Below are 57,671 nucleotides of genomic sequence, written 5' to 3' on the forward strand. Positions count from 1 at the left end.
CCATCATTTTCATATTTAAATTCTATATTTTTACAATCTAATCGTTCTATCTTTCTTAACTTTTTATCATTTTCCTTATGAATAGGATAGCAAAATAATTCCTCTATTCTTTTTTTGCTCACTTGTGCCTGCTGATATCCCAAATTAAAGTCAGTTAAATTCCTAATAGGATTATCAAAAACGCTTGCAAGAGAATATATCCTAAAGTCCCGTCATTTTATACCAAGGATTATGTCGGGACAGGTACTTCCATAAGCTCATAGAGCTTACGTTGTTTATTAGTTATTTCAGACAGATGATGGGCTTTGCCGGGCTGCTGGTAGTATTCGATGACATCCAGCTCGTCAAGCAGTGACTGCATTGTGTAGTCGCTGAACAGGCCATTTTCATCCATCTGCTTTTTGATATAAGACATCAGCTGCAGTGCTATGAACTGCACGAAGAGCTTGCCTTCAAAGTTTTCCTCTGATGCGACAGACATCCTGCGCATTGAAAGGCGATCTTTGAGGTTGCCAAAGGATTTCTCTATAAGATCCTTGAGCCTGTAGATGCGCAGTGCTTCAACAGGATCCTTGATGCCATTGGTCATGAGAGCAAAATAGCCATAGTTACGCTCAGCCTTGCGAATTGCATCCTCATTGAATGAGTAGGTTTTTCCTCTTACTGGTGTCTCATGTATTGTAAAGTACTTCTGATACAGCTTTGCGTCTTCCGGATCAGGAGTGCCATTTACCAGGTTGTTTTCAAGGCGGTCAAGCATTGCATTGAACCGTACCTTGTCATCAGTAGCTTTCTGGTCATTGTAGTAGAAATGGAGATATATACGGCGCTTGTCAGTAATGACTTCACCGGAGCGGGGCTTTTCCTCGGTGTATTCCCATTCCTCTGTAAATGACATGACATAGAGCTTTAGCTCAGAATTATAGTTAAAGCGGGTAACAAAATCATCACGGATCTTGTTAAGGCGGTTGCTTACGAGGTTAAGTGAGAGTCTGGCTCCGATGAGAAACTTATGATGATGCTTCATCAGGTCATTTATGTTCTTCTCGCTGTAGAAGCCTCTGTCCATGACAAGCTTGAGCTTTTCAAGTTTAAGGAAATCCACATCCTTAACGAGGTTCTCTATAGTCTTAACATCAGTGATGTTACCTGCCAGTTTCCTGTAGTAAACAGGGAGCATTGATTCCTCTCCATACAGCAGAGCAAGATTTATCTGCGGAAGGGAATCACCTTCTTTGTTCTTTCCATACTTGGCCTGCTTTATCAAAGTCGAGTATGAGGAGATAGATGTTGTATCAAAAGCAAGGTATTCATCGCAGGAATGGCGTTTTGCCTGGTACTTGAAGTAATCCATCTTGGATTCTTCAGTGATCAGCCCGAAAAGTTCGCTACTCCTTTGAGAAGGAATATCCTTGCCATAAGGATGCCTGTGGGTGCTGCCCCATTTAGTGAAACGGTATAATGGCAACCCTTCCTCAATAACAAGGTAGTAAGCTATGGAGAGTATCTGTGGTGCCAATGAGCCATAGCACTTTCCAAGATCACCGGCTATGCCTGTCTTTTCAGCAATCCTGTCAAGCAGGTATGTAGCTCCATGGAACTGGCGAAGACAAATGTCTGTCGGTACAGGTCCGGTCTTGGAAGCCGTGAGACTGACTTCATATTCAGCTTTGAGACGATGGAAGTTTTTGTTGGGCTTGAAGTCCGTTCCATCATACTTGCCAATGTACTCACGCTTATGATCAGCCTGCTGCTTTTCTGCATCCCAGAATGGGTGATCAATATATGCGTAACCATTCTGAATGCGGACTTTATCAGTGATCCATGGCTCATTTATCTTGATTTCCATAACTCACCTCCTTGGTATAATTATACCAATGAATTAACGGAATATCAAGTAAAATATGTGTTTTTGATACAATATTTTGTGCTCACAAAGCCAGTAAAATCAAGGATTTGCGGTCATAACTGTTAATCATTTATACCAGAGCCTTGGTATAATTTCGCGGGAGCGCAGGATATATACTAAAAAGGGCTCCTACTGTACATTTGCCTATAGAGATAAAATATATCCCGAACATGACAGCAAAAATTAGAATCATTTGTACTAGTGCTGTAGATGTTGCCCCTGCTAACGATTTCCATTTTTGCAAATTGATTGATTTATTACATAATTCTTGCACAAGCTCATTATATTTGTGAGAAAAAAAACTCTCCCTATTATAATATTTTGCAGTTTTTGAAAAAGAATACATTTGACCTGTTGTATGGATTAATTGAGAATTTGTTTCTTTTTCTTCTTTAGAACATTCTCGCATTTTTTTATTTATTACCAAATACGATGCAAAATAAAACATACAAATTACTACTATAAAGATAGAAATATATATATTTATGATAAAAATATAAACAAACCCAATGACCAATGTAGAAACGTTTGTAATGAGCATTGCGTCGCTTATCAATCTATTACTTGCATATGCTCCAACATCGTTGATGATTTTATTGACATAATCCCCTTTCTTTTCACTAGTAAAAAAATACACCGGATTATCCAATGTTCTTTCAAAAACCTTTCCTCTTAACGTAGCTTGACCCAAATAAGTCAATTTAAACCAAAGAAAATTCTGAAAAAAATTGAAAACAGCACTTAACAAAAAAAGAAAAATGATCAGTATAAACGAATTATTGTTTTGATTGCTTAATACATTAATTTGGTCGATAATATGGCCAATATACACAGGAACAACAAGCATAATTACATTACACATAATGCATAGCAATATGACTACAATCCTTAGTACATTAAACCTTTTTAGTGCTTGTTGCGTTAATTTATTAATTTCCATTGATAAACCCTTTCTCAACCATAAATTTAATAAAGGATTCTAATTCTTACTCTCCTTTTTTTATTTGCCATGGCATTAATTTTTCTTATTATAAATACAATCAATACATAAAAAAATGTCGTATGGTGTAACTTTTAGTTACACCATACGACATTTTTTTCATCGCTATTATGTTATAAACTGACTTCACTACTTTTAGGAGGTTTCATATGAAAAGGACACTAATTCTATTCTCAATCATTTCCTGTTTATTATTCTCAGCTAATATCGCTCAAAATTCAGATAAGTCTTTAACTGATTCAAGTGATAGCTCCTGTACACATCTAACATCTTACTCGATACAAATATATGTTCCTGCCCCCTCATCTGATGACTATAATTTTGGAGTATGAACGATACTAAAATATTCTTTCATGGCTTCAATAGCGATTTTTTGATTTGCTTTATCATTAATAACTTTGCATAAATGATACACATCCTCAAATAATTCTTTACTTTTTGCATCATCATCCAGTTGATGCATACACTCTGCCAGGATTATTAAAAATCCTGGCAGGTGTCTATAAATGCCATAATCAATTGCTATTTCTCTTCCTTCTTCAGCATACATCATGGCCTTCTTTATGTTTTCTCTAATTAGATACTCTCTAGATAATCCGTATAATATCAAACATCTTTGGGTTTTTGCAGGAACTATTTTCTCATATCTATCCTTATTGTTAGTTAATAAGTCTTCCCATATTCTTAAAGCCTTCTCCGAATCATTCTGTTCTGAAAAAGCCATGGCAATTTGATTTATCATTTTTATTTCATCAACGGAAAATATACCATTTTTTATTTTAGAAATATCAAAATCAGGATGTGTAAGACGTAACGCTTTTATAAGCTTATCTATTTTTTCAGTCGACTTATACCCTCCAATTATGACTTCGGATCTGACAAGAAACTGCTCGGTCAACTTATCGTTTTTGCTCATCAGCGCACGTAATTTCTGCTGTTTTTCTTCTATGTCTTCCTTTATCGTTTTCTTTTCTTCTCTACCAGCTTTTTCATATTGTACATTTAGGGCAGTTATTTCGTTACATAATTCATTGATTTGCACTTCTTCTACACTAACCGCCGCAAAGAATCGGTCATCACTAATGTCTAGCCTCTGTAGCAATGCATTAAGCGTCGTTCTTGACGGAGTTTGCTTGTCTGTTTCTATTCTCGACATAGTTACTTTGTCGCAAATTCCAAAGCAAACCTCTTCTTGAGTTAAATGAAGTGCTTTTCTTTTCTCTCTTATAATGTCTCCAATTGTCAGTTCTATCATCTAGTCATCTCCTTTGCTACAAGTTCACCAGACTTATAGCACGCATTATATTTGATTAACTCATTATACAGCATCACAAATTAAATTATTCCTCAAAAAAATGCAAATTCTTACTATTTTCAACACATTTTTCAATTTCCATTTTATTAACAAAAACTCCCCAGGCTATATGAGCCTAGGGAGTTACCAATGATTTATACGATTATTTTACTGTGAATTCAACTACGTCTGCATTCTGCATCTCACTTACTAAGCCATCGATCACAGAATAGTCTGGTACTTCTTTTTCTTCCGTACCGTCATTTACGTAGTTTGTTGCATTATCCTCTGAATCAAACTCTGTTCTTGCCAAAAGCACAAGTGAGAGTAAACCATCTTTGACCGTATATTTTGCAACTGAGTTAGGTGTTGCAAAGTATATACAATCTCCTTTCATGACTACAGGGTATCCTGTACCGCTGCTGTCTAATCCGCCGAGTCCTGTTACTTTTCCATCTTCTCCAATGATAAAGAAGCTTGAATCTATTGCTGCATTCTTGCCATCAAGGTCAAAGCAGCCGCTTGATACTAAGAGTACATCTGTATCTCCAAACTTGAGCTTGGCATATCCCATGCCAGCATCAAGCTTTGTGTCGATCAACTGGTCAAAAGAATCAAGGCCTTCCGCATCGATCATTGGCGCTCCGCCAGGGAGAACTACGTCGTAGTCGCCTTCTATCTCATCTGGCGTTATTTCTGCATTTGGTGTTGTAGCTTCATGTGTTGTGTCTTCTGAGATCACATATACATCGCCAGTAGCGCCTGAACTACTTTCTGATGTATCAAGTGACTTGCCTTGACTACCACATCCCATCAGCATTACTGCCAATGCCAAAGAAAGTACGATCTTTTTCTTCATAGGCATTTCCTCCTGTTAATAATATGTTAGTAATTATTACATTAATTGTAATAATTGTCAAACCATGTATTTACAGGAGTTTGAATTTGTTCATTGATATTTGGAATATCATTTATTTCTTTGGATGTAATAAATATGTAAATTATCCTTCAAGTATTCCTATTGCTTCTTCCATGGATAGGCACTTTGCAAATCTCTTTGGCCACATCATCTCGTTGTAGTATCTGTAGGTTGTCTCTCCATCCATGTAGTCATTATCAAAGGTTGAGTTTGTGCCCTGTGGGATTATCGCGTTGTAGCCCCTTTCAAAGGCTGACTTAACAGTGGCATCAATGCAGAAGTTAGTCTGAAGGCCTACTATCATCAGGTCTTTTTCTCCGCTCTGTTCAAGGTATTCTGTTAATTCCTTGTTTCCGAAGGCACTATTTATGGTCTTGTAAAAGATCTTTTCTCCATCCCTAGGAGCTACCTGATCTGCAATCTCAAAATCTCTATCTCCGATTGAAAATCCTGTACCAGGGCCGTCGTCATGCTGAACGTAGATCACTTCCACGTTATTCTGTCTTGCAGTCTCTATGATCTTTTTAGTGTTACTAATAAAGCTTTCAAATGCGTAAAGTCTTTCGTCAATGATTCCCTTTTGAATGTCGATAACTAGTAATTTCATACACTTCCTCCAGATGTCTTGTAATAGAAATTATTATCGCACAGATCATATCAGTTCATCTACTACATTTCTAATCTATGTATCTTTTTGATTTTTGCTCAACATAACGCCGTTTTTACTTGTGTCCCTATTGTAAGAAGATTTTTTTCGAGTAAGATATATAAAGATATAGTGAGGTTAGTATACATGATGAAAAAACAATTTTTAGCAGGAATAATGTCTTTTACCCTTGCAGCATCTATGCTTGCTGGCTGCGGTAAAGATGTGGAAATAGATGAAAGCGCATCAGGGCGTTCTAAAGAGATTGAATCAGTTGATAATAGCGAAAGTTCTTCAGAAGCTTCATCCGAAACTGCCGCTGAAAGCGCTAGTACAGAAGACAATATCTACGAAGCCTTCATGAATGGCGACGTTAAAGTCAAATATCAAAATCTTCCATCAAAGGGCGGCGATGCTCTTTCTGATTACCTAGAAGATGGCAAAAAATACGACATCAATGAGATCATCAAATGCATCGAAGACGACCACAATACTGTTGATGGTGAACCTAAGTATTGTTACATCGATTGCGGAGAAGACGGCATAAAAGAGCTTTTGGTAAAGCTTGATCTTGGCGCATCATCGAGTCTTTCTTTTATCCTTAAGGAATTTGATGGGAAGCTTAAGATCTGTTATTCCGGTGAAGCTTGGGAGAGAAGTGATCTTAGTATCAGTGATACCGGAATGATCTCATCAGCAGGTTCTGCAGGAGCAACAGCTCACGGCGGTGATTTTGCATTCGTAAACGCCGATGGTGATTACAAGTTCTTTTACTCCAGTATGACAGAAGGTGATCCTTATAGCTACTATGCTTACAATGAAGCGGGCGATATGGTAACAGTTAAATTTGAAGGGCTTGAAACTGAGCACTTTATGATCACTAGATACTACATCGAGGATGAAAACGGTGAGGATCACCCTTACTACACCTACGATATGCTTGATGAAGATTATTCGATCATTACTACTGATGAGTGCTTTGACGAATCAAATCCTTATATGCAAAGATTCATTGAAGCTGGCATAAATGTCTATAAGCAAAACGAAATTGACGAAATGCTCACCAAAAAAGCTGACGAAATAGGCTATCCAGGCGGCTATCATCCATACTCTTCTGATGAAGAAGATAATCAATATGGCATTTCTTTAGTTTCTATGGAACACACGGATGTATCGTCTTTATGCCCGGATGATCAGTTTGAAAGTTGCAGAGATGTTTCATTAAATGATATTACTGGTGATATCACCGAGTACGTAGATGGAATCAAAGGAACTCGATTTGATGGGCATTTAGCTGTATTTAGAAGTAAGAACGACAGCGGAGACATCATTTACAGTTTTACAGTTGATGGAAAAGAGGCTGGAAGCTGCATTCATGAGACACATGACTTTAAGACCATTGATTACATTCAGGCCAAAGATATTGATGGTGATGGAGTTGCTGAAATTCTCATCGTTACTTATACCTACAGTTCAGAACCAATTATAGCTGTTGATTTCTCAGCTCTTAGGTACTGCCAAAATGAAAATGCAGCTGATGGCTCATCATATGGCATAGATACTTGCTACCACCTAAATAATGACTTTTCTTGGGGCAATGCTTACTTCTACATTGAACATGACGAAGCTCTAACTGGTGGAAATGTCGTTTATGTCAGTCTTGAAGATAGCGGCCTTAGAGTTGTTGTTGATAAGGGTAAGAAAGTTAATGGCGCATATGAATTTGATACATATGATGTTGTGATGAAGCTTGGATGATCATAAAACGAGACCTCTATCCTTTTTCGAGATAGAGGTCTCATTATTTTATGTATAAATGATCTTTCTAAGAGCAGGCCCGCAAAACTCGTGTGGACATATCTTAAAGCCTTGTTTTACATAGAATTCTTCTTTGCCTTTAGCTGCTAGCAGTTGAATGCTTAATCTTGCTCCCTTAGGCGCATCGTTTTGGATGAGTTCAACCAGCTTGTTGATCAGCGTTGCACCAATCTTCCGCCCCTGATATTCTGGTCTTACTACGACGTCTACTATAGTGTAGTACATTCCATCTCCAACCACTCTTCCCATGGCAACTGGCTTGTCACCATCCTTAGCCAGCACAAAGTATACGCTATTATCTAACGCCTTCTGTGTCTGTTCTGGACAGAAGTTGTTCCACTCAACTGATTCTCTAAGATCATAATATGTCTGTAAATCTGGTACTTTCTCTGAATATGTTATTGCCACTGCCTTGATGCCTCCTTATTCAAGTATCTCTATTGCCTTTTCTACGTCTTTTTCCGTAAGTCCTATCTCTGGATCAGTCTTCACCTGATGTCTTGCCACTTCCTCGTTATGTAGATCTAGGTCATCTAGTACCACCCACTTGGTAAAAGAGCTGTTGTCTTCCAGCCACTTCAGTATCTCATCAGCCTTAACTAGACTAAATTTCTTTGTTTTTCTTATTTCTTCTGTCGTTAAGTCTGGCGTAACTCCGTAAATGCTCATTCCTTCCTTTGCTAACGCATTTGCAAAAAACTCTGCTTCTGGTCTAAGAGGTTTCATGGATTCATCAAACCAAAATCGCCATCCCGAGTGGAGAATAATCTTTGCATTAGTTCTTTTCGTAAGAGTTCCTAGAAGCTTTACGGCTTCAGGGTCTACATATTTACCTTCACTGATCTCACGCTGATGGTCATTATCCCAGAATTTGGAGTTTAAAACGCCGTCTACGTCAAGGAATACTACGTTATTCATGCATTTCCCTCCACGCCCAAGATCTCATCAAGCTCTTTTTCCCAAAACTCCTCAGGTATGCCGTGAAGAGTCTCTATGCCTGTCTCTTTGTAATAATCAGACATTACTTTTCTCAGTATTGACGCATGGGAGTTTTCACCTGTCTGCAAGAGATGTTTTGTGATTCTATACCAGCCTGGTGCCAGCTCATTTATCTTTTCATCGTGCATAGCCTTAATTGTGGCGTCTACATCATATTCCACTGAATAGAAATGATAATCCCATGCTCCATTCTCACCTTCAAGAATCATAAACTGTGCTTTACCGCCTGCATTTAGCGATATTCCTATTGCTCCAGGGTTGATGATTAGCTTCCCTGATCTTGTATACTGGGTTTGAATGTGGAAATGAGCACAGATTACTATATCGTTTTTGAAAGTAGCTGTAACCTCGTCTATATAGTCATAATCAGGTCTCAAGCTCTGATTTGCGCTATATGGTGAACCATGACAAAAAGTGATATCAGGAAATCCCTCGTAATGCTTATCTATGCTAATTGGCATACTCTCAAAGAAATCTAAATCCTCATCTGTCACACGATCAAAATTATATCGCAACATCCCAGTAGTAGTTCTACCATACTCCCAATCCTCTGCGTCAGGATGCTTTCTATGTTCTAACCAATAATCCTCTTTGTTTCCTCTAATGAAGGTGCAAGGATAGTCTTTTCTTACCTGATATACCATATCCATGGTCTGTCTTAAATTAGCCATGTCTCCAAGGTAATCGCCAAGAAAAATAAACTCTGTTGCCCCTTCATTAATAGCCTTTTCAAAACAAGTCTTAAAAGCTTCATAATTACTATGGATATCTGCAAATACTGCTATCTTCATCTAGTTACCACCAATCTGCCATAAACAATATTATTAAGATGTTAGCCGTATGCTATGAATTAGTCAAGGTCCAAGGGCATTATAACTACCTTATATATAAAAAAGCTCCACATTCTCCTCTATAAAATTATAAACAGTCTGTCGTGTAATAGACTTACTAATCACATCACCAGTTTCATGAGCATGTTTCTGAAGATTGTATATCTCAGTAAATCCATCCTTTCTAATTACCACAATTGGATCAGAATAGAACAATGTCCCTTCTTTTTCCAACACGCAAAGCTCATATCCCAAAAGCCTCTTAATTACAACGCAAGCCATTAAATCTCACTCCCAAGCAGGTATCATTTCTATTTTGTGATCTATCCACATTTTGATCAAAAGATTCTTGTTCTCTTCATACCATGCTGTTATAACAGGCAAAACATACTTAGAGAAATCACCTAGAATAGTTCCTTCAAGAAGCTGCAAGCTACCTTGAACATTATCATCCAAATAATTAATCTCCACTAAAGGGTCACCATCAAATTCTGAATCCATGAAGACTTCTATATCGCAAAACTCTGCTATCTTTACCATGGATTTATTCTCTGTCTTATCTATGTAACAGGATTGTGCTTTCTTTTCGATTGTACGGCGAGCATATTCAAGCATATGCTCTCTTTCTAACCAATCCATACTATTGAACAATTCAATTAACTCTCTCTCTTCTGTTCCTTTAGGAATAACCATATAGTCCACATTCCTTCCTCTATCACTATCTTCTGTTACTCCAGAGAGTAGATATTCAGGAGTAACATCAAGGGCTGCACAAATAGCCATAATCTTATCTGATCCAGGATTGGTATTTTTCTTACGCCAATCACTTATAGTCGTTGTTGAAATACCAGTTCTTCGCGAAAACTCCTTCTGAGTCATATGCTGTTCTTCCAACAAATAAAAGATTTTCTGTCCTATAGTCATAATCATCCTCCTGATATCGTTAATTACGGATTAATGATATCATCTGAAACATAAATCGTCAATTACGGATTAATGATGGAAAAAAGCCTTGATTTTACGTGGTTTCTATTCGCACCTTTCTCATGTTTCGCTATATTTGGGGTGGTTTTAGAAATTTTTAGAGCCAATTTAGATCCAAATTATATTTCATCATCCGTAAAGAGTTACTTTCCATCCAGGTATTCTTTCATTTTTGAGTAGATTATTTCCCTGTCCTTACCACAAATAGCTCCGACTTTTTTGTTGTTATAATGATGCCCAAATTCCTCATCAACGTATTCATTGCCATTAATTATCACAGGCCTACTGTACCTTGGTCTACAATGCAAATGCACATGAGGATTTGGATTATCATCCTTGTAGAAATTATTCAAAAGACAACTCCAGTTACACAAATCCGCTCCAAGAGTTGTTTTTAAGCATAATTCCAACTTATGGATAATTGAGTACAGGTCAGTCCACTCACCGAAACTTAGATCTGATAATGCGCCAGCATGTCTTTTCAGCACAATGATGCACCTTCCAATGTAATCCTGCTCATCAGGAAGATACACAGACCAATAATCATCTTCAGACAATATGTATTTTTTATCTTCTTCAGATAATTTCAATCACCAGCGCTTCATATTCTTTTGAAACTTGCTTGTGTAGGTCTCTTTTAGCTCCTCTGCCGTTATCCCATAGCAAAGAAGAACGTCATTGTAGTACATTAATACATCAGCAAGTTCTTCTATCAGATGCTCCCTCTCTGGGTTACCTACATTAGAGGACTCAGGACCATACTTCTTAACTATATCAATTACTTCACCAATTTCACCGATCATCCATAGAAGCTTATTCTTACCTACCTCAGGTGAAATACCTTCCCATTTATCCTTGTACCTTTCCTGAAGAGTTCTTTGCATATCAAGCATTTCATTTATACCAAAGTCAGGCATCACTCGTCTCCTCCGAATCCACTATCATTCTCGTATTAGTGTAATTACTTCGCCATTCCTGTAACCAACACGATTCTTATCTGCCATAAATCCTTCTTTTTTCATCATTTTTATCAACGTATGCATAAAGAAACCGTGCGTAACTATAGCGTAATCATCATTGTCTATAATTGAATCCATAAACTGCTTAGCTCTATTAATGGTCTGTTTCCTGATTTCAGGTTGTCTCTTGCATCCTGTAAACCATTGCAACCTTCCCAAAACATTCCAGAACCATAGTGGCATTCTGATTCCTGTATCAAAGGCTGATCGAAGCGGAACCTCATTTAGTGCTGATGTTCTCTCGAAGTCATCATCTCCAAATATCTTTTCAGCAGTCTGCCGAGTCCTGTCCAAAGTACTAATATAAACCTTTTGAATATCATCGTTCACTGTATCTACAGATGTCTTATCAATCGGAGCCTTGTCATATAACGCACATTGCTCATCAAACTCAGCAGATGTGCACCACTTTTTCCAGTCATGAAGTACTTTGCCATGCCTAATTATCATTACTCTCATAGAATAGCTACCATTCCCCAACATCTCCCGATATTATAGTTTTAAAACTGCGATCAATTCTTCTCCATCCATATCCCCTGTCTCTACAAATCCAAAAGACTCATAAAGAGCTTTTGCAACCGTGTTTTCCGGTTCATAGGAAAGCCAACAGTATTCTGCTTCTCCACATGGGAATGTCTTAATGAACTCAAGAGCAAGTTCTATTGCTTTTCTGCCATAGCCCTTTTGCTGATATCTCTTATCTATCATCAGCCGCCATAAATTATAGTTATTATCTGCTACCTTAGGTGCATCATCCCAATAGTCGTCTTTGTCATATCCGATCATGACAAATCCCACAAGTGTATCATCATCATAGACTCCATAAGGAAATGCGTAGCCATTATTGGTGACAGTTGTATAAGCCTCAATGATACTAACCTCATTAGAAGCAACGAATTCTCTCTGGTCGTCATTAACAGAAAGTTTTAATATATCCCAAACATTTTTTCCATTTATCTTCTCAAGTCTTAACATCTGGTGCTCTCCCAAAACAATTTTGCATTTCTCAATTAAACAATGATTCTTAAGAAGTCTTCAGCCAATCCATAGAACAAAGGTAATCATAAAAAGTCTGATATTCCGGAACTTCCCACTTGCCTTCTACATATGCAAGCAGATCGGTATCGGCTCTATATCCATCAATTGCGCATTTACCATAAGCGTCTAAATGGTCACAATCTTTTCCCAACCAGAAATTCCCAGACTCCACATCATAAACCATAGTTTGATATTTCTTATCTGTCCCTGGAAACAGTTCTTCTTCACATAGATTTATCACAACATAGTGGAAATGATTTTTGCCCGCAGCAGTAAGGTCCTCTATTCCATAGTTGTCATCGGTTACTTCAAGCAGGTAGCTGTTAGCCGAGGCATTTCTGTAGAGTCTGAAAATAGCTTCGTAGCTGTCATTGTGCCTGTAGAAATCATTAAGATCATATCTCATCTTATGCCTAAAGGTATTTCTATGGCCATCTTCCTCAGATAATGATACAAATGAGCATCTGTACACCTGTGGGATATAGAAAGACGCCTCCTGAGACTCTTCAGCCTTTTTCCCGCAAGCGCATAGCTGAATGGCCATCAATGCCAATAATAAGCCGATCGCATATCGTATTCTTATTCCCTTATGTATCTTCTTCAAAAACATATAAAATATCCTCATCAGCATCATAGATAGCTACTGTGCAGTTTATTGAATGTCTGGTTCACAATTCCGATTCATCATATGAATCATTGGCCCGCGAATTGCGATCATAGAAGAAATAATAGCCGTTTGTAACCTCTGGAATAGCCTCTGCGCACTCATTACCAATGGTATTCCTTATCAGATTGAAAACATTTTCTGAAAGCGGCAGTTCTTTCCATAATTCCGACTCTTCCATCTCAGGCTGCATAGAACTATCGGTATATTGGTAAACATGAAGACTGCTACCATTTTTCCCATCTATAAACGTACAACAGTGCATAGCTCTGTCAGCCATGCACTGTAATAATATTACACCATCTTCCTAATTATTGCTTGCATTAATAATTTCTTCTGCCATATCCATCATTTCATCTGCATCCATTGGCGTATCGAAGGAAAGAATACAATAGTCCACTTCACCCATCACAAAATTAACCGTACTGCTCATTTTTGTTTCTCTTTCATCACTACCATAACTAATAAAGAAATGTGGATCATTAGCATCCCTTTCTTTTTCTTCGTCTGTCAAAACCTCGCCAACGGGAACAAACAGATATTCATCACAACTATAATAAACATCTACATCTTCAACCTTTCGGCTAGCTAAGGCATCCTTTGAGATGTCGCCACCAACCATACTCTTTGGATCCATATAGATTGCAACGTATGGTTCATTTTCTTTAACATAATTCATGCTTATGCCTTTGTAAGACAGAAGATCATTAAAATTATCATCCTGTGTAGTAGATTCGCCTATTTCCATATAATCAAACCCATATCCATTGGAAAATGATTCTACAGCGGTAATGTCCAGCTCCGCCTGCTGTTCAAGCTTTTCAAGATCACCAAAATTTCTTGTTCGTGTTTCTATCTTATTATGGCCAACTACGCCTGTCGCAATTCCAGTAGCCGTTGCTGTCACTCCAAATACCATTATACATGCTGCAACTATGATTGCTGTTTTCTTTACTCCCATTCTTTTTTTCATCGTGCCTTCCTTTCTGATTGGACTAATCTTAGTTAAGTCCGATATCATCTTTTCTTTTTTGTCATCAGAAAGTTTGATAAGGCTCATAGATTCAATATACTCTTTATTTCTATATTCACTCATGTAGATTCTCCTTGCCTAATCATTACCCCGTTTCAACATACCAAGATCATTCATGATTGAAAGCCTGAGTTTCTTTCGCCCGCGGGAAAGATACATATTAATCGCTGATTCTTTTTTTCCCAGAAGCTCCGCTATCTCTTTTGCCGAATACCCCTCATAGTAAAAAAGATAAATACTGATACGATAGTTCATAGGCAGCTTCATTACTTCTTCAGTGATTCCAAGATCCGGTGGGGTAACAGCTTTTGCATCATCAGCTTCCTCTAGAACTGTAGTCTTTCTGAAGAATGCACTCTTTAATTCGTTTTTACACATGTTTATAGTGGTTCTGATAACCCATGCCTTTTCATGTTCCAGACTATCAAACTGTGGATCCGATGTAATATATTTCACCAAAACTGCCTGACATATGTCCTCTGCATCAGTAGTACTCTTTAGATAATTGGTACCGATGCGCATAATCATGTCAGTGTAGCTCTCCACCAACCGTCTTGCTTCTTTCTCCTCCATGCGTCTACTCACTTTCTGATATCTTTTAGAAGGCCCTCTATATATAATACAATTCAAAACGAGTAAACCTAACACCAAAAACAAAAATTGAGTGCAGTATTATTACCGCACTCAAATCTTATCACGCAAATCAATTTATCATTCTTAACAAATACAATTATACTCTCACATGTTTTATCGCCTCTTGCTCATATATTACATCCCACTCATCATCAAGAATCCAATGTTTTATTCTTATTCCTGGGAATCTGAATATCTGTCAAATGTTGTAATCCTGCCAAATGAAAAAACTCTTTACCAGAAAATGATAGCTTCATCTTCCTTGTTTTTCTTCGATGCGATAATACAAATTCATACTCATACTGTTGTAATGCCACGTACTTTGCAGCTGCCTGATATATTAAATCCATTAGGTAACCTTTTACATAATAAAAGCCTTGCAACAAGGTGCTGCAAGGCTTCATAGTCTTTTTTGCAACTTTCTTTCGCAAATCGCTAGATGGGTTATGGTAAGTTGCCACCTTTATAAGCCTCCACGTTCACCGCCTCCCATCGCGGATTCCGATTCACAGGCAAATAAAGCATTTTTATGAGTGTGCTTCTCAAGAAGTTTCCTTCTACCATCATAATACATATTCCAGTCATGATAGTCAATCAAAAAACTATAAAATTTACTAACTCCATATTGGCACCGGAAGTGCCATTTACAAAAGCGCATAAATACTGAATATAATCAGAGTCAAGACTCGGAAACAAAATCGTTTCCTCGTTGGCGGATATCCGCCAAAGGTCATTTTCGGCTAGATTGTATACAAAAAAACAGCTTCCAGAGAAACTCTGGAAGCTGTATAAAATCTAGGTTTGTTAAGATCACTCTACGATTGTAGCAACCTTACCTGATCCAACTGTACGTCCACCCTCACGGATAGCGAACTTAAGACCCTGCTCCATAGCGATTGGGTGAATAAGCTCGATAGACATTGTTACGTGGTCACCAGGCATGCACATCTCAACACCATCTGGAAGGTTGCAGACACCTGTAACGTCAGTTGTTCTGAAGTAGAACTGTGGTCTGTAGTTTGTGAAGAAAGGAGTATGACGGCCACCCTCGTCCTTAGTAAGAACGTAAACCTCAGCAGTGAACTTTGTATGGCAAGTTACTGTACCAGGCTTTGTGATAACCTGTCCTCTCTGGATACCCTCACGGTCAACACCACGAAGAAGAAGACCAACGTTGTCACCAGCTTCGCAGTAATCCATAGTCTTTCTGAACATCTCGATACCAGTTACAACAGACTTAGATGTCTCTTCCTTGATACCAACGATTTCGATTTCGTCGTTGAGGTTTAGAGCACCTCTCTCTACTCTACCAGTAGCAACTGTTCCACGACCTGTGATTGTGAATACGTCCTCAACAGGCATAAGGAAAGGCTTATCTGTCTCACGAGTAGGTTCAGGAATGTAAGAATCAACTGTATCCATGAGCTCGATGATCTTGTCACCCCACTCAGACTTAGGATCCTCAAGAGCCTTAAGAGCTGAACCACGAATGATAGGTGTGTCATCTCCAGGGAACTCATACTCTGTAAGAAGGTCTCTGATCTCCATCTCAACGAGGTCAAGAAGCTCTGGATCGTCAACCATATCGCACTTATTCATGAATACGATGATATAAGGAACGCCTACCTGACGAGCAAGAAGAACGTGCTCCTTAGTCTGAGCCATAACACCATCAGTAGCAGCAACAACAAGGATTGATCCATCCATCTGAGCTGCACCTGTGATCATGTTCTTAACGTAGTCAGCGTGACCTGGGCAGTCAACGTGAGCATAGTGTCTGTTAGCTGTCTCATACTCGATGTGAGCTGAGTTGATTGTGATTCCTCTTTCCTTCTCTTCTGGAGCCTTATCGATCTGATCGAATGCTACAGCAGGGCTGAATCCTCTGTCTGCAAGAACAGCTGTGATAGCAGCTGTAAGAGTTGTCTTACCATGGTCAACGTGTCCGATTGTACCAATGTTAACGTGTGGTTTGCTTCTGTCAAACTTAGCTTTTGCCATTTCTAAATATCCTCCTTAAGTGAAATGTTAAATCAACATTTTCATACATAATTTAACCGACTATATCGATTATATTAAATGTTAGCCGCTAAATCAAGCTAAAAACTTGATTTTTTGCGGCTTTCATTTAGTTTTTAATTAGTTGCCTTTGTTAGAAAGGACTTTCTCCTGAACATTCTTAGGAACTGGAGCATACTTCTCAAAGAACATTGAGTAGTTACCACGTCCCTGTGTTCTAGAACGAAGGTCTGTAGCATAACCGAACATCTCAGCAAGAGGCACATGTGCTCTTACGATCTTTCCGCCGCCAAGATCATCCATTCCTTCTACCTGTCCACGACGAGAGTTAACGTCACCGATAACATCTCCCATGTACTCCTCAGGCATTGTTACTTCTACCTTCATGATAGGCTCAAGAAGTACAGGTGCGCCCTTAGCCATAGCATCCTTGAATGCCATAGATCCAGCGATGTGGAATGCCATTTCTGATGAGTCTACTTCATGGTATGATCCATCATAAACTGTAGCATGAACACCAACTACTGGATATCCGCCAAGTGTACCAGCCTTCATAGCTTCTTCGATACCTTCGCTGATTGGCTGAATGAATTCCTTAGGAATAGCACCACCAACAACTTCGCTATCGAACTGGTAAAGGTTGTCTCCGTTAGCATCCATAGGCTCGAAACGAACTTTACAGTGACCATACTGACCACGTCCACCAGACTGCTTAGCGTACTTAGACTCAACGTCTACAGCCTTTGTAAGAGCTTCTCTATATGCAACCTGAGGAGCACCTACGTTAGCCTCAACCTTATACTCTCTGAGAAGTCTATCAACGATGATATCAAGGTGAAGCTCACCCATACCAGCGATGATTGTCTGACCTGTCTCAGCATTTGTGTGAGCTCTGAATGTAGGATCTTCTTCAGCAAGCTTCATAAGAGCCTCATCAAGCTTCTGCTGACCAGCCTTAGTCTTAGGCTCGATAGCAAGCTCGATAACAGGATCTGGGAATTCCATTGACTCAAGGATTACTGGGTTCTTCTCATCGCAGAGAGTATCACCAGTTACTGTGTTCTTAAGACCAACAGCAGCTGCGATATCACCTGAGTAAACCTTATCAAGGTCAGATCTCTTATTAGCATGCATCTGAAGGATACGTCCAAGACGCTCCTTGCTGTCCTTAGTACTGTTAAGTACATAAGAACCTGAATTTGCTGTACCACGATATACACGGAAGAATGCAAGCTTTCCAACGAATGGATCGCTGACAATCTTGAATGCAAGAGCTGCGAATGGGCCATCATCTGTTGACTCAACCTCAATCTCATTACCATCCATATCTGTACCCTTACAAGCAGGGATATCAAGTGGAGATGGCATAAACTCGATTACAGCATCAATGAGCTTCTGGATACCTCTGTTCTTATGGGCTGAACCACAGCAAACAGGGAATGCCTTACACTCGCAAGTAGCCTTACGAAGAGCAGCCTTAAGTTCATCAACTGTAGGCTCTTCTCCCTCAAGGTACTTCATCATAAGATCTTCATCAAGATCGCAGATCTTCTCAACGAGCTCTGAGTGATAAAGCTCAGCATCATCCTTGAGATCAGCAGGGATCTCACCAATTGTAACATCCTCACCCTTATCATCATTGTAGATATAAGCCTGCATCTCGAAAAGATCGATAACACCCTGGAACTGATCCTCAGCTCCGATAGGGATTTCAATCATAATAGCGTTTTTCTTAAGTCTATTTCTGATCTGCTCTACAGCACCGAAATAGTTTGCTCCAATGATATCCATCTTGTTGATGAATGCCATACGAGGAACATTAAATCCATCAGCCTGACGCCAAACGTTCTCAGACTGTGGCTCAACGCCTTCTTTAGCACTGAATACACCAACAGCACCATCAAGTACACGAAGTGAACGCTCAACTTCTACAGTAAAGTCAACGTGTCCAGGTGTATCAATGATATTGATACGATGCTCAAGAGCACCTGGCTTAACCTTACCATTCTGCTGAAGTGTCCAGTGACAAGTTGTAGCTGCAGATGTGATTGTGATACCTCTTTCCTGCTCCTGTTCCATCCAGTCCATGGTAGCAGTACCTTCGTAAGTCTCACCAATCTTATAGTTTACACCGGTATAGTAAAGAATACGCTCTGTAAGAGTTGTCTTACCAGCGTCGATATGCGCCATAATACCGATGTTTCTGGTTCTCTCCAATGGGTATTGTCTATCAGCCAAAGGTTCTTCCTCCTAAATAATATTAAACCTGTCTCATACAAAATCAGATTAGAATCTGTAGTGTGAGAACGCCTTGTTTGCTTCTGCCATCTTGTGCATGTCTTCTTTTCTCTTTACAGCTGCACCAGTGTTATTGTATGCATCCATAATCTCTGAAGCGAGTCTATCAACCATAGTCTTCTCGCCTCTAGCACGTGAGAAAGTTACAAGCCAACGAAGTGCAAGAGCCTGACGTCTGTCAGGTCTAACCTCGATAGGAACCTGGTATGTAGCTCCACCGATACGTCTTGCCTTAACCTCAAGGGCAGGCATGATGTTATTCATAGCTCCTTCAAAAACTTCAAGAGCTGGCTTTCCAGCCTTCTCTTCTACCTGTGCGAATGCACCGTATACGATCTTCTGAGCAACACCCTTCTTACCGTCGAGCATTACTGTGTTAACAAGCTTAGTAACAACCTTGTTATCGTATAAAGGATCCGCTAATACATCACGTTTTACAATATGTCCTTTACGTGGCACGGTTCTTCCCTCCTTTAGAATTGCAATGATCACTAGTAAGATCATTGCTTACTATAATCATCGGTACTCACTAATTTAGTGTACGTGCGGTTTTCTTACTAAAATATATAGATATAGAACACCAACACTATTCAAAAATTAGATCTGTTAATGAAACAAAAAAATTACTTGGCAGCCTTAGGTCTCTTAGCGCCATACTTAGAACGAGCCTGTTTTCTGTCGGCTACACCTGCTGTATCAAGAGTACCTCTGATGATGTGGTATCTTGTACCAGGTAAATCCTTAACTCTTCCACCACGGATAAGAACAACGCTGTGCTCCTGAAGGTTGTGTCCTTCTCCAGGGATGTAGCTTGTTACCTCAATACCGTTAGAAAGACGTACTCTGGCGATTTTTCTCAGAGCAGAGTTAGGCTTCTTAGGTGTTGCTGTCTTAACAGCTGTGCAGACACCACGCTTCTGTGGAGAAGCTGTAGCAGTTGCCTTCTTATGAAGAGAGTTGAAACCCTTCTGAAGAGCAGGTGCTGTAGACTTCTTAACTGATGTCTGACGACCCTTTCTAACTAACTGGTTAAATGTTGGCATTCTTTTTACCTCCTATTTTGATATATGTATGTACAAAATACAAAGGGGCAGAATATCACCCCTTTGCACATACACGCAATTATGAATTATAAATAGTATTATTTTAGTTGTCAACTAAATTTTTTATGACAACTTGTCAGAAAATTACTCCTCTTCTGAGATTGAAACTTCATCATCTTCAATGTCGATTACATCTTCAAACTCATCATCAAAGTCTTTCTTCTTTTTCTTAAGGATAAGCTTCTCTGGATTCTTGAAGTTTGCGTCAGTATTAAGAGCTGTATTTCTATATCTCTTCATACCTGTACCAGCAGGGATCAGCTTACCGATAATAACGTTTTCCTTAAGTCCAATAAGTGGATCAACCTTACCCTTGATAGCAGCATCAGTAAGAACCTTAGTTGTCTCCTGGAATGATGCAGCTGAAAGGAATGAGTTAGTTGCAAGAGCAGCCTTTGTAATACCAAGTATTACCTGTTTACCCTCTGCAGGTCTCTTACCTTCAGTGATAAGTGCTTCGTTACTATCTTCAAAATCAAGTACATCTACAAGTGTTCCTGGGAGGAATTCTGTATCTCCACTCTCGTCGATTCTTACCTTCTTAAGCATCTGACGAACAATAACTTCGATATGCTTATCGCAGATATCAACACCCTGTAAACGATATACTCTCTGAACTTCTCTTAAGAGATAATCCTGTACTGCACGGATACCCTTAATCTTAAGAAGATCGTGTGGGTTAACTGAACCTTCAGTAAGTTCATCACCAGCTTCGATTGTCATTCCATCCTGAACCTTGATACGTGATCCATAAGGAATGAGGTAAGCCTTTGATTCACCAGTCTCATCGTTAGTTACAATAACTTCACGCTTCTTCTTGGTATCTCTGATCTCAACCTGTCCATCAAGCTCTGAAATAATAGCAAGTCCCTTTGGCTTTCTTGCCTCGAAAAGCTCTTCTACTCTAGGAAGACCCTGAGTAATATCGCCACCGGCAACACCACCAGTATGGAATGTTCTCATTGTAAGCTGTGTACCAGGCTCACCGATTGACTGAGCAGCAATAATACCAACTGCCTCACCAACCTGTACAGCCTCACCAGTTGCCATGTTTGCACCGTAGCACTTAGCACAGATTCCGTTGTGTGAACGGCATGTGAGAATTGTACGGATCTTAACAGCTTCAACTGGCTGACCCTTAGCGTTAACACCTACTGAAAGGATCTTAGCTGCTCTTGATGGTGTGATCATGTGGTTCTTCTTAACGATCACGTTACCATCTTTATCTTTAATAGTCTCGCAAGAATATCTTCCTGTGATTCTATCCTTTAATGGCTCGATTGTTTCCTTACCATCCATGAATGCCTTTACAGTCATTCCTGGGATTACTTCCTTGTCTGCGCAGCAGTCGATGTCACGGATAATGAGTTCCTGTGATACGTCAACCATTCGACGTGTAAGGTATCCTGAATCGGCTGTACGAAGAGCTGTATCTGACAGACCCTTACGAGCACCGTGAGCTGACATGAAGTATTCCAAAACGTCAAGACCTTCACGGAAGTTTGACTTGATAGGAAGTTCGATTGTACGACCTGTTGTATCAGCCATAAGTCCACGCATACCTGCGAGCTGCTTGATCTGCTGGTTACTACCACGGGCACCAGAGTCAGCCATCATGTAGATGTTGTTGTACTTATCAAGACCAGCAAGAAGCTCATCAGTAAGCTTTTTATCTGTCTCCATCCAAGTATCAACTACTGCACGGTAACGCTCTTCGTCTGTGATAAGACCACGACGGAAGTTCATAGCGATTCTATCAACTGTAGCCTGTGCTTCATCAAGCATTTCCTGCTTCTGCTTTGGCACTGTCATATCTGCGATAGATACTGTCATAGCAGCGCGTGTTGAATAGTGATAACCAGTAGCTTTGATCTTATCAAGAACCTCTGCTGTAGCAAATGTTCCGTGAGTATTGATCATAGCTGTAACAATCTGCTTGAGCTGCTTCTTACCAACCATGAAGTCAACTTCAAGTTTGAACTCGTTTTCTGGAACTGTTCTATCAACAAATCCAAGGTCCTGAGGAATGATCTCATTGAAGAGGAATCTACCAAGAGTTGACTCTACGATTCCAGTTCCAACTGTTCCATCAGCCTTAGTTCTGTCCATTCTGATCTTAATTCTTGTCTGAAGTGTGCAGTAACCATTCTCATAAGCAAGAATAGCTTCGTCAACACTCTTAAAGAACTTACCTTCGCCAAGAGCACCAGGTCTCTCCTGTGTCAAATAGTAGATACCAAGTACCATATCCTGTGTAGGAACGTTTACTGGGCCACCATCTGAAGGCTTAAGAAGGTTGTTAGGTGCAAGCATGAGGAATCTACACTCAGCCTGTGCCTCTACTGACAATGGAAGGTGAACAGCCATCTGGTCACCATCGAAGTCGGCGTTGAAAGGTGTACATACAAGAGGATGAAGCTTGATAGCCTTACCTTCTACAAGAATTGGCTCAAATGCCTGAATACCAAGTCTGTGAAGTGTGGGGGCACGGTTCAGCATAACTGGGTGCTCCTTAATTACATCCTCAAGAACGTCCCAAACCTGCTCATCAAGTCTCTCAACGAGTTTTTTAGCGTTCTTTATGTTCTGTGAAATTCCTCTAGAAACAAGTTCTTTCATAACGAAAGGTTTGAAAAGCTCAATAGCCATTTCCTTAGGAAGTCCACACTGATAAATCTTAAGTTCTGGTCCTACTACGATAACTGAACGTCCTGAATAGTCAACACGCTTACCAAGAAGGTTCTGACGGAAACGTCCTGATTTACCTTTGAGCATGTCAGAAAGTGACTTGAGTGCTCTGTTACCAGGTCCTGTTACAGGTCTTCCTCTTCTGCCGTTATCGATAAGGGCATCTACAGCCTCCTGGAGCATTCTCTTCTCGTTGCGAACGATGATATCAGGTGCACCGAGATCAAGAAGTCTCTTAAGTCTGTTATTTCTATTGATAATTCTTCTGTAAAGATCGTTAAGATCTGATGTAGCGAAACGTCCACCGTCAAGCTGTACCATAGGACGAAGATCTGGTGGGATTACTGGGATGCAATCCATGATCATCCATGCAGGATTATTTCCAGACTCTCTAAATGCTTCGACTACTTCGAGACGCTTAATAATTCTAGCTCTCTTCTGTCCGCTTGATGTATCAAGACCCTCTTTGAGTTCCTGATATTCAGCTTCAAGATCAATTGCCTGAAGAAGCTCTTTGATGGACTCAGCGCCCATACCAGCTCGGAACTTTCCGCCCCATTCTTCTCTGGCATCCTGGTACTCTTTCTCAGAGAGAACCTGCTTGTACTCAAGTGATGTCTCACCTGGATCAAGTACTATATATGAAGCAAAGTAAAGAACTTTCTCAAGTACACGTGGAGAAAGATCAAGGATAAGACCCATTCTGCTAGGGATTCCCTTGAAGTACCAAATATGAGAAACAGGAGCTGCAAGCTCGATGTATCCCATTCTCTCACGACGTACGCTGCTCTTTGTAATTTCTACGCCACAACGATCACAGACAACGCCCTTATATCTGATCTTCTTGTACTTACCACAGTGACATTCCCAGTCTTTAGTTGGTCCAAATATTCTTTCACAGAAAAGACCATCTCTTTCTGGCTTCAATGTTCTGTAGTTGATTGTCTCTGGCTTTGTTACCTTGCCGCTTTCCGGGTCGTTCTTGTCTCTAATTGCCCAGCTTTTGATCTTTTCTGGTGATGCAAGTCCAATCTTGATTGAGTCAAAGGTCATAGGCTGATAGGTCTGCTGCTGTGTACTACTTCTTCCGCTTGAAGCTTCATTTATTGCTTTATTCATAGTTGAATCAGACATTCGTAACCTCTTTTCTTTATGTTAAACGTAATCAACAGTCACAATTACTCTTCATCGGATGATTCGTCAAAATCGTCGAAACCTTCCTCATCAAAGCCATCAGCGTCGCTCTCATCTGCTACAAGCTCGCCATCTTCATTAAAGCTCTGCTCTGTATATCCGTTAGCAGCGAAAGATTCCTGATTGTAATCGCGTCCTGATGTATCGCCTTCAATCTCATAGCGATAATCAGAATCTGTATAATCAACGCTTTCCATAATTTCAACTTCTGTATTGTCTTCACGAAGAACTTTAATATCAAGTCCAAGTGACTGGAGCTCCTTAAGAAGAACCTTAAAGCTTTCTGGAACACCAGGTTCAGGAATGTTATCACCCTTAATGATTGCTTCGTAAGTCTTAACACGTCCTACAACGTCATCAGACTTAACTGTAAGGATTTCCTGAAGTGTATAAGCTGCACCGTAAGCTTCAAGTGCCCAAACTTCCATTTCTCCGAAACGCTGTCCACCGAACTGAGCTTTACCACCCAGAGGCTGCTGTGTTACTAATGAGTAAGGACCAGTTGAACGAGCGTGGATCTTATCATCTACAAGGTGATGGAGTTTGAGGTAATGCATGTGTCCAATAGTTGTTGGGCCATCGAACTTCTGACCTGTTCTACCATCACGGAGCTGTACCTTTCCGTCTGATCTGATAGGAACACCCTTCCAGAGTTCTCTGTGATCTCTGTTCTCATAGAGGTAATCCATGATCTCAGGAAGTACAAGATCCTTATACTTCTTCTCGAAGTCTTCCCATGAGCTGTTAACGTAATCGTTAGCCATCTCAAGAGTATCCTGAATATCTATCTCGTTTGCACCATCAAAGATAGGTGTTGCTACGTTAAATCCAAGAGCCTTAGCTGCAAGAGAAAGGTGGATCTCGAGGACCTGACCGATATTCATACGGGAAGGAACGCCGAGAGGGTTAAGTACGATATCAAGTGGTCTACCATTTGGAAGATATGGCATATCTTCAATAGGAAGTACACGTGAAACGACACCCTTGTTACCATGACGACCAGCCATCTTATCACCAACAGAAATCTTTCTCTTCTGTGCGATATAGATACGAACTGCCTGATTTACACCAGGTGAAAGCTCATCGCCGTTATCTCTTGTAAATACCTTAGCATCAACTACGATACCATATTCGCCGTGAGGAACCTTAAGAGATGTATCACGTACCTCTCTAGCCTTCTCACCGAAGATAGCTCTAAGGAGTCTTTCTTCTGCTGTAAGCTCTGTCTCTCCCTTAGGAGTAACCTTACCTACAAGAATATCACCGGCACGAACCTCAGCACCGATACGAATGATACCACGATCATCAAGATCCTTGAGTGCATCATCACCTACGCCAGGAACATCACGAGTGATTTCTTCTGGTCCGAGCTTAGTCTCACGAGCTTCTGCCTCATATTCTTCAATATGTACTGATGTATAAACATCATCACGAACAAGTCTCTCTGAAAGAAGAACAGCATCCTCGTAGTTGTAACCTTCCCATGTCATGAAACCGATAAGAGGGTTCTTACCAAGACCAAGTTCTCCCTGTGAAGTAGAAGGTCCATCTGCGATAACCTGACCAGCTTCTACATGATCACCCTTGAATACGATAGGTCTCTGATTGTAGCAGTTACTCTGGTTAGATCTCTGGAACTTAATAAGGTGGAACTCTTCCTTCTCACCATCATCATATGTCATCTGAATAAGCTTACTGTCAACGAAATCAACAGTTCCAGCTTTTCTAGCAACAACGCAAACACCTGAGTCAACAGCTGCCTTGCGCTCCATGCCAGTTCCTACTGCAGGAGCTTCAGTTGTAAGAAGAGGTACGGCCTGACGCTGCATGTTTGATCCCATCAGCGCACGGTTAGCATCGTCGTTCTCAAGGAATGGGATAAGTGCTGTAGCAACTGAGAATACCATTCTAGGAGATACGTCCATGTACTCAAATGCTGTCTTAGGATAAGCTGATGTCTCTTCTCTGTAACGGCCAGATACAGAATTCTTCTTGAAGTATCCGTTCTCATCGAGAGGAGTATTAGCCTGAGCTACATGGTAATTATCCTCTTCATCTGCTGTAAGGTACTCAACCTCATCTGTTACCCTTGGATTCTCAGGGTCAGACTGGTCAACCTTACGATATGGAGCCTCTATGAAACCATAATCATTAACTCTTGCATAGCTTGCAAGTGAGTTGATAAGACCGATGTTAGGTCCTTCAGGTGTCTCGATAGGGCACATACGTCCATAGTGTGTATAGTGTACGTCTCGAACCTCGAATCCGGCTCTATCTCTTGAAAGACCGCCAGGACCAAGTGCTGAAAGACGTCTCTTATGTGTAAGCTCACCAAGAGGGTTGTTCTGATCCATGAACTGTGAAAGCTGTGAAGATCCGAAGAACTCCTTTACTGCAGCCTGTACAGGTTTGATGTTGATCAGAGACTGAGGAGAAACTTCCTCTGTATCGTGAGTAGTCATTCTCTCACGTACAACTCTCTCAAGTCTTGATAAACCGATACGATACTGGTTCTGAAGAAGCTCACCTACGCAACGGATACGTCTGTTACCTAAGTGGTCGATATCGTCATCGTTACCAATTCCATATTCAACATGGATGTTATAGTTAATAGAAGCAATGATATCTTCCTTAGTAATGTGCTTAGGAATAAGTTCATGTACACGCTTCTTGATTGTCTCTGCAAGTCCTTCAGGATCATTCTTGGCTGAGTACTCTTCAAGAATCTCCTTAAGAACAGGATAGTATACGTCCTCGTTGATTCCGAGCTGCTCTGGATCACACTCGATGAAGTGTGTGATATCAACCATCATATTAGAAAGAACTTTGATGTTGCGCTCTTCACCCTGAATAAGTACGTAAGGGATAGCACTGTTCTGGATTTCAGTAGCGAGTGCACGATCAACCTTAGTACCAGCTGATGCGATCATCTCGCCTGTTGTCTCATCAACAACATCCTCTGCAAGAACATGTCCGCTAATACGATTCTTGAAATGAAGTTTCTTATTAAACTTATATCTTCCGACCTTAGCAAGATCATATCTTCTAGCGTCAAAGAACATAGCATTAATAAGACTCTCCGCACTCTCAACTGAAAGTGGCTCACCAGGACGGATCTTTCTGTAAAGTTCAAGAAGACCGCTCTGATAATCTGTCGAAGAATCCTTAGAAAAGCTTCCCTGAATCTTAGGCTCATCACCAAAGAGTTCAAGAATTTCCTCATTTGTACCAATACCAAGTGCTCTGATGAGTACAGTTACAGGAACCTTTCTGGTTCTGTCTACTCTTGCATAGAACACGTCATTAGAGTCTGTCTCATACTCGAGCCAAGCTCCTCTGTTAGGGATAACAGTACATGCAATGAGTTCCTTACCGATCTTATCATATGTAATATCATAATAGATACCGGGTGAACGAACCAACTGGCTGACAATAACTCTTTCAGCTCCGTTGATAACAAAGGTACCAGTTGCTGTCATAAGAGGAAGATCGCCCATGAAAATCTCATGTTCTGTAATCTCGTCTTTCTCTTTGTTATGAAGACGAACCTTAACCTTTAAAGGTGCAGCGAAAGTAGCGTCTCTTTCTTTGCACTTCTCAATTGTATTCTTGTTCTTGTCAATCTCATCCTCGCAAAGCTTGAAATCAACAAATTCCAAACTGAGCTTGCCACTGTAATCTTCAATAGGAGAGATATCGTCAAAGACTTCTTTTAAGCCTTCGTCAAGAAACCATTGATAAGAGTTCTTCTGAACTTCGATCAGGTTTGGCATCTCCAGGACTTCCTTCTGGCGCTGGAAACTCATACGTATGTTTTTACCAGAGCCGGTAGGATGTAATCTGTTTTTTTCCATTGACATTCACCCCGTTCTTAAATATTTTCGTAGTGGTAATACGGATTTTTTTGCACAGAAAAAAGAGCGCAAAAAAGCCCACCACACCACAATAGTGCATTATCCATCTTACATCTAACTAAATTCCGTGTCAAGAACTTTTTTACAAGATAAAAAAAGTCAGACATGTAAACATGTCTGACTTTCTTATTTAGACTTCTATATCGATTACTTAAGAGTGATCTTAGCACCCTCAGCCTCAAGCTTAGCCTTGATGTCATCAGCCTCAGCCTTAGCTGCGCCTTCCTTAACCATCTTAGGAGCGTTATCAACGAGATCCTTTGCTTCCTTAAGTCCAAGACCTGTGATCTCACGAACAACCTTGATAACCTTAACCTTGTTAGGACCTACTTCTGTAAGCTCTACGTTGAACTCAGACTTCTCCTCGCCTGCTGCTGCTGCGCCAGCACCTGCTGCTGCAACTACAACGCCTGCTGCTGCAGATACGCCGAACTCTTCCTCGCAAGCCTTTACGAGATCATTTAACTCAAGAACTGTTAACTCTTTGATAGCATCAATAATTTCTGCTGTAGATAACTTTGCCATTTTATATACCTCCGTATAGTATAATCAATAAATTTTTGTTTTCATTACTTTAAGCACTCAGTACGATCAGATTACTCTGCTGCAGGTGCTTCTGCTGCAACTTCTTCAGTTGCTGGTGCCTCAGCTGTCTCAGCTGGAGCTTCCTCTGCTGCTGGAGCTGCCTCACCATTCTTCTCTGCGATCTGCTTAATAACACGAGCGAAGTTTGTGATAGGTGACTGCATAGAGCCAAGCAACTTGGAAAGAAGAACTTCCTTTGAAGGGATTGTAGCGATCTCTGTCATAGCGTCAGCGTCATAGTACTTACCTTCTATAACACCACCCTTAATCTCAAGAGCCTTTGCAGTCTTAGCAAACTCGTAAAGTACACGAGCTGGTGCAGCTGGATCTGTTGTTGAAACAGCCATTGCGCTAGGACCATTAAGGAGATCCTTAAGCTGCTCGAAATCTGTTCCCTTGAATGCGAAGTTCATCATCGTATTCTTGTAAACCTTATATGTTACGCCTTCTGCACGAAGTTTCTTACGAAGCTCAGTATCCTGTGCAACTGTAAGTCCACGGTGATCTACAAGTACGACAGCCTGTGCGTCTTTAATCTTCTCTGAAATCTCATCAACTACAGGCTTCTTTAATTCAACCTTTGCCATCTTCTTACCTCCTTATAGAATTAACCGCCGAAAAAAAAGCCCCTCGAAGACATCGAGAGGCAAAAAGTCTAAATAATAACTTTTCCTCGGTAGGCGGATCATCATTATGTTCTTACGAACACCTACTGTCTTCGGACGGTTGTCTGTCTTTTTCAGACGACCTTAGTTAAGATATCATAAACACATCTACTTGTCAACACTATTTTATTATTTTATCTAGGACTGATATATCCATTGGAATCAAGCACTATTCCCGGCGACATTCCTGCTAGCTCATTAAGTACTCTCATCTTCTCATCGCCAGTAGCTTCATATACGCTACATCCACTTTGAATTGCTGGTACAAACTGTAAGTTGACTGATCCATTCTTGTGAAGAGTAGCCACCATCATTCCGGTATCAAGAGTCTTTGAATTAAAGATATAATTACCAAGACTATAAACTACAGGAACTCCATTTACATAATCAATCTTCTGAAGCACATGAGGATGAGCTCCTATAATAAGATTGGCTCCGGCATCTGCTATTTCTTTTGCCTGATCAGTCTGAAGATAGTCAACTTCCTTTGTACTCTCAGTTCCCCAATGGATAAAGACTACAACATAGGCGTTCTTTTCTCTGGCTTCTCTTACTCTATCTAATAGAAGTGAATCATCAAAGCATCTGAATACCCCTGGGCTACTTTCGGTAGCACCCTTGGTATCTGGATTATCAAGCCTTTCAATCTGAGTAGCACAGATGATCGCAATCTTCATACCATTGTCTGTGATGTAATAAACAGGATGTGAAGCTTCTTCAAGATTCTTGCCCGCTCCGGCATATACGATTCCGGCATTATTGACAGTTGTTAAAGTATCTAATAACGCCTGCTCTCCATAATCATATGCATGGTTGTTGGCAAGTCCAACTATATCAACTCCCATATCATTTAATATAGAAGCTGTCTCTGGTCTTGCTCTAAATGTGTAGGTTTTGCCCGCAGTAGATGTTCCTCCATTAGAATAAGGAAACTCATTGTTGACCATCATGATATCAACGCCCTGCATCTTCTCAAGAAGACTACTTCCAACTACGCCAACAGCTGTATTCCCAGCTCTTGCAAAAGCATCACCGACAGCATAATTGTCATCAAAAAGGATATCACCAGCAAATCCAATGGTTACAGCATCATCATCTGCCGTCGCAATTACATGGGTATAATCCTCATCACCTTCATATATAATTGCAGCTTTCTTCGCACCTTCCTCACTATCAACCGCTGCATTAGGAGCAGTACTAGCTTCTGGAATATCTTCCCATCCGCTTACAAGCTTCACTCCTTGGCCATGTGCGGAATCATTTATCTTCTTGATCACCAGAATTCCCAGAATTCCTGTAAAAAGAACTATCGACAGTGTCAGGATAAAGACTCTGACAGCCAAAACGCCATTATTAACTTCTCTATTACCACTATTTCTCATAAAAAACAGTATAACACAAAAAGAAGCAAGTCGATAAACGACTTGCTTCTCGAATTTACATTTTATGCAAATTAATACTTGTTAGAAACAACCTTAACACCAGGGCCCATTGTTGTAGCAAGAGTGATGCTCTTGAGGTACTGACCCTTTACAGATGCTGGCTTAGCCTTTGTGATAGCATCCATAAGTGCGTTGAAGTTCTGCTCGAGCTGCTCCTCTGTGAAAGAAGCCTTTCCAACTGGAACGTGGATGATGTTAGCCTTGTCAAGTCTGTACTCGATCTTACCAGCCTTGATATCATTAACAGCCTTTGTTACATCCATAGTAACTGTACCAGCCTTAGGGTTTGGCATAAGTCCCTTAGGACCAAGTACCTTACCGAGACGTCCTACAACACCCATCATATCAGGTGTAGCAACTACAACGTCGAAATCAAGCCATCCTTCGTTCTGGATCTTTGGAATAAGGTCCTCACCGCCAACGTAATCTGCGCCAGCTGCCTGAGCCTCATCAAGCTTTGTACCCTTAGCGAATACAAGAACCTTAACTGTCTTACCTGTGCCGTTTGGAAGTACTACAGCGCCTCTGATCTGCTGATCAGCGTGACGGCTGTCACAACCTGTTCTGATGTGAAGTTCAACTGTCTCGTCAAACTTTGCAGTAGCTGACTTCTTAACAAGAGCTATTGCATCAGCGGCTTCATACTGCTGAGTCTTATCGATAAGCTTAGCAGCTTCTACGTATTTCTTTCCGTGTTTCATCTCTCATCCTCCATCAGTCTTCTACTACAATACCCATACTACGTGCTGTACCAGCGATCATGCTCATAGCACCCTCGATGTCAACAGCATTAAGGTCAGGCATCTTTGTCTCTGCAATCTTTCTAATATCTTCCTTAGAAACAGTTGCAACCTTAGTCTTGTTAGGAACTCCAGAACCCTTCTGGATCTTAGCTGCCTTCTTAAGAAGAACTGCAGCTGGTGGAGTCTTTGTGATGAATGTGAAACTTCTGTCTGCATAAACTGTGATAACAACAGGGATGATAAGATCACCCTTATCTGCTGTCTGTGCGTTGAACTGCTTTGTGAATTCAACGATGTTTACACCATGCTGACCAAGTGCTGGTCCAACTGGTGGTGCTGGTGTTGCTTTACCAGCCTGGATCTGTAACTTAATGTATCCTTCGACTTTCTTTGCCATTATGGCACCTCCTGAAAATATGTGGTCGGCGCGCTACTACAAAATTGTGTAACGCTCCCACTCAGCGGTTACGTGCAGCATAAAGCTGCTATATATTCAAACGCTCTCGCGCTCAAATACCAAATCTTATGAATCTATCTTTCTAACTTCAGCAAAGCTGATCTCAACTGGTGTCTCACGGCCAAACAGATCTACATTGATTGTAGCAGTCTGCTTACCGAAGTCCATTCTCTGAACAACACCAGCTGTATCTTTCCAAACGCCTGCGATTACTGCAATTTCATCACCAACACCGAAATCAACAGAAATTGTATCTGTCTTGATTCCGAGAGGCTTAATCTCAGCATCTGTAAGAGGTACTGGTTTGCTTCCAGGTCCAACGAAACCTGTTACGCCACGTGTATTACGAACTACATACCAAGTCTCATCATTCATATCCATGTTAACAAGAACATAACCTGGGAACATCTTTCTCTGAACATTCTTGCGAACACCATTCTTAACCTCGACAACGTCCTGAAGAGGAACACGAACTTCAAAAATCTGATCCTCAAGGTGTCTGTTGACGATTGCGCTCTCAAGATTGTCCTTAACCTTGTTCTCATATCCAGAATATGTATGAACAACGTACCAATGAGCGTTTTCATTAGCCTTAGCTTCCGCTGCAGCAGTCTCTCCCTCAGTTACAGGAGCTTCTGCCTCTGATAATACCTCATCAGATTCTAAAGCCTTTTCCATTTCTTCAGACATATTATCTCCTTTTAACTTAGAATATAGATGTAATGATATTCATTCCATATCCAAACACATAGTCCAATACAGCAATCAAAGCGCAGCAAATGATAGATACGATCACTACAGCAGTTGTCTGCTTGATCATATCATCCTTGGTAGGCCAAATGATCTTACCGAACTCAGCCTTAACGCCTACAAAGAAGTTCTTGATCTTGTTAAATGTAGCAACAAAAACATTCTCCTTCTTTTTCTTTGTAGAACTGCTCTTAGAAGCCTTAGACTCGTTATCTACTACCTTGGTTTCTTCCATACCTGTAGTCTCCCTCCAATAAAGGATGAAATTACTTTGTTTCCTTGTGTAATGTGTGCTTCTTGCAGAATGGGCAGTACTTCTTCATCTCAACACGATCAGGATGTGTCTTCTTATCCTTTGTTGTGTCATAGTTACGATTCTTACAATCTGTACATGCTAATGTAATTCTTGTACGCATTATCTCACCTCCGGCGTGTTATTATCACTTTAAATTCACGCCATTTTTTACTAAATTTTTGCATAAAAAAAAGACGTAAATCTCATGTCGCTTGTCTACTATAACATAGACAAACTTCTTCGTCAATTAGTTTTTTTTGAAAGCAAAATACCGCCATTATTCCAATTGACCTCATATATGATTCCTGGCTCAAACTCCTGACCATCACTCATAAGAGGGGCAAAAAGTTCCTCTGATAATTTTTCTTCATCTTCTACATATATATATGAAGCGTGATCAGAAATTATCTTTTGCATCATTGTGTCGCTGTTATCCTCTTCTGCCTTAAAAGAGTCATAGACAAGAGCAACAGGTGAAGCCTCTTTGCTGATATATGTATCATGAACCCAGTGATAAGTGTGACCATCTCTGATGACCAAGACTCTTTTTCCCCAAAGAGATTTATCAGCAAGGACTTTATCCACAATTATCCTGCCGTCATCCCCAACCATATCCTGATTGTAGGCCTTATTCTTAGATACATCTTTTCTATATCCATTTAAGTGCTTGTAGATTCCAGCATAATCCGCTGTCAAAAGAACAAACGCAAACGTAGCTATAACGGCAACCATTTTAAATCTCTTTTCCTGAGCCTCATCAAGCCTTGAGAAAAGAGCTCCCATCAAAAGGTAATATCCACCAAACAAGAAAGGAAAGCCATACCTCCCCATAGAAACCGCCATAGCATAGGCATCGAGGTACTGATCCTCAGTCTGGAAGATTGAAATATGTGCCAAGAAAATAATTCCATATGTAATAATTCCAGTAATCAAAAGGAATATTCCAACCTTCTTGGTCTCTGAAGCGTCCATTATCTTCTTATAAGAAAGAACAAACAAAAATGCGAATAGTATTACAACGCCGGCGCAAACAGAAATATCTAAAGTCAAGTTCCTATCAGCGTGCATAGGCATTGTAAGGAATCCTTCCACAAAAAATCTCGCCTTATCAGCTGCATTCTGTGGTGCAGTGTAATTCCCTGAAGTTGCCATCTTGAGCCCAGCACCTGTGAGCTTTGCAACTCTCCTATTGATGAGGCAAAAGATAAGCCAGCTTCCGTAAGTTATTCCGCTAAAAGCAGCGGCAGCAAAAATCTTTTTATCTTTCTTGCAGATAAGAATATAAAAGATAAGCGCAAACACTGCCCACTCAATTCCCACTGACTTAGTCAGGAAAAGAACCGCTGTAAATGCAGCGATCTTAACATATAATAAGGAATCGCTACCGTCCTTACCTTCAAGCATCGTAAGAAGAAGCACTCCATAAATGATTCCCATGGTGATATCTGCAGGTGTTCCATAATAGATGATTCCGTTAAATACGCCAGGAAGCATCACAACAACTGCAAAACCTAAGACATTGACTACAGCTCCAAGCCTGGTCTTTTTGATCCTGCCAAAAAGAGGCATCAAGAACAGGGCATTTAACGCAAAGTATCCCGCAAACTGAAGACTCTCCCTATACTCTCCCATTCCAAGCTGTAAAAAGAGCCACTTAAAGATAGAAGTTACTGGGGGATAATCTCCAAACTCCGGTGATACATTTCCATATTTACCAGGAAAACCATTCATGAAAAAGAGCTGCTTGGCATCAGATGACCAAAAATTGATATCATCCCACCAGGTAAATGGTGTAGCTGAAGTCATCACAGTCACCAAAATAAGCGTAGCAACTAAAAGAACATTAGTAGGATCTAAAAGTGTTTTCTTTAGCTCTTTTAACAGATCAGATCTCCCTGCCTTGTCCATTCTAAAAACTGCCGCGCCAAATAAAGCGCAAAAAAGGAAAGCCAAAGCTCCAATAAGCTTCATCCCTCTAAAAAAGGCAAGGACATATAAAACAAGGATAAGTCCTGCCGTACAAAGAGCTATGGCATCCCCAAGAATTTGTTTGTATCTTATTGAAATTAGAGCGCTACCCAAAAAGAGCGCTATGAATGTAACAAAAAATGTGATCATAATGATTTATTATACCAAACCCTTTATATAACGCAAAGAAGCGGCACACAAAATGGTGCACCGCTTCTTCTATATATTTCAAGTTATCATGTGGCCACATGATAACTGAAGCGTGTTCAACAATAGTTATTGAACATCATTCCAGAATATTCACTGGTAATATATGGAGATGCTGTATTTTCTTTGCTATCAGGATTCTTGTAATTAACTACTGGCCTATCTACATATTTCATGGGATCAACAGCTATATCCTTGGTCTTAGCAATAAGCGTATCTGCAAACTTCTTGATAGGAGCAAGGGACTCATCACTCTGCGAGCTGGCTACCGTCTGACCTAGAAGCTCTGTATCAACCGATACCGTTCCATTTCCTTCAAGCTTTATTCCTATATCCTCAATACCTGACAGACACTGCCTTGCGATTCCGATAGCTTCACTCTTTAGCTTGTCGCCCTTAAACTTTTCATCCTTATAGTCGCCAGTATCGAGAACAAAGCTATTATAGTTATCAATAAGAGCTGTAACATGCTTTATAAGTGCTTCGTTATCTTTTTTGACACCTACATGTACAGGTTCCTCTGTAAGTTTATTGACCTGAATATCAAACTTGCCGCCAACGGTAAAGTGATTGGATACCGCTGTCTTGGGTTCTCCATTAAGTGTAAAGTGTGCATTGGCTGCAGGAGCTGAAACTCTATCAAGTCCAAGCGCCTCCACAGAGCCCTTTGCAAGCTCACCAGAAGATTCATATATCTCAAATTGGCTGGTGGCTCCGCTCTTAAGTCCTGTTCTGGTACTGGATATCTGAAGAGCACTTCTGCCTTCACCTGCATCTATCACTTCAGCAGAAATACCTATGCCAGCTTTATTGATAAGCTTCTGTAATTTATCAAGAACATCTATATTGCGATCAGTCTGATAAATACTAAACTGGAACTCAAATTCCTGTTCATCAAGCTTAACATCAAAGGCGTAGCTGTCAGGTGCAAGAACTGATGTAGATTCCCTAGGAAGTGGTTTGCCCTTATTGACCTGACTAGCTGCAAGCTGCGTTACTTCAATATCAAAACCCGCGCCACCAACATCAGCATCAGGAGTTTTGCCAATATAAGAAGCAGTAACCTTTTCCTCATCTGTAGTAAATGCAGAAGTATGATTAAGCGAAGACTTATCATCCTGGTTACTTAAGCTAAATATATTACCCTGAAGCTGCCTTGCACGTTCCTTTATATCAATCGCATCATTGCGGGAAGCATCATCATCTGTAAGTAGATAAAGAGGGGATTTTTTATTGATTTTTGCAATCGACTTATACACATCCCGAAGCTCATCTTTTCGATGGGCATCAGCCTGTGTCACATCTTTAGAAACATAGTCTTGTATGAAATGGTTGTAGACACCATTCATGGAAATGCCTGCCATATGCGCCCCTCCTTTCTTCCATGATAATGCACGAGTCCTTTCTCTCTGCCAATCCTTTGGCATCAGTCGTGCTAGGGTACAATAAGACACTTTTAGTTACCTATATTTTTCACTAAAGAAAGCAATAAGTCAATAATATTAAAGCAAAAAGTTATTAAAAAACCATAAATTATTTAACCATATCAAGAGCTGCTCTAATGACCTGATCCATGTTGTAATACTTGTACGCTCCAAGTCTTCCACCAAACTGGATGTTTGGATATTCCTTTGCAAGTTCGAGATACTTTGCAAAAAGAGTATTATTCTTTTCATCATTCATTGGATAATAAGGTTCATCGCCATGCTTCCATGTAGCAGGATACTCTCTTGTTACAATGGTTCCCTTACCATTTCCATATTCAAAGTGCTTGTGCTCAATAATCCTGGTGTATGGGATCTCACGCTCAGTATAGTTCACGACTGCGTTGCCCTGATAGTTATCAACATCAGGAAGATCCTCTGTCTCAAATCTAAGTGATCTATATTCCAAAGTTCCAAGCTTGTAGCCAAAGAACTCATCAATCATACCTGTAAAGAGCATGTTATCAAACTCATCACCATTTACTGATGAAAGTGGCTGAGCAGGCACGTTTCCTTCGATCTTAACAAAATCGTAGTAATCAACACCTGTTTTAACAGTGATGCTACCTGAAACCTTTTCAGTTCCCTCTCCTATTAAAAGAAGCTTCTCAATAAGAGCAGTATAGCCTCCAATAGGAATTCCCTGATATCTATCATTAAAGTAGTTGTTGTCATAGATATATCTCATAGGAAGTCTCTTGATGATAAAGGCTGGAAGTTCCTTACAATCTCTTCCCCACTGTTTCTCAGTGTAGCCCTTAACAAGCTTCTCGTAGATATCTCTTCCAGCAAGGCTAAGTGCCTGCTCCTCAAGATTGTCTGCGGTAAAAGAGTCTGTGCCCTTCTCCGCTTTCATTCTCTCAATCTCCTCATCAGCCTGCTTGGAAATAATAGCCTTGGCTTCTTCAGGAGTCTTGATATTCCACATCTTGCTAAATGTGTTCATATTAAAAGGAAGGTTGTAAAGCTCATCCTTGTAAACAGCAACAGGACTGTTGATGTAGTTATTGAACTCAGCAAAATTGTTAACATAGTCCCAGACCTCTTTGTCAGAAGTATGGAAGATATGTGCACCATACATATGAACATTTATCCCCATTCTGTTCTCTGTATAGATGTTTCCTCCAACATGCTCTCTTTTATCTATTACGAGAACGCTCTTGCCCTGCTTAGCTTTCTCGTGGGCAAAGACAGCGCCATAAAGTCCCGCACCAACAACAAGATAATCGTATTTCATATAAAACCTCCAAATTGACGGATCCGTCTACTAACGTCTATTTACAGGCAAAAAAATAGCCCGCGGATTTTATTATAACAAATCCGCGAGGCTTTTTATACCTTAAATAGATAATGTACTATTAGTCTGCCTGGTACTTGTCAAGCTGAGAGAAGTCACCCATCATATCAAGGATCTTCTTACGTCCAACCTTGTTGAGCTTAACATACTGCTGCATTACACGGTTCTCAACGATTTTCTTACCAAGGTCTGTACCCTGCTCAAGAGTAGAAAAATCAACTGGGTTAAGATTTAAACGATCACACATCTTGATAACTGTACCGTAAGCCATACCTTCGATTCCCCTATCTAATGCTGTAACAAGTGTACTATATGGAATAGACATATCTAAAGCGAACTGTCTGACACTCTTATACTGCTGTAAAATTTCTTTTTTTAAAATTTCTGCCTTTGTCATAGCGCAATCCTCCTACTTATTTTTTTATTGCAAAATACTCTTTCCTTTTGCACAAACAAGTCTACCACATAGACGTTATTTCGTCATTCACTTTTTAGGTGAATTTTCCAATAAAAATTTATCCAGTTTGACTACAGTTTTTTGGCATTTTAACGAAATTGCAATCGATAACAAGAATTTGCGAAAGTGTTCACACATTCTTCACAATTCATTGATACAATTAAGACTTTTTTACGTCCATCAAGATCCAGTCATAATCTCTGAGCCGTAGGAATTATCTGCACAATTAACGAAAAAACAAACAGCACAGAAGTGCTGTTTGCCATGTATTTGTGTATGTTATTTAGTTATTAGTTTTTTACTTCTTCAATCTTTTTAGTTAAAAACACTATAACTTCATTGTAAATATCTTTCGGAATACTATAAACTTTATGCACATTTCCTGCACATTGAACATCTATAGTGCCCATTTTCCTATTAACTGCAACAATATTTTTGTAGTCCAAAGTTTCCTTCTTCATACCGCCTGCAGGAGTAAATTCAAGTCTCTCTGAAAAGAGCTTCAGCTCACCCTCCAACAAACCACTGGAAGCCTTGAACTCATACTCTGGCATATCATCTCCAAGAGCAGTCTCAAAGCCCTTCTCGCCAGTCTCTGAAATCATAACAGGCTGAGTGATCTCTTCCTTGGAGATAGCCTCAGCGTTGTGGCCATCCTCAGTTCCTTCCATCTCATTGACGATAGTCTCAATAAGACTTGTGGCTGTATTGAAGTGGGCCTTGATCTCAAAGTCAGCATCCAAAAGGATCTGAATAGATTTATTCCTCACGCCAACTCTAAACTTAATAGTGTGGAAGCCAGCCTCCAGAACTATCAATATTCCATCTCCAGATTTGACCTCATACATAAGCCTCTCATCGATAAATACGAGCATGTTGCCAAGAACCATATCTACAGCGCCCATGCTGTAAATGTGCATGAGATAATGCTTACTGGTATCATATAATCTTTTGCCGCAGAATGGACAAAAGTTGACCTTTGTATTTATGTCATCCGCAAGAGTCTGCTTGCAATTTGGACATCTCATAAACTCAATCCCTTTCTTCTTCCCTATCGTCTATAATGATACCACTTGTTTTTACAAATTGTGAAGCCCTCACCTTGCAGACCTTTTCCCTCTCGAATAGCACCACGTCAAATGAGTGATCATTCCAAGGAAGCTTCGATGTATTGAGGTTTCCGTACACCACATCATCAACAATATTCTTGGCAATACCTGCAGCAAAAGAGTTATCGCAAACGCCAGCTATAAAGGCATCCGGAAGCATGTGCTTTAAATACGAGCCAGTAGCACCGAAATTACAGCTAAAATCAAGGATCTTAAGAGGCTCTTTTCTCTCTGCATAAAGATCTGCTATCTTGTCGCAAGCTTCCTGCCAGTGAAGGCAAAATCCCCAGATATCAAAGTCCCACTTGTCTATAAAAGTCTGGCGGCTCCTTTCCATAGCATCATTATGCCCTTCAAAACCGCTTCCGCCGTTGTGATAGATAAAGCTGTTAGTACACAGATATTGTTCAAAAGAAGCTGTGGCAAGCCTCATTCCAAGGTCATCATCCTCAAAGTAGCCAGGAGAAAATATCTCGTCAAATACCTTGTTATCAGGAGCAACCACCTTCAAGGCGTCTCTTGAAACCAAAAGTGCAAAGCCAGTAAGCCTAAACCTCTTGATATATGGATAGTACATAGGAATGGTATTTACAGCGGCATATTTACTAAAGATCTCAAAGCTCTTAGTTACGCCAAGCTTCTTGTGCCACAGATTATCAAGCTCCTCACCTGCATACTCATCAAGTAGCGCTGGAGCCACCTCCTGAAGAGAAGCGCTGTTAGATAAAGAGCTACAGGCTCCCACATTCCTGTTCTCATAGAGTCCCATTCGCAGCCAAAAAAGAGCATTTGTTGTAAGGACTGCATCGTTGTTCAAAAAAAAGATGTCATTGTCCTCATTGCAGCAGCTAGCTCCCTGATTACAGCCAACAGGAAAGCCCATGTTATCGCTATTTTCTATAAGCTTAAAGCTATAGTCAGTGCTATCAGCCTTTTCTCTAAGAAATTCGCGAACGCCTCCTTCTGTGGAAGCGTTGTCTACTACTACAATCTCAAGGCTCTCCTTTGGAAGAGACCTCTCAACTGAGTCAATGCACATCTTTAATAATTCAAGATCATTATATGAGAGCACCATTACGCTTACACCACGAACGCGTAATCTAGTGTCTTTTTTTAGTTCCTGCAGCGTAGTAGCAATAACTTCCTTATCGCTATCCACATCACAGTAAAATAAAGCCATCTCATAACAAAGATAAGCCTTATCAATATTAAAATTCTGGTAGTACAGACCAAGCATATAGAACAGCTCATAATTTGTCTGGTCAAAGCTCATGCCCTTAGCTATAGCCTCAAATTCAGCTATGCCATCTCCAAGTGCCTCCCAAATAGATGCCTCCAATACGCACAATCTGGATGCATCTTTGCCACTTAGAAGACCAATATTTTGGTACTCTTCCTGAAACTCGTATAAAGCTTCCTTGTAATCACCCTCTGAAATAAGCTGCTCAAGTTTTTCGTACATGTCTCACCTTAATATTGTTTTATGCTATCAATAAGTGGTGTACTTGCTTCCCACCCTGTATCTTCCTTGATCTTTTGAACTGAAGGTCTAAGTGATACAAATGGATCAGCTCTTTTACCAAAGTGCAAAAGAGCTCTGTCAGCCCCAAGATGATCTGCTGCCTCCAAAACGAAATTCCTTAGAAGATCATACTTGCCATTAGCGATATTGTAGGCTTCTCCAGATACGCCGCGCTCTCCAAGAGCCATGATAGCTCCAGCAGCGTCTACTGCGTCAAGATAGTCCCAATACTGCTCGCATGAGCTTAAGTTTACTTCCTGTCCGTCTTTCAATTTCTTCACAAGATCAGGAAGCATCCTGCCTTCAGGTTCATACTTACCGATAAGGCTAAATATCCTGCCCCATATAAATTGTATTTCGGAGATTTCAGCTTTTTTCTTAAGTAAATAATATGCTGCTGCCTTGGAAGCTCCATAAGCAGAGAAAGGTTCCAAGGACATATCCTCTGTGATCTCGGCTTTATCTGACTTAACGCCATATTCTGCCTGAGATCCAATTCCTACAAATCTAACGCTCTGGGCCTTCTCTTTCAAGCTGATGGCTGAATCCATAGCCTTTAAAGAACCCTCAATATTGCTGTACTGAGCATCAAAGTCATCTCTTCCACCGCCCCAGGCAAGATGGAAGATTATCACATCCTTGCCAGCAACATCAGAAGGATCCATGAGCCCCGCTATCTGGTCATACTCATCCATGGCCAGCAAAAGAACTCTAAGTTTGTCCGACTCTGTAAATCTGGAGTTGTGTAAAGAGCCCTTTCTGCCAATAGCATAAACCTTGTAGCCGCTATTCAATAAAGCTTCTGTAAGATTAGCGCCCGCAAAGCCAAAGGCTCCGGTAACTACAGCTGTTTTCATATTATCTACCACATGCCTTTTTGATCACATCAGATACGAAGTCGATCTTCTCATCTGTAAGTCCTGGATATACGCCGATCCAGAAAGCATTGTTCATAACTCTATCTGTAACATCAAGTGAACCAACTACTCTGTAGTCCTTACCCTCTACATACTCATCAAAGCATGGATGCTTGATAAGGTTACCAGAGAAAAGAAGTCTAGTCTGAATGTTATTCTCTTCAAGAGCCTTAGTAATATCGTTACGGGTAAATGTAGCACCCTCTTTTACGCACATGATAAAGCCAAACCAAGATGGATTGGAGTTCTCTGCTCTCTCAGGAAGCTCAAGAACGTCTGAAAGCTCCTGAAGATTAGCCTTAAATCTATCCCAGTTCTTACGTCTAGCATCAGCAAATGGAATGAGCTTATCAAGCTGAGCACAGCCAACTGCTGCCTGCATATCAGTTGCCTTAAGATTGTATCCAAGGTGACTGTATACATACTTGTGATCATAGCCAACTGGAAGCTTACCAAACTGACCGTCAAATCTGTGTCCACAGAAGTTATCCTTGCCTGGAGGACATACGCAGTCTCTACCCCAGTCTCTGAAGCTTCTAACAAGTCTATGAAGAAGACCGTTGTTGGTATAAACGCATCCGCCCTCGCCCATTGTTATGTGGTGTGGTGGATAGAAGCTTGATGTAGCGATATCTCCCCAAGCACCTGTAAGTCTGGTCTCGCCATCAATTGTATATTCTGAACCAAGAGCATCACAGTTATCTTCTACAAGCCAAAGGTTGTGCTTGTCGCAGAATGCTCTAACTTCCTTAAGATCAAATGGATTACCAAGTGTATGAGCGATCATAACAGCCTTGGTCTTGTCTGAAAGCGCTTCCTCAAGCTTAGTTACATCGATGTTGTACTGAGGAATTGTAACATCTACAAATACTGGAACTGCGCCATACTGCATGATAGGAGCAACTGTTGTAGGGAATCCGCAAGCAACTGTAATGACTTCGTCGCCTCTTTTCACCTGTCTATCTCCAAGTTCCTTGCCTGTAAGTGCCATGAATGCAATAAGGTTAGCTGATGAACCACTGTTAACAAGGCTAGCGTGCTTAACTCCAAGGAGCTTAGCAAATCTCTCCTCAAACTCATCAGTATATCTTCCAGCTGTAAGCCAAAAATCCAGTGAAGAATCCACAAGATTCACCACTTCTTTATCATCAAATACTCTTCCTGAATAAGGGATTCTGTCACCCTTGTTAAAAGACTCTCTGTCTACCTTTAAAAACTTCTCATAATACTCAGCTACAAGCTCTTTTATCTGCTCTCTTGCAGCCTGCTCGTTGTTACTAATTGCCACAATAAATCTCCTTTATTTCTCAAAATACTCTTTTATCTGCTTCTCAGTGCAGGAAATTGCGTTGCCAGCCATATATTCAGAGGTCCATTCAACAGTCTTGCTGACAGCCATATCGATATCCCACTTAGGGGACCAACCTAGTTTACACTTTATTTTTGAACAGTCAAGTTTAAGGTAATTTGCCTCGTGAGGACCGCCATCAGGCTTAACCTCAACCTGGAAATCGCCCTTCCACTCGCGCTTAAAGATATCTGTAAGTCTGCCTGCTGTGACAGCATCGCTCTCATTAGGACCTACATTATAATATCCAGCATACTTATGATCCTCGTACTGCTTCTGTGCCAGTAAAAGATATGCCGAAAGAGCTTCAAGCACGTGCTGGAATGGTCTTGTTGAATCAGGATTTCTCAGAACGATAGGCTCTCCTGCCATAGCAGCTCTTACGCAGTCAGGAATGATCCTGTCTCTTGCAAAGTCGCCTCCTCCAATAACGTTACCAGCTCTTGCTGTTGAAGTTGCTATATTAAGCTCATTAAAGAATGAATTCACATAAGAATGAGTCACAAGCTCAGAGCAGGACTTACTATTAGAATATGGATCATATCCATCAAGCTTCTCATCCTCTCTGTATCCCCACTCCCACTCATTGTTCTGGTAAACCTTATCTGTAGTTACATTGAGAAAAGACTTAACGCCGCCCTTTCTGACACACTCACAGATATTAACTGTTCCCATCACATTGGTCTCGTAGGTATATCTTGGCTCCTCATAAGATGTTCTGACGATAGGCTGCGCAGCCAGATGGAATACCATCTCAGGCTTTGCCTCGTCAAAAAACTTCTGTAATTTATCAAAATCTCTGATGTCTCCAATGCAGGAGTGCATATTTTCTGAAAGCTTAAGGATATCAAAAAGATTGTCTCCCTCAGGTTCCAAAGCATATCCATAAACTTCAGCACCAGCCATCAAAAGGATCTTGGAAAGCCAGCTTCCCTTAAATCCTGTATGTCCAGTAATAAGAACTCTTTTACCCTTGTAAAAATCTAACATTACTCTTCCTTTTCGACCTCTGCGGCCTCCCTTTCATAATCTGCTGCCTGCTCGTCATTGCCAAGAGCCCTGTAGCACTTAGCCAGAGCCAGTCTTGGAAGCTCTTTTGACTTCCTGAGATCCAAGATACTCTCGCATTCATATGCAGCATTGAAGAACCATATTATAGCCTCATCATAGTCCTTTTGACCATAGTAATATTCACCAAGTTCATAGCACATTTCACTCGACATTTCGGTATTTGCATCTTTTAAAGAACACTTCAAAAGAGTTTTGGTATCATCTGCTATAACTGCAATGTGTGCAAGGACGCAGCAGGCCTCTTTTATCTCATCAATAGTCCTGTTGTTGTCCTTAAGTGAATCCTCAAAAAATGATCTGGCTTTGATAAAGTCCTCTTTGGTTCCAGCCATCATAAGTTCCCTTGCATACATGTTATGAAGGCGCTTGGACAAATATCTGCCCTCAGAGATAGCCTTTCTAAAGGACTCAAGATCTCTTCCTGCGTGATTCTCAGCTGGTCTGTGAATGATCTCGATCTCGCTGTTGCAGATAACAGGTTCAATTGCCACCTGCTCATGGATCGGATCCTCCCACACGAACCTTCTAAGACGTTTAAAGAGCTTTGGTCTAAGCTCCCTGTCGTAGTTGTAGACAGTTCTGAATGCAAGCTGGTTACAATAGTACATCTGCACAATATCTATATCGAGCTTCAAAAGGTCCTCTTTTAGCTTCAAAAAGCGCTCTCTGTTCTCCTCATCAAGCTCCTCATCTGCATCTGCGGAATAAATATAGTCACAACTTGCCTTAGAAAAAGCAAAGTTCCTAGCTTCACTAAAGTCCCCTGTCCATTCAAAGTCATAGACCTTGGCGCCAAAAGACTCAGCTATTTCCTTAGTTTTGTCGGTAGATCCTGTATCAACAATGATAAATTCATCAGCAATCCCCTTAAGACTGTTTAAACATCTTGAAAGGTTTGCCTCTTCATCTTTTACTATCATACAAACACTAATCGTAACCATAATCAACCCTCCATAGTTTTATGGTACAACAACCTTTACCATGTAGCAAACATAATGTAAAATTAGGAATTATGAAAAAGACACTAGTGTTTACTATTTTGACAATAGCTCTTTTGACAGGATGTGGTAAAAGACCTGCTGAAACCGTAGCGGTCACTCCCTACGAGCCAGAAGGCTACATCGCTGAATCTGAACTGACCGAGGCTGGCAAAGATCCACAGTCCGCAGCTTCAGAACTAGAGCCCATAAATAACTACGACACCAAGCTAAGCGTTCCTACCTGCATCACGCAGATAGATGGCACCTGGTTCATCGTAGACTGCTACCACAACAGAGTCATCTACTCTGACACTCTCGGGGTTCCTCTGACTGAGTGGCGCATCATGACTTCAGAAGTTACGCAGCCACACACCATTGCCAGCGACGGCACGGTCTATATGATAGATGACACTGAAAATAACAAAGTCCGAATCTTCGAAAAAGTCGATGGCGTATTCTTGCAGACTCAGATTTTTTACGATATCGGCAATCGCCCTCATTACACAGTTTATGACAAAGCAACTGACACCTTCTACGTATGGAGCTCCATAACTGGCGAGCTGTACTGCTTTAGAAGAGATGCATCCTCCACAAGAGTGTATCTAACTGATGTCAGGAAGGTCGATGACCTTGAGGGCATATATGTAAGGTCCTTTTCTATAATAGATGGCGATATCTACTTTGTTTCAGGAATCTCTGATTCAGATTCTGCAGCAACTTCCAAGATCTACAGATGCGATCTGTCTGACCTATCGGTAAAAGAGAAAATTGATGTCCCTTCAGAGCTTGCTGGAATGGCGCAGATCACCAAGATTCAGGATTACTACTATATAACAGTATCTACTGATGCTAGCGGTTCTCAGGACAGCGCAACATTAGTAAGAACAAAATCCTTACACGACTTAATGCAAGGTGAATATGAAGATATCTATTCTGAGTACTTTGTAGGTGGCGGAACCCCATATTACATCTCAGAAGTAGATGATACTTATTTTCTTACTGAACATCGTCTTGCAGACCACGGAATATGGTCCTTCAAGATCAAAAATAACGAAATCACTAAGGTCACTCCATTGTACTAATGGGTGACCTTTTTTATTTATAATTATTAAATGACTTTCCCCTTTATATATTTTTGTTTTTTTAGTACAATATTATATTAGGAGAAGTATTATATGAAGATTGTAGAAAACGCTAAAACACTGATTAATCTGTACAAAGATTATCGCACTATGGATAAAGCAGACTTGGCAGACTTTTACAAATCCAAGTGCACTTATTATCAGGATTACGTTGGCATTAGTTTATTATTTGGCAGTATTTTTTCAATTGCGTATCTTTATTCAGATTATCAATTAAATGGATCTTATGGTCCAACTTTAATTCCAAGATTATCAGTTCTTGTCACTGTGCTTATCTTTATTTTAGTGACTGAATTTGTGGACAACACTGGTGTTACTGTTTTTATGGACTATTTTCTGGGACATTATATTGTCATAGCCACAATATGGGCAATTTACTTCCTCAAGATAAGGCTTCACGCAAGTGAAGGATTCATAATAATGAATCTGGTATTTTTGACTGTGGGATTCGTGGCGCGGCCTAGTCAGATCATCTTTTCAAGTTTGTTCTTCCTTGGAGAAATACTTATATCCCATAGTTTCAATCATTATGAAAACATTGATATCATCGTTTCACTTGAGATTCCATGTGCTCTTGCAGTTATTGCTTCACACCTGATCCTTACTCTTTTCTACCTGGATCACTATCGCATGCAGCAAAAGCTTGAGCTTTCAATGGTAACAGACCCGTTAACTCAGGTTTATAACAGACACTTGCTTGAAAAGATTGTAACCAAAAACGCTCTTATCGGTGATTCCAAAGAAATTGCGATTGCAATGCTTGATATAGACTTCTTTAAACAGGTTAACGACGAGCACGGTCACTACACTGGCGATCAGACTCTTTTATACATTGGACAGAAGCTTACAGCTCAGACTCACGACACGGACTACGTTATCAGATTTGGCGGTGAAGAGTTCATCATAATCTTCAAAGACTGCGACGTGAACAACGCCTGCGCACGCATGGAGCAGTTCCGCCAAGACATCGAAAATGCTACAGATTCCCCAGTTCCAATCACTGTATCTGTTGGTGTTTCCAAGTACATCGGCGACTTCGAAAAGACAATCGTCAACGTGGACAATGCGTTGTACAAAGCCAAGAACACCGGCAGAAATAAAGTTGTGGTAGTTTAGTCTTTGGTACCGTACGTTGGCGGTTCATAAAGTTTCATCCTTCGCTCCGATAGTTTTTACAGTTGGAATTATATGAAAACGGAAGTTTTACGCAGTTACTGTAAAAACTAAATCGCTCAGGCTAAAACTTTATGAACCGCCAACTGTACAGTTAATAAAAGATAGAACTATCCATAATAAAACAAGCTTTTAAGGGATGTAGCTGAAGGCTACATCTTTTTTTCTGCATTTGAACATGGTATTATCTTAGGTACACTTTTTAAACAACGGATGTAAGGCTAACATGAAAAAAGAGATTATTTTTGAAACAGACAGATTGTTTCTTCGTGAAATGAATATGGATGATTTTGATGCGTTATACAAAGTTCTTGGAGATAGAGAAATCATGCAGCATTATCCTTATACCTTTGATGACGAAAGAGTCAAAGCTTGGATTGAAAGAAACATGAACCGATACAAGGAGTACGGATTTGGTCTGTGGGCTGTATGCCTTAAAGAGACTGGCGAGATGATTGGCGACTGCGGACTGACGATTCAGAAAATTGACGGTGAGATGCTTCCTGAAATTGGTTATCACATCCGCGCAGATAAACAGCGCAAAGGTTATGCCAAGGAAGCCGCAGCTGCTACCCTCGAGTGGGCTTACAAGAATACTGATTATCCAGCTTTTTATTCATATTGCAAATACACAAACGTCGGCTCCTATAAGACTGCAGAGTCTATTGGCATGCATTTTGAGAAGGAATATCCAGATCCTGATAACAAGATAACACATGTATCAGTAATTTATCGTTAATGCTCGATCAAACTAGATCATATCAAGCTTATAGAAGGGAAACTAACAAACATGATTAAAACGCAAAAAATTGGAATGGAATCCTATGATGCCATTCAGAAATTTGACAAGCTTTGCTTTCCAGTAGCAAGTTGGTAGCTTAGCATGGTAAAAGATAAGAGAACCACCTACTATGCTCTTATTGAAGATGGCATGATAATTGGGAATCTTACAACCTACAACTGGAGCGGCAAGTACGACTATATGAAGATCATGGGCCTTTCTGTGCACCCAGATTACAGAAATCAAGGTCTCGCCACTAAGCTCATGAAATATGCTGAAGAAGAATGTAAGACATCTGGCTTAAAAAAGATCAGTGCCGAGATTCCAGCTGATAATGTAGCTATGCATAAGCTCTTAGAAAAATGTGGTTATGAAAAAGATACTTTTGTAAATAATTTCGTTTATCATCCACAAGAAACCAGCAAATACTATTACATCAATCCTTTATTCATTGAGCAGGATGAAAAAGAACAAAACAATGATCCTGTTCCTTCTAGAAAAGTGATAAATATTGCTGCTGAGCCTGTAGATGTGATACCTCTTACAGCTAGCAAATTTGGTGGCTATCCTTATTGGCCAAAAGACATGGAATATCCAGTTAACTCAAATGGCGAAAAGCTCATACTCCTTGCCCAGATAAACTTAAGTGATGTAACAGATCCTCTTTTACCAAAAGAAGGGCTCTTGCAGTTTTTCATCAGCAACGATGATGTCTTGGGGTATGATGATGAAAAGGGCTACAAAGTCATATATCATAAGGACATTGACCCTACTGTATCTGAAACCACGGTAAAAGACCTTGGTATCAGAGCCGCATGTGATCTTGATCCCGATAAAGATGAATATTTCCCTCTCTATAAATGCTATAGCATCACATTTGAGGAAGGATTTGATAAAAAAGCAGACGAAGACTCAGAAGATGATGAAAGCACCACCACTGGAAATAAGCTATTCGGCTATCCATACTTTACCCAGTATGATCCACGTGAAGATGGCGAATATGATATCCAGCTTTTACAAATGGATTCCAGCTATGGACGCGGAAACGAGATCATGTGGGGAGATTCAGGAGTAGGACACTTCTTTATAGAAGAGAAAGATCTTAAAGCCCTGAACTTTGACAACGCATTCTACACATGGGATTGTTGCTGATTAACTTGAAAAAGCTACATTGTAAGTACTTATTAATTTAGTACTCACAATGTAGCTTTTTATTTTCATCTTTTGAAATATGAATTTCAGTCTTTTATACATGCACAGTAGGCTAATCGGAAAGTTTTAGCCTGAGCGATTTAGTTTTTACAGTAACTGCGTAAAACAACCGTTTTCATACAACTCCAACTGTAAAAACTATCGGAGCGAAGGATGAAACTTTCCGATTATCCTACGTCCGGTACCAATACCTAAACTCTTATCATCACTCCTCAGATGTATCTCCTACTGGCTTACCGCCTGTTGCGAGCCACTTGAGGTATGCGTTGATGAACTGATCAAGGTCACCATCAAGAACTGCATCTGCATTTGATGACTTGAAACCTGTACGTGTGTCGTTAACCATTGTGTATGGCTGAAGGACATATGAGCGGATCTGGCTGCCCCATGCGTTGTCCATAACTTCACCACGGATACCAGCAAGCTTTGCTGCCTGCTCTTCCTGCTTCATGATAAAGAGCTTTGCTTTCAGCATCTGCATAGCCTTGTCCTTGTTCTGGAACTGTGAACGCTCATTCTGACAAGCAACAACTACACCTGTAGGAATATGTGTGATACGAACAGCTGATGATGTCTTGTTGATGTGCTGTCCACCGGCACCACTTGAACGGTATGTATCAATTCTAAGATCATCTGGATTGATCTCTACATCTACGTCTTCTTCAATATCTGGCATTACGTCACATGATACGAATGATGTCTGACGCTTAGCCTGAGCATTGAATGGGCTGATACGAACAAGTCTGTGTACACCGTGCTCTGACTTTAAAAGTCCGTAAGCATTTGTTCCAGAGATCTGGAATGTAACTGACTTGATACCAGCTTCATCACCATCAAGAAGGTCGAGAACTTCTGTTGTAAAGCCTTTTCTCTCTGCCCATCTTGTGTACATACGATATAACATAGAAGCCCAGTCGCAAGCCTCTGTTCCGCCTGCACCTGCGTTAAGTCTAAGGATTACATCATACTTATCATATGGCTGATTCAAAAGATTGCTGATACGGATATTCTCAAGAGTTGTCTCGAAATCATCAAGCTCAGCTCTGATCTCAGCAGCCATATCCTCATCATCTACACCTTCAGCGTTCTGCATATCGATAAGATCAATGATATCGCCGTACTGAGTATTAAGCTTCTCGATACCCTCTACAAGATCCTGCATGTTCTTAAGATCTTTTGTCTTCTTGTTTGCCTTTTCAGCATCATCCCAGAAGCCAGGCTCTTCCATTTCACGGCTAAGCTCTTCGATGATCTTTTTCTTAGTATTTAAGTCAAGTGAAGCAGTTACTTCTTTTAATGTGTCCTGAAGGTTCTGAATCTCAACCTTCATCTGATCTAAAACTACCATAAATAAACCTTTCTATTTTTCTCCTAAAGAAATGCGCATTAAACATGCGCATTCCCCATTAACTACACCTTTATATATTACTGAGCTCTGCCGCAGCAGTTCTTGTATTTCTTGCCGCTTCCGCATGGGCATGGATCATTTGGATAAACCTTAGCTTCAACTCTCTTAACTGGAGCCTTAACTGCTGAGTCATCCTTGTTTGTTCCAGTAACCTTAGCAACCTGCTCACGCTCAACTCTCTCTTCGATATGAACATGGAAGAGAAGTCTTACAGTATCTTCCTTGATGTTCCTTGTCATATCATCGAACATCTCATATCCAGCAAGCTTGTACTCAAGCTTAGGATCTCTCTGACCATATGCCTGAAGACCAATTCCCTGACGGAGCTGATCCATATCATCGATGTGGTCCATCCATTTTCTATCGATAACCTTCAGAAGGATAACACGCTCGATCTCACGGATTGTCTCTGGCTCTGGGAACTCAGCTTCCTTAGCCTCATAAAGCTTAACAGCCTCTTCTTTAAGCTGCTGCATAAGTCCTGACTTTGTAAGAGTCTCGATACGTCCTCTTGTGATCTTCTTGAGTGGAACTGTAGGAAGAAGGATCTCATTGAGTTCGTTAAGATTCCAGTTATCTGGATCGTTCTCCTCACCAATAACTGTCTCAACTGAAGACTCTACTATATCTGTGATCATCTTGTAGATAGCATCTCTCATGGAATCTCCATCAAGAACTTTCTTACGCTCTGCGTAGATGATCTCTCTCTGCTCATTATTTACCTGGTCATACTCAAGAAGGTTCTTTCTGATGGCATAGTTGTTAGACTCAATCTTCTTCTGAGCTGACTCGATAGCTCTTGTAAGTGATGAATGCTCAATTTCCTGTCCATCAGGAATGTTAAGTGCATTGAACATTGCAATGAGTCTCTCTGAACCAAAGAGTCTCATAAGGTTATCTTCAAGTGAAAGATAGAACTTAGATTCACCAGGATCTCCCTGACGTCCTGAACGTCCACGGAGCTGGTTATCAATACGTCTACTCTCGTGTCTCTCTGTACCAATGATCTTGAGACCGCCAAGTTCTCTTGCCTCTTCATCAAGCTTAATATCAGTACCACGACCAGCCATGTTAGTAGCGATTGTTACAGCGCCATGCTTACCAGCTTCTGCAACGATCTCAGCTTCCATCTCATGGAACTTAGCATTAAGTACCTGATGCTGGATGCCTCTTTTTCTGAGCATCTTAGAAATTTCCTCGGAAGACTCAATTGTGATTGTACCAACCAGAACAGGCTGTCCCTTCTTGTGTGCCTCTTCTACAGCATCACAGATAGCATTGAGCTTTTCTTTCTTGGTCTTATATACAGCGTCCTGAAGGTCCTTACGGATAACAGGCTCGTTTGTAGGAATCTCGATAACGTCCATTCCATAGATATCACGGAACTCACGTTCCTCAGTAAGAGCAGTACCTGTCATACCACACTTCTTTTCAAACTTATTAAAGAAGTTCTGGAATGTGATAGTTGCAAGAGTCTTGGACTCTCTCTTAACCTTAACATGCTCCTTAGCCTCGATAGCCTGGTGAAGACCATCTGAATAACGTCTACCTGGCATTACACGACCTGTGAACTCATCAACGATAAGAACTTCGTCGTCCTTAACGATGTAGTCGTGATCGCGCTGCATAAGGTTGTTAGCACGAAGTGCAAGGATAATGTTGTGCTGGATCTCAAGGTTCTCAGGATCAGCAAGGTTTTCTATTCTAAAGAATCTCTCAACCTTAGCAACACCCTGCTCTGTAAGGTTGACGATCTTGTCTTTCTCATTAACGATGAAATCACCAGTCTCTTCTCTCTCGATACCCATGATAGCATCCATCTTGGAGAGATCTTCCATATCCTCACCACGTGTCATCTGCTTGGCAAGGATATCACAAGCCTCATAAAGCTTAGTAGACTTATCTGACTGACCTGAAATGATAAGAGGTGTACGAGCTTCATCAATAAGGATTGAGTCGATCTCATCGATGATAGCGTAGTTAAGACCACGAAGAACGCACTGCTCTTTGTAGATAGCCATGTTATCGCGAAGATAATCGAAACCAAGTTCGTTGTTAGTAACGTATGTGATATCGCAGTTATATGCTGCTCTTCTCTCTTCTGCATTCATGCTGTTGAGTACAACACCAACAGTAAGTCCAAGGAACTCATGGATCTTGCCCATCCACTCAGCATCACGCTTAGCAAGGTAATCGTTAACTGTAACTACATGTACACCCTTGCCCTCAAGAGCATCCAGGTATGAAGGAAGTGTAGCAACGAGTGTCTTACCTTCACCAGTTCTCATCTCAGCAATTCTGCCCTGGTGGAGGATAACGCCACCGATGAGCTGTACTCTAAAGTGTTCCATTCCAAGTACACGCTTACCAGCCTCACGAACTGTTGCATATGCCTCTGGCATGATATCATCAAGAGTCTCGCCATCAGCAAGTCTCTTCTTGAACTCTTCAGTCTTGCCTCTTAATTCTTCATCAGAAAGAGCCTGCATCTTTGGCTGCATTGCCTCAATAGCGTCAACTGTTGACTTGATACGCTTAAGCTCTCTCTCACTATGTGTTCCAATAATCTTATCAATAATGCTCATACTGTTTGTATCTCCTAAAAAAGGGTAAACTACCCCAATATTTTAGCAAAAGTCCGTTGTACATTGTAGCAGATTTACACAAACTATTCAACCTTATCAGAGTTTACTTTGTTGGTACCAGACGTAATATTTTGCAGTAAGATTCATCTCTCGCTCCGTAAAAAAAAGAGCCGTGAAATGGTATCCCACGGCTCTTTGAATGTTTAATTATTTAGTTACTTCTACTTCCTCCTGGCTGACATCAAGGCTTGTAAGCTGATTCTCCTGAACTCTCCACAGAGGCTCCAGAATGAGCCTCCCCATCTGTGGATGCGTTCCCTGCGCAGCCAGAAAGCATCATGCACCCCATAGCCATCAAAGCCACAACAGATAATAATTCTTTCCTTTTAATAATTTATAAGCGTTTTTTCCTTTTATAAGTTATTACCAAATACTTAACAAGTATAATATTCGCTGTAATAAAATGCAACATATTTTAATTAAAAATATCAAATTTCTTAATCTCTAATTCTTATTAATCCCTCCCCCACCTCATCATAATCTACGCTTTTCACACTATTCTTTTAGACGTAAAAAAGCCTTAACAAACACAAACTATAATTAGTTCATGCCTATTAAGGCTTTTATCAGTCTTATTATCAAAAGCTAGCACATCATAAGGCCATTTAGTCTCCCCCAAGGTCTATGAACACCACACAGTGTGATACGTATAAGAAGTTAGCTCGAGCGATTTATTTTTTGCAGTCACTGCAAAACCAAAGCTCTATCGTCATCCTACCCCTGCAAAAAATATCGGAGCGAGAGATGACTTTTTATACTATCACACGTCCGGTATCACTACCTTCCGGGAAACCAACACCCTACCGGGTAATCAATACTTCTGTGCTTCCTCTTCGCCTGTCATGACACGGATTGCACCCTGTGCAAGTGCAAGGAGCTCGTCCTCACCAGGATATACTGTAACTGGGCAGATCCAATCTACACGCTCTTTGATAGCATCTGTGATAACCTGACCATATGCAATACCACCTGTAAGGATGATCTGGTCAACCTTACCCTTAAGAACTGTAGCGCAAGCACCAATGTTCTTGCAGATCTGGTAAATGAAAGCTTCACGAACAAGGATAGCCTTCTCGTTGCCCTCTTCACACATCTTGTTAACTTCTCTCATGTCGTTAGTTCCAAGGTATGCATTAAGTCCGCCGTAACCAACGATCTTCTTTTTCATCTCATCATATGTGTACTTACCTGAGAAGCACATATCTACAAGAGCCTTAGCTGGGATGCCATTTGCTCTCTCTGGGGAGAATGCACCATCACCATTAAGTGCTGCGTAAACGTCTACCATCTTGCCGTTCTTGTGAACACCAGTTGATGTACCGCCGCCCATGTGAACAACGATAACGCTGATCTCGTCATACTTCTTGCCGATCTCTTTTGCATATCTTCTGGCAACAGCCTTCTGATTAAGAGGATGGTCGATAGAAACACGCTCGATCTCAGGAACACCTGAAATACGTGCAACTGGCTCCATCTCGTCAACTACTACTGGATCTACGATGTATGAAGGAACACCGATCTCATCACCGATCTCTCTAGCAAGGATACCGCCAAGGTTAGAAGCATGCTGACCCTGAACGCCCTTTCTAAGGTCCTCTAAAAGAGCATCTGTACACTCATATGTACCACCTGGGATAGGTCTAAGAAGTCCGCCTCTACCAACGATAACGTTGAATGACTTGATATCAATGCTCTCCTTCTTGAGGAAATCAAGAATGATATTCTTACGGAAATCCTTCTGATCAATGATTGATGCATAGCTCTCAATCTCTTCTGTGCTATGTCTAAGTGTCTCTTCCTTTACAAGTGTCTCATCCTCAAAGATACCAACCTTTGTTGATGTTGAACCTGGGTTAATGATCAAACTCTTTATCATGATTATTCTCCTTTATTGTTTGCTGCTACAACAGCTGCAAGTGCGATAGAATTAACCTTTACTTCTACAGAATCAGATCTTGATGTAAGAATAACTGGAGCCTTTGTACCTGTAAGGATGTTACCATTCTTAACAGTTGCAAGTCTTACGATAGTCTTGTATGTAAGGTTTCCAGCGTGAATATCTGGGAAAAGAAGGATGTCGGCATCGCCTACGATCTTTCTGTCAAGAGCGCCAGCCTTGTGCTTAGCAGCTTCTGGATCGATAGCAAGATCCATAGAAAGAGGTCCATCAACGATACAATTCTTGATCTCACCCACTTCGTTAAGTCTTGTAAGCTCTGCTGCCTCAACAGTAACAGGCATCTTAGGATTAACAACTTCTACTGCTGCAAGTGGAGCAACCTTAGGGCAATCAACGCCGCAAGCTCTTGCAACATCTACTGTATATTCAATGATGACTTTCTTGTCTTCAAGTGTTGGATATGGCATGAAAGCAACGTCTGTAAGGAATAAAAGACGATTGATACCAGGAATCTCAAACACACAAACGTGTGAAAGAGGACGACCTGTACGAAGACCAACTTCCTTATCAAGTACGCTCTTAAGGAAATCCTTTGACTCAAGGGCACCCTTCATGTAGATATCAGCCTTGCCGCTTGATACAAGTGAAACTGCTGTACGAGCAGCCTCGATCGTATCCTTAACATCGATGATCTCGTAGTCATCAAGGTTCATTCCAACCTCTTTTGCCTTCTCCTCGATCAGCTCCTTGTCACCAACAAGGATAGAATCAACGATTCCTCTCTCCTTAGCAACCTTAACTGCCTCAAGTACGTGTGTGTCCTGTGCTACAGCAACAGACATCTTCTTGGTACTAGCAGTCTTGAGCTTAGCTAAAATGTCATCAAAGTTCTTACTCATGATAAAAAACCTCCGTTTTAATTGTTCAATCGAAATATGAAAAAAGAGTGTTAAACTCTCGCCATATGACAAAAGTTTAACACTCCGAACTTACAATTACAATATTTTTACCAACTTTTCATACTATAAAAAAGAATTTTTAGAAGCCTTCCATTCTGCGCTGTTTACGAAGCTCGCGTCTCTTGATAGCCCCTCCCCACTCAGCCTTCTCATTTTCTGTTTTGACATTAAGTCCATAAGGCACTGTACATGGTGTTCCGTCGTGGTCAATGCATACTTCTGTGAGGTAAGCCCTGTTAAGAACGTGTCTCATACCAGTCTTAACATCCTCAACATAAGTATCTACGCGAACCTCCATAGAAGTCTTGCCCACATATGTGATCTTGCCGATCATAACAAGCACATCTCCAAGAAGTGCTCCCTGCTTGAACTGCATGTTATCAATTGCTGCTGTTGCGATAGGATTGCCTGAATGTCTCATGGCAACTGTACCTGCAACCTCATCTATCCACGCCATAAGCGTTCCGCCAAAAAGTCTGTTCTCAGCGTTGATATCGCCGTACTTAACGACCTTGGTCCACTCTGTTATTGAATCCTCTACATTTTTGTTTGCAATCTGTTTGTCAACGTGAAAAACCTTGCCCATACCTTGCACCTCCAAAGTGAGTTTAATACTTTCTCTACATATAATTTTACCCTAAAAGTGCCATTGTTTCCATGAAAATTACCAGTCTTTATGTTAGTATATATTTAGCTTGGTAAAAAAGCTAACGATACAAGTGGAGAACAACAAATGTCCAAAATAAGCTTCATTATCCCAGTTTACAATACAGCTAAATACTTAGATAAGTGCATGGAGTCTGTCTTAAACCAGACTCTTTCAGATATAGAGATCATCCTAGTTGACGACGGCTCAACAGACGGCGTAACTCCCAAGATGTGCGATGACTACGCAGCCAAAGACTCCCGCGTAAACGTCATCCACAAAGAAAACGGCGGTCTCATGTCAGCCTGGATCTGCGGTTCCAAAGCTGCTACTTCAGATTATCTTTGCTACGTTGACAGCGATGACTGGGTAGATACTGAAATGGCTGAGTCTCTCTATGCTCTCACCGACAGTTCTTTTGCCACATCAGAGATCATCGCAAGTAATTATATAGTTGAAAAAAATAACGAAAGAAGAAAAGAAACTCAGGCCCTAAAGCCTGGTGT

General features: G+C 40.6%; 55 protein-coding genes and 1 other annotated feature (2 of these 56 running past the window's edge). Of the genes, 6 read left to right on the forward strand and 49 right to left on the reverse strand.

Features of this window, described 5'->3' with window-relative positions; genetic code table 11:
* The 6 genes from BLS24_RS05880 to BLS24_RS05905 all read right to left on the reverse strand — a co-directional run.
* Positions 1-122 carry the beginning of an ATP-binding cassette domain-containing protein gene (locus BLS24_RS05880; protein ID WP_176764351.1) on the reverse strand. It extends 559 nt beyond the left edge of the window, so the window shows 122 of its 681 coding nt (coding positions 1-122); its start codon is at positions 120-122; its stop codon lies off the left edge, out of view.
* A gap of 107 nt (positions 123-229) precedes the next feature.
* A complete protein-coding gene (locus tag BLS24_RS05885; RefSeq protein WP_091757072.1) occupies positions 230-1,849 on the reverse strand; it encodes an IS1634 family transposase in 1,620 nt (539 codons plus the stop codon).
* Between the two features lie 130 nt (positions 1,850-1,979).
* Positions 1,980-2,849: an ABC transporter transmembrane domain-containing protein gene (locus tag BLS24_RS05890; protein ID WP_091757073.1), complete on the reverse strand. Its 870-nt coding sequence runs from the start codon at positions 2,847-2,849 to the stop codon at positions 1,980-1,982.
* A 373-nt stretch (positions 2,850-3,222) separates the two neighbouring features.
* Complete coding sequence (locus BLS24_RS05895) at positions 3,223-4,164, reverse strand: helix-turn-helix domain-containing protein (protein ID WP_091757075.1); 942 nt, start codon at positions 4,162-4,164, stop codon at positions 3,223-3,225.
* Positions 4,165-4,366: 202 nt separating this feature from the next.
* Positions 4,367-5,062, reverse strand: coding sequence for a hypothetical protein (locus BLS24_RS05900; protein WP_091757077.1), 696 nt, complete (start codon positions 5,060-5,062; stop codon positions 4,367-4,369).
* Between the two features lie 142 nt (positions 5,063-5,204).
* Positions 5,205-5,729, reverse strand: coding sequence for a cysteine hydrolase family protein (locus BLS24_RS05905; RefSeq protein ID WP_091757079.1), 525 nt, complete (start codon positions 5,727-5,729; stop codon positions 5,205-5,207).
* 186 nt (positions 5,730-5,915) lie between these two features.
* On the opposite strand from BLS24_RS05905, the gene BLS24_RS05910 reads away from it, so the two are divergent.
* On the forward strand, positions 5,916-7,526 hold the full coding sequence (locus BLS24_RS05910) for a hypothetical protein (RefSeq protein ID WP_143015143.1): 1,611 nt from the start codon (positions 5,916-5,918) through the stop codon (positions 7,524-7,526).
* 48 nt (positions 7,527-7,574) lie between these two features.
* On the opposite strand, the gene BLS24_RS05915 is transcribed toward BLS24_RS05910, so the two are convergent.
* The 38 genes from BLS24_RS05915 to BLS24_RS06100 form a co-directional block, all read right to left on the reverse strand.
* On the reverse strand, positions 7,575-7,994 hold the full coding sequence (locus BLS24_RS05915; protein WP_242872241.1) for a GNAT family N-acetyltransferase: 420 nt from the start codon (positions 7,992-7,994) through the stop codon (positions 7,575-7,577).
* Positions 7,995-8,009: 15 nt separating this feature from the next.
* Positions 8,010-8,504, reverse strand: a complete 495-nt coding sequence (locus BLS24_RS05920) for an HAD domain-containing protein (RefSeq protein ID WP_091757083.1) — start codon at positions 8,502-8,504, stop codon at positions 8,010-8,012.
* Positions 8,501-9,376: a metallophosphoesterase family protein gene (locus BLS24_RS05925; RefSeq protein WP_091757085.1), complete on the reverse strand. Its 876-nt coding sequence runs from the start codon at positions 9,374-9,376 to the stop codon at positions 8,501-8,503. The genes BLS24_RS05920 and BLS24_RS05925 overlap by 4 nt, the downstream gene beginning before the upstream one ends.
* Positions 9,377-9,466: 90 nt before the next feature.
* Entirely contained in the window at positions 9,467-9,697 is a 231-nt protein-coding gene (locus BLS24_RS05930) for a hypothetical protein (protein WP_091757087.1), read from the reverse strand.
* A 6-nt stretch (positions 9,698-9,703) separates the two neighbouring features.
* Entirely contained in the window at positions 9,704-10,339 is a 636-nt protein-coding gene (locus tag BLS24_RS05935) for a helix-turn-helix domain-containing protein (protein ID WP_091757089.1), read from the reverse strand.
* A 203-nt stretch (positions 10,340-10,542) separates the two neighbouring features.
* On the reverse strand, positions 10,543-10,989 hold the full coding sequence (locus BLS24_RS05940) for an HIT family protein (RefSeq protein WP_091757091.1): 447 nt from the start codon (positions 10,987-10,989) through the stop codon (positions 10,543-10,545).
* Complete coding sequence (locus BLS24_RS05945) at positions 10,990-11,316, reverse strand: MazG nucleotide pyrophosphohydrolase domain-containing protein (RefSeq protein WP_091757094.1); 327 nt, start codon at positions 11,314-11,316, stop codon at positions 10,990-10,992.
* Positions 11,317-11,340: 24 nt separating this feature from the next.
* On the reverse strand, positions 11,341-11,877 hold the full coding sequence (locus tag BLS24_RS05950; RefSeq protein ID WP_091757096.1) for a histidine phosphatase family protein: 537 nt from the start codon (positions 11,875-11,877) through the stop codon (positions 11,341-11,343).
* 33 nt (positions 11,878-11,910) lie between these two features.
* Positions 11,911-12,393, reverse strand: coding sequence for a GNAT family N-acetyltransferase (locus tag BLS24_RS05955; RefSeq protein ID WP_091757098.1), 483 nt, complete (start codon positions 12,391-12,393; stop codon positions 11,911-11,913).
* 49 nt (positions 12,394-12,442) lie between these two features.
* The gene (locus tag BLS24_RS05960; RefSeq protein WP_091757100.1) at positions 12,443-13,066 is read right to left on the reverse strand and encodes a hypothetical protein; all 624 of its coding nucleotides are present in this window, start codon (positions 13,064-13,066) and stop codon (positions 12,443-12,445) included.
* A 58-nt stretch (positions 13,067-13,124) separates the two neighbouring features.
* Positions 13,125-13,385: a hypothetical protein gene (locus BLS24_RS05965; RefSeq protein ID WP_143015144.1), complete on the reverse strand. Its 261-nt coding sequence runs from the start codon at positions 13,383-13,385 to the stop codon at positions 13,125-13,127.
* A 42-nt stretch (positions 13,386-13,427) separates the two neighbouring features.
* Complete coding sequence (locus tag BLS24_RS05970) at positions 13,428-14,216, reverse strand: hypothetical protein (protein ID WP_091757104.1); 789 nt, start codon at positions 14,214-14,216, stop codon at positions 13,428-13,430.
* Positions 14,217-14,231: 15 nt separating this feature from the next.
* Positions 14,232-14,726 (reverse strand): RNA polymerase sigma factor, encoded by a 495-nt coding sequence (locus tag BLS24_RS05975; RefSeq protein ID WP_091757106.1) that lies wholly within the window; start codon positions 14,724-14,726, stop codon positions 14,232-14,234.
* Positions 14,727-14,938: 212 nt separating this feature from the next.
* Positions 14,939-15,247: a PBECR4 domain-containing protein gene (locus BLS24_RS05980; protein WP_091757108.1), complete on the reverse strand. Its 309-nt coding sequence runs from the start codon at positions 15,245-15,247 to the stop codon at positions 14,939-14,941.
* A 349-nt stretch (positions 15,248-15,596) separates the two neighbouring features.
* Entirely contained in the window at positions 15,597-16,787 is a 1,191-nt protein-coding gene (gene tuf, locus BLS24_RS05985; RefSeq protein ID WP_071175402.1) for an elongation factor Tu, read from the reverse strand.
* A gap of 138 nt (positions 16,788-16,925) precedes the next feature.
* Complete coding sequence (fusA, locus tag BLS24_RS05990; RefSeq protein ID WP_091757110.1) at positions 16,926-19,043, reverse strand: elongation factor G; 2,118 nt, start codon at positions 19,041-19,043, stop codon at positions 16,926-16,928.
* A 48-nt stretch (positions 19,044-19,091) separates the two neighbouring features.
* On the reverse strand, positions 19,092-19,562 hold the full coding sequence (gene rpsG / locus BLS24_RS05995) for a 30S ribosomal protein S7 (RefSeq protein WP_071175400.1): 471 nt from the start codon (positions 19,560-19,562) through the stop codon (positions 19,092-19,094).
* 164 nt (positions 19,563-19,726) lie between these two features.
* Positions 19,727-20,146: a 30S ribosomal protein S12 gene (rpsL, locus tag BLS24_RS06000; protein ID WP_026515647.1), complete on the reverse strand. Its 420-nt coding sequence runs from the start codon at positions 20,144-20,146 to the stop codon at positions 19,727-19,729.
* A 144-nt stretch (positions 20,147-20,290) separates the two neighbouring features.
* Positions 20,291-24,013 (reverse strand): DNA-directed RNA polymerase subunit beta', encoded by a 3,723-nt coding sequence (gene rpoC, locus BLS24_RS06005; protein WP_091757203.1) that lies wholly within the window; start codon positions 24,011-24,013, stop codon positions 20,291-20,293.
* Between the two features lie 59 nt (positions 24,014-24,072).
* On the reverse strand, positions 24,073-27,942 hold the full coding sequence (rpoB, locus tag BLS24_RS06010; protein WP_091757112.1) for a DNA-directed RNA polymerase subunit beta: 3,870 nt from the start codon (positions 27,940-27,942) through the stop codon (positions 24,073-24,075).
* A gap of 207 nt (positions 27,943-28,149) precedes the next feature.
* Positions 28,150-28,527, reverse strand: a complete 378-nt coding sequence (gene rplL / locus BLS24_RS06015) for a 50S ribosomal protein L7/L12 (RefSeq protein ID WP_091757114.1) — start codon at positions 28,525-28,527, stop codon at positions 28,150-28,152.
* A 71-nt stretch (positions 28,528-28,598) separates the two neighbouring features.
* Positions 28,599-29,174, reverse strand: a complete 576-nt coding sequence (rplJ, locus tag BLS24_RS06020) for a 50S ribosomal protein L10 (RefSeq protein ID WP_091757116.1) — start codon at positions 29,172-29,174, stop codon at positions 28,599-28,601.
* Positions 29,175-29,197: 23 nt separating this feature from the next.
* Positions 29,198-29,327 (reverse strand) — a sequence feature (ribosomal protein L10 leader region).
* Positions 29,328-29,386: 59 nt separating this feature from the next.
* Positions 29,387-30,634 (reverse strand): CapA family protein, encoded by a 1,248-nt coding sequence (locus tag BLS24_RS06025; RefSeq protein WP_091757118.1) that lies wholly within the window; start codon positions 30,632-30,634, stop codon positions 29,387-29,389.
* A gap of 71 nt (positions 30,635-30,705) precedes the next feature.
* Positions 30,706-31,395, reverse strand: coding sequence for a 50S ribosomal protein L1 (gene rplA / locus BLS24_RS06030; RefSeq protein WP_071175395.1), 690 nt, complete (start codon positions 31,393-31,395; stop codon positions 30,706-30,708).
* Positions 31,396-31,408: 13 nt separating this feature from the next.
* Positions 31,409-31,834 carry a 50S ribosomal protein L11 gene (gene rplK, locus BLS24_RS06035; protein WP_022778060.1) on the reverse strand — a complete coding sequence of 142 codons (426 nt, stop codon included), beginning with the start codon at positions 31,832-31,834 and terminating at the stop codon, positions 31,409-31,411.
* A gap of 126 nt (positions 31,835-31,960) precedes the next feature.
* Positions 31,961-32,584, reverse strand: coding sequence for a transcription termination/antitermination protein NusG (nusG, locus tag BLS24_RS06040; RefSeq protein ID WP_091757120.1), 624 nt, complete (start codon positions 32,582-32,584; stop codon positions 31,961-31,963).
* A gap of 16 nt (positions 32,585-32,600) precedes the next feature.
* A complete protein-coding gene (gene secE, locus BLS24_RS06045) occupies positions 32,601-32,879 on the reverse strand; it encodes a preprotein translocase subunit SecE (RefSeq protein WP_091757122.1) in 279 nt (92 codons plus the stop codon).
* Between the two features lie 31 nt (positions 32,880-32,910).
* Positions 32,911-33,060 carry a 50S ribosomal protein L33 gene (rpmG, locus tag BLS24_RS06050; protein ID WP_013281689.1) on the reverse strand — a complete coding sequence of 50 codons (150 nt, stop codon included), beginning with the start codon at positions 33,058-33,060 and terminating at the stop codon, positions 32,911-32,913.
* A gap of 122 nt (positions 33,061-33,182) precedes the next feature.
* Positions 33,183-34,847 (reverse strand): hypothetical protein, encoded by a 1,665-nt coding sequence (locus BLS24_RS06055; protein WP_143015145.1) that lies wholly within the window; start codon positions 34,845-34,847, stop codon positions 33,183-33,185.
* Positions 34,848-35,173: 326 nt separating this feature from the next.
* On the reverse strand, positions 35,174-36,478 hold the full coding sequence (locus BLS24_RS06060) for a hypothetical protein (protein ID WP_091757127.1): 1,305 nt from the start codon (positions 36,476-36,478) through the stop codon (positions 35,174-35,176).
* Between the two features lie 169 nt (positions 36,479-36,647).
* The gene (gene glf / locus BLS24_RS06065) at positions 36,648-37,835 is read right to left on the reverse strand and encodes a UDP-galactopyranose mutase (RefSeq protein WP_091757130.1); all 1,188 of its coding nucleotides are present in this window, start codon (positions 37,833-37,835) and stop codon (positions 36,648-36,650) included.
* A 121-nt stretch (positions 37,836-37,956) separates the two neighbouring features.
* Positions 37,957-38,292 carry a transcriptional regulator gene (locus BLS24_RS06070; protein WP_071175390.1) on the reverse strand — a complete coding sequence of 112 codons (336 nt, stop codon included), beginning with the start codon at positions 38,290-38,292 and terminating at the stop codon, positions 37,957-37,959.
* 350 nt (positions 38,293-38,642) lie between these two features.
* On the reverse strand, positions 38,643-39,380 hold the full coding sequence (locus tag BLS24_RS06075) for a zinc ribbon domain-containing protein (RefSeq protein ID WP_091757132.1): 738 nt from the start codon (positions 39,378-39,380) through the stop codon (positions 38,643-38,645).
* A gap of 4 nt (positions 39,381-39,384) precedes the next feature.
* Positions 39,385-40,923 (reverse strand): glycosyltransferase family 2 protein, encoded by a 1,539-nt coding sequence (locus tag BLS24_RS06080; protein WP_091757134.1) that lies wholly within the window; start codon positions 40,921-40,923, stop codon positions 39,385-39,387.
* 8 nt (positions 40,924-40,931) lie between these two features.
* Positions 40,932-41,840, reverse strand: coding sequence for an NAD-dependent epimerase/dehydratase family protein (locus BLS24_RS06085; protein WP_091757136.1), 909 nt, complete (start codon positions 41,838-41,840; stop codon positions 40,932-40,934).
* 1 nt (position 41,841) lies between these two features.
* A complete protein-coding gene (rfbH, locus tag BLS24_RS06090; protein WP_071175386.1) occupies positions 41,842-43,188 on the reverse strand; it encodes a lipopolysaccharide biosynthesis protein RfbH in 1,347 nt (448 codons plus the stop codon).
* A 12-nt stretch (positions 43,189-43,200) separates the two neighbouring features.
* Positions 43,201-44,238, reverse strand: coding sequence for a CDP-glucose 4,6-dehydratase (rfbG, locus tag BLS24_RS06095; protein ID WP_091757138.1), 1,038 nt, complete (start codon positions 44,236-44,238; stop codon positions 43,201-43,203).
* Positions 44,238-45,260: a tetratricopeptide repeat-containing glycosyltransferase family 2 protein gene (locus BLS24_RS06100; RefSeq protein WP_091757140.1), complete on the reverse strand. Its 1,023-nt coding sequence runs from the start codon at positions 45,258-45,260 to the stop codon at positions 44,238-44,240. Before BLS24_RS06100 ends, rfbG begins: the two co-directional genes overlap by 1 nt.
* Positions 45,261-45,331: 71 nt before the next feature.
* Between BLS24_RS06100 and BLS24_RS06105 the strand changes: the two genes are divergently transcribed.
* The 4 genes from BLS24_RS06105 (at position 45,332) to BLS24_RS06120 (ending at position 49,547) form a co-directional block, all read left to right on the forward strand.
* A complete protein-coding gene (locus BLS24_RS06105) occupies positions 45,332-46,381 on the forward strand; it encodes an NHL repeat-containing protein (RefSeq protein ID WP_091757142.1) in 1,050 nt (349 codons plus the stop codon).
* 93 nt (positions 46,382-46,474) lie between these two features.
* Positions 46,475-47,557 (forward strand): GGDEF domain-containing protein, encoded by a 1,083-nt coding sequence (locus BLS24_RS06110; RefSeq protein WP_091757144.1) that lies wholly within the window; start codon positions 46,475-46,477, stop codon positions 47,555-47,557.
* Positions 47,558-47,840: 283 nt separating this feature from the next.
* Complete coding sequence (locus tag BLS24_RS06115; protein WP_176764352.1) at positions 47,841-48,353, forward strand: GNAT family N-acetyltransferase; 513 nt, start codon at positions 47,841-47,843, stop codon at positions 48,351-48,353.
* A 144-nt stretch (positions 48,354-48,497) separates the two neighbouring features.
* On the forward strand, positions 48,498-49,547 hold the full coding sequence (locus BLS24_RS06120; protein ID WP_091757148.1) for a GNAT family N-acetyltransferase: 1,050 nt from the start codon (positions 48,498-48,500) through the stop codon (positions 49,545-49,547).
* 265 nt (positions 49,548-49,812) lie between these two features.
* On the opposite strand, the gene prfB is transcribed toward BLS24_RS06120, so the two are convergent.
* The 5 genes from prfB to BLS24_RS06145 form a co-directional block, all read right to left on the reverse strand.
* Entirely contained in the window at positions 49,813-50,955 is a 1,143-nt protein-coding gene (gene prfB, locus BLS24_RS06125) for a peptide chain release factor 2 (protein WP_091757150.1), read from the reverse strand.
* Positions 50,956-51,032: 77 nt separating this feature from the next.
* Positions 51,033-53,600, reverse strand: coding sequence for a preprotein translocase subunit SecA (gene secA, locus BLS24_RS06130; protein ID WP_091757152.1), 2,568 nt, complete (start codon positions 53,598-53,600; stop codon positions 51,033-51,035).
* Positions 53,601-54,471: 871 nt separating this feature from the next.
* Positions 54,472-55,536, reverse strand: a complete 1,065-nt coding sequence (buk, locus tag BLS24_RS06135) for a butyrate kinase (protein ID WP_091757154.1) — start codon at positions 55,534-55,536, stop codon at positions 54,472-54,474.
* A 2-nt stretch (positions 55,537-55,538) separates the two neighbouring features.
* Positions 55,539-56,459 (reverse strand): phosphate butyryltransferase, encoded by a 921-nt coding sequence (gene ptb, locus BLS24_RS06140; protein WP_091757156.1) that lies wholly within the window; start codon positions 56,457-56,459, stop codon positions 55,539-55,541.
* Between the two features lie 139 nt (positions 56,460-56,598).
* Positions 56,599-57,105: an acyl-CoA thioesterase gene (locus BLS24_RS06145; protein WP_091757158.1), complete on the reverse strand. Its 507-nt coding sequence runs from the start codon at positions 57,103-57,105 to the stop codon at positions 56,599-56,601.
* A gap of 147 nt (positions 57,106-57,252) precedes the next feature.
* Between BLS24_RS06145 and BLS24_RS06150 the strand changes: the two genes are divergently transcribed.
* Positions 57,253-57,671, forward strand: the 5' portion of a protein-coding gene (locus BLS24_RS06150; protein ID WP_091757160.1) for a glycosyltransferase family 2 protein. 604 nt of this gene lie beyond the right edge of the window; only the first 419 of its 1,023 coding nucleotides appear in the window; its start codon is at positions 57,253-57,255; the stop codon falls past the right edge of the window.

The organism is Butyrivibrio sp. INlla18, from assembly GCF_900103635.1.
Lineage (GTDB): Bacteria > Bacillota > Clostridia > Lachnospirales > Lachnospiraceae > Butyrivibrio.

Bases quoted from the DNA above. Each gene is read 5' to 3' on its own strand.
- BLS24_RS06080 (WP_091757134.1), bottom strand. From the start codon at position 40,923: ATGTACGAAAAACTTGAGCAGCTTATTTCAGAGGGTGATTACAAGGAA.
- BLS24_RS06070 (WP_071175390.1), bottom strand. From the start codon at position 38,292: ATGACAAAGGCAGAAATTTTAAAAAAAGAAATTTTACAGCAGTATAAG.
- secE (WP_091757122.1), bottom strand. From the start codon at position 32,879: ATGGAAGAAACCAAGGTAGTAGATAACGAGTCTAAGGCTTCTAAGAGC.
- BLS24_RS05945 (WP_091757094.1), bottom strand. From the start codon at position 11,316: ATGCCTGACTTTGGTATAAATGAAATGCTTGATATGCAAAGAACTCTT.
- glf (WP_091757130.1), bottom strand. From the start codon at position 37,835: ATGAAATACGATTATCTTGTTGTTGGTGCGGGACTTTATGGCGCTGTC.
- BLS24_RS05895 (WP_091757075.1), bottom strand. From the start codon at position 4,164: ATGATAGAACTGACAATTGGAGACATTATAAGAGAGAAAAGAAAAGCA.
- BLS24_RS05970 (WP_091757104.1), bottom strand. From the start codon at position 14,216: ATGAGTGAATATAGAAATAAAGAGTATATTGAATCTATGAGCCTTATC.
- tuf (WP_071175402.1), bottom strand. From the start codon at position 16,787: ATGGCAAAAGCTAAGTTTGACAGAAGCAAACCACACGTTAACATTGGT.
- rpoB (WP_091757112.1), bottom strand. From the start codon at position 27,942: ATGGAAAAAAACAGATTACATCCTACCGGCTCTGGTAAAAACATACGT.
- BLS24_RS06055 (WP_143015145.1), bottom strand. From the start codon at position 34,847: ATGGACAAGGCAGGGAGATCTGATCTGTTAAAAGAGCTAAAGAAAACA.
- rplL (WP_091757114.1), bottom strand. From the start codon at position 28,527: ATGGCAAAGTTATCTACAGCAGAAATTATTGATGCTATCAAAGAGTTA.
- BLS24_RS06085 (WP_091757136.1), bottom strand. From the start codon at position 41,840: ATGAAAACAGCTGTAGTTACCGGAGCCTTTGGCTTTGCGGGCGCTAAT.
- BLS24_RS06025 (WP_091757118.1), bottom strand. From the start codon at position 30,634: ATGAGAAATAGTGGTAATAGAGAAGTTAATAATGGCGTTTTGGCTGTC.
- BLS24_RS05960 (WP_091757100.1), bottom strand. From the start codon at position 13,066: ATGTTTTTGAAGAAGATACATAAGGGAATAAGAATACGATATGCGATC.
- BLS24_RS05930 (WP_091757087.1), bottom strand. From the start codon at position 9,697: ATGGCTTGCGTTGTAATTAAGAGGCTTTTGGGATATGAGCTTTGCGTG.
- BLS24_RS06120 (WP_091757148.1), top strand. From the start codon at position 48,498: ATGGTAAAAGATAAGAGAACCACCTACTATGCTCTTATTGAAGATGGC.
- rpmG (WP_013281689.1), bottom strand. From the start codon at position 33,060: ATGCGTACAAGAATTACATTAGCATGTACAGATTGTAAGAATCGTAAC.
- BLS24_RS05975 (WP_091757106.1), bottom strand. From the start codon at position 14,726: ATGGAGGAGAAAGAAGCAAGACGGTTGGTGGAGAGCTACACTGACATG.
- BLS24_RS05955 (WP_091757098.1), bottom strand. From the start codon at position 12,393: ATGTTAAGACTTGAGAAGATAAATGGAAAAAATGTTTGGGATATATTA.
- secA (WP_091757152.1), bottom strand. From the start codon at position 53,600: ATGAGCATTATTGATAAGATTATTGGAACACATAGTGAGAGAGAGCTT.
- BLS24_RS05885 (WP_091757072.1), bottom strand. From the start codon at position 1,849: ATGGAAATCAAGATAAATGAGCCATGGATCACTGATAAAGTCCGCATT.
- BLS24_RS06100 (WP_091757140.1), bottom strand. From the start codon at position 45,260: ATGGTTACGATTAGTGTTTGTATGATAGTAAAAGATGAAGAGGCAAAC.
- BLS24_RS05965 (WP_143015144.1), bottom strand. From the start codon at position 13,385: ATGCACTGTTGTACGTTTATAGATGGGAAAAATGGTAGCAGTCTTCAT.
- BLS24_RS06075 (WP_091757132.1), bottom strand. From the start codon at position 39,380: ATGAGATGTCCAAATTGCAAGCAGACTCTTGCGGATGACATAAATACA.
- BLS24_RS05905 (WP_091757079.1), bottom strand. From the start codon at position 5,729: ATGAAATTACTAGTTATCGACATTCAAAAGGGAATCATTGACGAAAGA.
- rpoC (WP_091757203.1), bottom strand. From the start codon at position 24,013: ATGAATAAAGCAATAAATGAAGCTTCAAGCGGAAGAAGTAGTACACAG.
- ptb (WP_091757156.1), bottom strand. From the start codon at position 56,459: ATGAGTAAGAACTTTGATGACATTTTAGCTAAGCTCAAGACTGCTAGT.
- BLS24_RS05920 (WP_091757083.1), bottom strand. From the start codon at position 8,504: ATGAATAACGTAGTATTCCTTGACGTAGACGGCGTTTTAAACTCCAAA.
- BLS24_RS05935 (WP_091757089.1), bottom strand. From the start codon at position 10,339: ATGACTATAGGACAGAAAATCTTTTATTTGTTGGAAGAACAGCATATG.
- BLS24_RS05900 (WP_091757077.1), bottom strand. From the start codon at position 5,062: ATGAAGAAAAAGATCGTACTTTCTTTGGCATTGGCAGTAATGCTGATG.
- rplJ (WP_091757116.1), bottom strand. From the start codon at position 29,174: ATGGCAAAGGTTGAATTAAAGAAGCCTGTAGTTGATGAGATTTCAGAG.
- BLS24_RS06060 (WP_091757127.1), bottom strand. From the start codon at position 36,478: ATGGCAGGCATTTCCATGAATGGTGTCTACAACCATTTCATACAAGAC.
- prfB (WP_091757150.1), bottom strand. From the start codon at position 50,955: ATGGTAGTTTTAGATCAGATGAAGGTTGAGATTCAGAACCTTCAGGAC.
- nusG (WP_091757120.1), bottom strand. From the start codon at position 32,584: ATGTCTGAAGAAATGGAAAAGGCTTTAGAATCTGATGAGGTATTATCA.
- BLS24_RS06105 (WP_091757142.1), top strand. From the start codon at position 45,332: ATGAAAAAGACACTAGTGTTTACTATTTTGACAATAGCTCTTTTGACA.
- BLS24_RS06110 (WP_091757144.1), top strand. From the start codon at position 46,475: ATGAAGATTGTAGAAAACGCTAAAACACTGATTAATCTGTACAAAGAT.
- BLS24_RS05925 (WP_091757085.1), bottom strand. From the start codon at position 9,376: ATGAAGATAGCAGTATTTGCAGATATCCATAGTAATTATGAAGCTTTT.
- rfbG (WP_091757138.1), bottom strand. From the start codon at position 44,238: ATGTTAGATTTTTACAAGGGTAAAAGAGTTCTTATTACTGGACATACA.
- BLS24_RS06115 (WP_176764352.1), top strand. From the start codon at position 47,841: ATGAAAAAAGAGATTATTTTTGAAACAGACAGATTGTTTCTTCGTGAA.
- buk (WP_091757154.1), bottom strand. From the start codon at position 55,536: ATGATAAAGAGTTTGATCATTAACCCAGGTTCAACATCAACAAAGGTT.
- BLS24_RS05950 (WP_091757096.1), bottom strand. From the start codon at position 11,877: ATGAGAGTAATGATAATTAGGCATGGCAAAGTACTTCATGACTGGAAA.
- rplA (WP_071175395.1), bottom strand. From the start codon at position 31,395: ATGAAACACGGAAAGAAATACGTAGAAGCTGCTAAGCTTATCGATAAG.
- rplK (WP_022778060.1), bottom strand. From the start codon at position 31,834: ATGGCAAAGAAAGTCGAAGGATACATTAAGTTACAGATCCAGGCTGGT.
- BLS24_RS05890 (WP_091757073.1), bottom strand. From the start codon at position 2,849: ATGGAAATTAATAAATTAACGCAACAAGCACTAAAAAGGTTTAATGTA.
- BLS24_RS05910 (WP_143015143.1), top strand. From the start codon at position 5,916: ATGATGAAAAAACAATTTTTAGCAGGAATAATGTCTTTTACCCTTGCA.
- BLS24_RS06145 (WP_091757158.1), bottom strand. From the start codon at position 57,105: ATGGGCAAGGTTTTTCACGTTGACAAACAGATTGCAAACAAAAATGTA.
- rpsL (WP_026515647.1), bottom strand. From the start codon at position 20,146: ATGCCAACATTTAACCAGTTAGTTAGAAAGGGTCGTCAGACATCAGTT.